The sequence below is a fragment of the Cupriavidus sp. 86D6 genome (genome assembly GCF_057815095.1).
Window position 1 is genome coordinate 1 of sequence record NZ_JBYPSB010000015.1, and the last position, 56086, is coordinate 56086.

Sequence of the window (56086 nt, forward strand, 5' to 3'; positions counted from 1 at the left end):
CGCGGGATCGGTTCCGCCGGCACAAGCCCGAACCACCCGACCACAGCACGCTGCCCGAACACACGGAGCTCATGCGGCGGATCGTGGCTTACGACCTGCCCATTGGATTTTGCGAGGCCTTCGAAGACCGCGAGTTTTGGATCGGGCTGATGCATGACGCCGACTGGACGCACTTCACTGACAACTATTTTGATTCGGGCGTGTTGCTGAGACCGGAAATGCCAGCGGCCATCGACAGGGATACGGTCAAGGACGCCACGGCGCGTGCTGCAGCCGAAAATCAGACCAGAAAGCCGCGTTGGGATTTGGGAAACTGAAATCAGGAATCGCGATGAAACACGAAAAACGAAAATCAATGTATTTGTGCATCGGTGTGGCAACAGCCGTATTGCTGACCGGCTGCGCCCAGAAGAACTGGCGCCTGGCGACGCCTCCCCCCGACTACGACGTCCCCCCACAAGCCATCTACTGGTTCGACGACCACCGCTATATCTCGCTGGAAAACTACAAGGACTGCCACCACGGCACGACGTATTACAACGACCCACGGCAGGGCATTCGCACACGGCTTGGGCGCTACGGCATTGAAAACTACCAAGGGCGCCTGATCAACGCGGACCCTACGGGACAGATTGTCGTGATTCCTTCGTCGTACACCCCGAAGGGTATGTGCGAGAAAGGATGCAATATCTCGTTCATCTATTCGTCGGACGGTGGGCGTACATTTCGCGGCGCGATATACATGACAACTACCAGACCTTATGAGGCGTCAAGGAGGTATATTTTCACGGCCACGTCAGATCGCATCTACATTTCAAAAGAATGGTATTCGGACTATTCCGTTATCCAATATCCGATTCTTCCGGGTCATGACATCGTAGAAGAATCTGCTCCGGGCGTTCGATATGAACGGTTCAGGGCGTCATCGCGCCCCGACTACCTGAAAGGCGTCCGCACACCTTCAGGCCAGGAATACATCGCCTGCGACGATTCGATCCGCCCCACCAACCTGCCGGCAACGTCGAAATAACCCGCCCGCCAGACACCAAACAAAACGGCCCGCATCGCTCCGGGCCGGCAAGTCTGGCTAAAACGCTATAACGCTATACAGCTTTCTCGCGTTTCTCTTTGGACTTCCTCCTTCCTACAACGCTCCCGCCAACCGGAACTGTCCTACGGCGCGGTGCAGGGCATCGGCCTGGTCTTCCAGCGATGCGGCGGCCGCTGTGGCTTCTTCCACCAGTGCGGCGTTCTGCTGTGCCATCTGGTCCATCTGGGATACGGCCTGGTTGACCTGCTCGATGCCGCCGGTCTGTTCCTCGGTGGCCGCGCGCATTTCGCCCATCAGGTCGGTCACGCGCTTCACGGCGCTGACGATTTCCTCCATGGCCTTGCCGGCGCCTTCCACCAGCGTGGCGCCGTCTTCCACGCGCTGCGCGGAATTGTCGATCAGGCCCTTGATCTCCTTGGCAGCCGTGGCGGAGCGTTGCGCCAGGCTGCGCACTTCGCCGGCCACCACCGCAAAGCCGCGCCCCTGCTCGCCGGCGCGGGCGGCTTCCACGGCCGCGTTCAGTGCCAGGATGTTGGTCTGGAAGGCGATGCCCTCGATCACGGCGATGATGTCCACCACCTTGCCCGACGCTGCCTTGATCTCGCCCATCGTTTCCACCACCTTGTGCACGATTTCGCCGCCCCGCACGGCGATGTCCGACGCGCCTTCGGCCAGGTGCGCGGCCTGGCGCGCGTTATCGGCGCTCTGGCGCACGGTGCTGGTCAGTTCTTCCATGCTCGCGGCGGTCTGTTCCAGCGAGGCGGCCTGTTCCTCGCTGCGGCGCGACAGGTCGACGTTGCCCGCCGCAATCTGGCGCGCGGCGCCGGCGATGGAATCGGCCGACCCACGGATCTGGCCGATGGCGCCGGTCAGGCGCGCCTGCATCTGCTGCATGTTGTACAGCACGCTGTCGCGGTCGTGCGGGGCGGTTTCCACGTGGGTGCCCAGGTCGCCGTCGGCGATGCGCGCGGCTATCCGCGAGGTCAAAGCGGGCTCCCCGCCCAGTTGCCGCTGCAGGCTGATCGAGATGCGCACCATCACCACGCTCATCAACGCGCCCACGGCAATCAGCCAGCCCAGCGCCTTCCAGAGCGCGGTACGGAATTCGGCCTGGATGTCGTCCAGGTACAGGCCGGCAATGAAGTTCCAGTCCCACGGCCTGAAGTTCAGCGTGTAGCTGAGCTTGGGCTGCGGGGCGTCGGCGCCGGGCTTGGGCCACAGGTATTCGATGAATCCCTTGCCGGTGGTCTTGCCGATCTGCGCGATGTCGCGGAACAGGTAGACGCCGTTGGCGTCCTTCGTGTCGGCCATGTTCTTGCCGTTGAGTTCGGCCTTGATGGCATGCATCAGCACCACGGTGTCGGAGCGCATGATGGTGAAGTAGCCGTCGGCGCCAAAGCGCATGGCACGCACGCGGTCGATGGCCTGCTTCTGGGCGTCCTCGGCGCTGAGCTTGCCGGCGCGGGCCATGGCCTCGTATTCGGCAACCACTGAATTGGCGGTGTCGGTCACCTGTTCCAGCGCGACCTTGCGATCCTCCAGCCGCTGCTCGCGCATCTGCCAGACGTTCCACAACGTGATGGCCAGCAGGCAGACCCAGCTCAGCACCAGCGGCAGCATGAGCTTCTTTCTCAGACTCAGTTCTTGCAACATCCCATCTCCTCCATTTCGCTTCGTTGATCGTCGGGGCGCTTTTCGAGACGTCCTCTCTATGAGCGGCGCTAACGGCCACCCAAAGCCGAAACTTGACTGAGGATTGATACCAATATGGGAATAGTGGAGAGGGCGCCGCTTTCTGATGCCTGCGCGGCCGATGGCTACCCGGGCGGTGTCTGGCTATGGCAGTATCTCCATATTCGTCGAATCTGACGCAGGTACTGCGGATCGGCACAACGCAGTGAAAGCAAGCGGCGGGCACAGAGAGCGGCATGGAGCGATTGACCGAAGACGCTATCCTCGCCCTGGCGGATCACGCGCAGGACACCGTGTTCCTGGTGGACCGGGGCGGTATCGTCCGCTACGTCAATGCCCGGTGCGCGGACACGCTGGGCTTCGCCCGGTCCGATGTCATCGGACAACCCATCATCGAACTGGTGCTGCCTGGCGACCGGGACCGTACGCTGAAGGAAGCGGCGCAGGTGCTGGCAGGGCGGGATCGGGTAGGCTTCGAAAACCGCTATCAGCATCGCGACGGCCGGGCGATCTATCTGGCCTGGCAGGCCCGCTGGCTCGACGCGCACCAGCTGCGCATGGGCTTCGCGCGCGATGTCACGGCGTTGCGGCAACCGGCCTGCGAACACATGCTGGCGCGCGATCTGCTCCGCGTGCTGGAGCCCGTCGAGCGCGACGTGCTGGTGCTGCTGCTGACCGCCGCTTCCGAACGCCAGATCGCCAACCGCATGGGCCTTGGCGCGGCCAGAACCCAGGCGCTGGTACTCAGCGTGTTTCGCAAGCTGGGCGTGCCGGGCCGGCTGGGCTTGATGAGCCTGTGCCTGCGCGGGCTGGACGCACCCTTCGAATAACAACGGAACCTTGATGACGACTGGACACGTTTTCATTGCCACCAGCCTCGATGGCTATATCGCACGGCCCGACGGCGACATCGGCTGGCTGCTGGAGCGGGACGATCCCGCCGAAGACCATGGCTACACCGACTTCATCGCCGACAAGGACATGATCGTGATGGGGCGGGGCTGCTACGAGAAGGTGCTGACGATGGGCGACTGGTTTTACGACCGGCCCGTGCTCGTCCTGTCCCGGCAACTGGCGGGCCAGCCGGTCCCTGCACATCTGCAGGGCAAGTTCCGGTTTTCGGATGCCACGCCTACCCAGGCGTTTGCCGAACTGGCGGCGCAGGGCGTGCACCGCGTCTATGTCGATGGCGGCCAGCTGATTCAGTCGTGCCTGCGCGACGGACTGATCGCCGACATGGTGGTCACCACGGTGCCGGTGCTGATCGGGGCGGGCCGCCCGCTGTTCGGCGCCCTGCCGCGCGACATTGGGCTCGCGCTCGCATCGAGCCGGCACTTCCCGTCGGGGCTGGTGCAATCCACCTGGCGCGTGCTGCGCTAAGGCCGGCGGGCGCCGGGCGTCAGGCAAATTTATCGATCAGCTGCCCCAGGCGATCGCAGGCATTGGGCACCTGATGCTCGATCGCGGTCGCCACGCCGAGCAGCAGCCCGGCGCGCTGTGTGTCCGGCGAGCAATAGAACCCCGACAGCGGTGCCGGGGCCATGCCGTAGGCATAGGCCTCGCGGGCGATGCGACGGTCGTCGGCGCCATCGGGCAACTGCACGACCACCGCCAGGCCGGCCGGATAGGCACGAAATTGCCGCGCCGCCAGCGCGTCGAGCAGGGTCTGGCTCCGTGCCGCATAAATGCGCTTCATGCGCCGCAGGTGCCGCAGGTAGTGCCCGTCGCGCATGAAGGCGGCGGTGGCCATCTGTACGGCGGGGCCCGGCGCGGACCCCAGACAGGCCACGGCTTCCTCGAACTGCCCGACCAGACCGGGCGGCACCACGGCAAAGCCAAGCCGCAGGGTCGGGCTGATGGTCTTGCTGAATGAGCCGATATGGATGACGCGGCCCGCCCGATCGAGCGATGCCAGGGCCGGCGCGGCGCGGCGCCTGAGCTGGAGTTCGCCCAGATAGTCGTCCTCGATGATCCAGGCATTGGCGCGGCTGGCCCAGTCGAGCAGTTGCATCCGGCGCGCCAGTGACAGGGTGGGGCCCAGCGGCGCCTGCTGGCCCGGCGTGACCATCGCCAGCGCGGCCTCGGGCGCGTGGCGTTCGCCATGGCCGACGTCCATGCCGTCCGCGTCCACGGGCACCGGCACCGGCGTGAACTGGGCGATCGCCAGCGCGTTGCGGCTGAGCATGAACCCGGGGTTTTCCACCCACGCCTGACGCCCCGGCGCCTGGATCACGCGCAAGGCCACGCCAAGCGCGCCGGTGAAGCCGGCCCCGATAAAGATCTGTGACGGCTGGCAGGCGATGCCGCGCGCCAGCGCCAGATGCGCGGCAATCTCGCGTCGCAGCGCCTGTTCGCCGCGCGGATCGGGATAGGACGCCGGCGCCTCGATCTCGTCACGCGCCGCACGGGCCCGCAAGCGCGCAAACAGCGTGGCCGGAAAGCAGTCCGATGCCGGCACGCCCATCTGGAATACCGCCGGGCCCGGCAGGAAATGCTGGTACAGCGCCGCTTGCAGATCGGTCTGGACGGGCCGTCCGGGGTCGGCCACGTGGCGCGTTTTCGGCGCGAGGTCGGCGACGCGCGTGCCCCCGGCGCGCGACGACACCAGCCACTGCGCATCCACCAGGCGTTCATAGGCGGCCTTCACCGTGCCGCGCGCGACACCTAGCTGTGCCGCAAGATCCACCCAGGACGGCAGCCGGGCGCCCGGCACCAGCACCTGGCCTTCGATGGCGCTGACGATGCCGAGCCGGATCTGCTCGGCCAGTGACGTCGGCGACTGGCGGTCGAGCTTCAGGTCAAGCTGCAGGGGGAGCGGGGGCGTCATCGGGTCTGGTACAGCGAAATTTGCTGTTTTTGGTTCTTTCGATTGCACTACCGGGCGTCCATGATTCTATCCATCAACCAGGAGAGAAACATGCAACCCGGCAAGCTATTTGTATCGATCCTTGCTGCGGCGGGGCTGGCGTTCACCGGCGCGGCCCTCGCACACGGCACGACAGACCACGGCGCGGCCGAAAGCGTCAAGCCGAACTTTTCGCACGCGATTCCCAACATCCCGGGCAAGTCCGTGGTGGCCGTGGAAGTCGACTATGCCCCGGGCGGGGCGTCGAAGCCGCACGTGCATGCCAGATCGGCATTCATCTACGCTTATGTGGTGTCCGGCAGCATCGCCAGCAAGGTGAACGACGGACCCGAGCGCGTCTACAAGGCCGGCGAATCGTTCTACGAGGCGCCCGGCGCGCGCCACCCGGTCAGCCGCAACGCGAGCCAGACCGAGCCGGCCAGGTTGCTGGCCGTGTTTGTCGTCGACACCGACGACAAGAACCTGACCACCTACGAACAGTGATCCCGCACCAACGGACAAGGAGCCTGAAATGAGACTGGACTACACCAAGGCAGCGCCGAACGGCGTGAAGGCCTTCGGGGGCGTGTATGGCTACATCATGCAGTCGGGGCTGGAAGACGTGCTCGTCGACCTGGTCTACCTGCGCGTCAGCCAGATCAACAACTGCGCCTACTGCCTGGACATGCACACGCGCGACCTGATCAAGAAGGGCGTGTCGCCGCAGAAGCTGGCGCTGGTGCCGGCCTGGTACGAAGCGGGCGCGCTGTTCAGCGACCGCGAGAAGGCGGCCCTGCGCTGGGCCGAATCGGTGACGCGCGTGGCGGATACCCATGTGCCCGATGCCGATTTCGATGTGGCCGCAGCGGCCTTCAGCGAAAAGGAACTGGCCGACCTGACCATGGCCATCGGCCTGATGAACGCGTTCAACCGCCTGGCCATCAGCTTCCGGCGCGGGCCGGAGCCCGCACCGGCGGCAGGGGCCTGAGCGCTGAAGCCTTGCTGCCCTGAAGCAGGCTGCCCCGGGGCGCTTGGCACGGCGCGCCCCGGGGCGTTCGTCAGGCAGTCGGCAGGGCCTACCGCATCGGCAGGTTGCCGATGGCATTGCCGCCGCCCTGGCCGGTGCCGATGCGCGGATCGCGGCGTGCCGGCATGATGCCGTCGTCGGCCATCCGCTGCTGCAGGTCCTGGTCAGGAAGCTGGCAATAGTCCTTGCCCAGTTCCCGCGTCACGGCATCGCTTACCGACTGCGGCAAGGCCTTGCGCAGCAGCCCCAGAAAGCGGGGCGGCGCGATCACCACCAGTTCGTCGAATCGCTGCTTGCTGCGGGCGTCTTCCAGCATCTTCGCCACCCGGCGCGCAAACAACTGCGCTTCCTGGTGAATCTCGTCCTCGCCCGCCGATGACACCACCGTGGCCATGCGGCCTGCGTGTGCGCCGGGGTGGCCGGCATCGCCCTGAACGGACGCCTGCGCCCGCCGGCCGTAGGCGTCGCGCCTCAGATCGGCATTGTCCGCGTGGGCGCCGGCATCGGTGATCTTCTCGACCTCTTCCAGCCGCGCATTGTCGCCGCGCGCGGCGACTATCCTCGCGACACCCTCGTCCGCAACAAGGATCCAGACTGTTTTCATGAGATGTCTCCGATTGCGGCCTGGGAATCAGGCCCGTGGAGGGAAGGCCTGCAAACGCCACGCCACCCGGCTGGCCCGCCGGCACCGCGCGTGCGCGCCCGCTATGTGGGCAAGCGCGCCAGGGTTTGCAGGTTCGACCGGCAGCGACGCAAGATTTGCCGACAGCTTGGCTAGCGCCAGACGGATTCGTCAGCGGCGCCAGCGTAATCAACCGTAACCAAAACACCCCACCGCGCAGCCGGCCATGGTTGCCGCGTGAAATGAGAACAATTATCATCCTTCCGACCCGCGGCGACATTGTGATGTCATCGCCAGTTTTCCGCAGCGGATGGCGCGCCGTCCGGCGCACCCCGCGCATCGTCTCCAGCATCCGAATGACCGACACCGCGCCAGTTTCCGGCCAGCAGCGCCGCGCGTTCTGGCTCAAGCATCTTCACCAGTGGCACTGGATCAGTTCCGCGATCTGCCTGATCGGGATGCTGATGTTCGCCATGACCGGATTCACGCTCAACCACGCGGGCCAGATCGAGGCCAGGCCCCAGGTTGTCACGCGTACCGAGACGGCGCCGCGCGATGTGGTCAGTGCGCTGCGCAGCGCCATGCCGGCCGGCGCCGACAGAAAGAACCAGAAGGGGCCCGTGCCGCCAGCGCTGGCCGACTGGCTGGCCCGCACGCTCGATGTCGATGCGGCCGGGCGCGACGCCGAATGGTCGGCCGATGAAATCTATGTGGGCCTGCCGCGTCCCGGCGGCGATGCCTGGGTCAGCGTGGCGCTCGATTCCGGCGAGGTGCAGTTCGAATCCACCTCGCGCGGTGCCGTCTCGTACCTGAACGACCTGCACAAGGGCCGCAACACGGGCCGGGCGTGGAGTCTGTTCATCGACGTCTTTGCCGTCGCCTGCGTGGTGTTCAGCGTGACTGGCCTGTTCCTGCTGAAGCTGCACGCGTCGGGCCGCGTGGCCACGTGGCCGCTGGTGGGCGCTGGGCTGGTGATTCCGCTGCTGCTGGCCATCCTGTACATCCACTGATCCGCTTCACTTCCCATTCCATCGAGAAAGGTAGTTTTGACAATGCGCCGACTCCTGACCGTCACCATGACCGGCCTTGCCGCCGCGCCGCTGGCGCCCGCCATGGCCGCCGACCTGAACGTCAAGGTGGAGATTCCCCGCCTGAACGTGGCCGAATACCACCGTCCGTACGTGGCGATGTGGATCGAGCGCGCCGACCAGAGCCCCGTGCAGACGCTGGCGGTCTGGTACGACGCCAAGAACAAGGAAGGCGAGGGCACGAAGTGGCTCAAGGACATGCGCCAGTGGTGGCGCAAGGCCGGCCGCGACATGCAGATGCCCGCCGATGGCGTGTCCGGCGCCACGCGCGCGCCGGGCGAGCATGCGCTGACCTTCAAGGACGGCAAGGCGCCGCTGGGCAAGCTGCCGGCCGGCGATTACCAATTGGTGGTCGAAGCCGCGCGCGAAGTGGGCGGCCGCGAACTGGTGCGCGTGCCGTTCTCGTGGCCGGCCAAGGCCGCCCAGACCGCCAGCGCCAAAGGCGAACACGAACTCGGCGGCGTGACCGTCGAAGTCAAACCTTGATGCGAACCGAACGGAGTCCGACCATGACCAAGCCTGCCCGCATTGCCGCCAGCCTTCCTGCCCGCACTTCTGCCGGCTTTTCCAGCCGTCTTTCCACCCGCCTCGCCGTCCTGGCGCTGGCCGCGCTGGCCCCGTTGGCCGCTCACGCGCACCGCCAGTGGCTGCTGCCGTCGGCCACCGTGCTGTCGGAGAAGGACGCCTGGGTGACCGTGGACGCCGCGGTGTCCAACGACCTGTTCTACTTCGAACACGTGCCGATGCGGCTGGACAACCTGGCCGTGACCGCGCCCGATGGCAAGACCGCCGTATCGGCGGAAAACGCATCGACCGGCAAGTACCGCAGCACGTTCGACCTGCACCTGACCCAGCCTGGCACCTATCGCGTGGCCGTGGTCAACCAGGGGGTGTTCGCGAGCTGGAAGGAAAACGGCCAGACCAAGCGCTGGCGCGGTGCCGCCGATACGTTCGCGAAGAACGTGCCGGCCGGCGCGCAGGACCTACAGGTCAACGAAATCGCCGGCCGCATCGAGACCTATGTCACGAATGGCCGTCCGACCCGGCAGGTGCTGAACACCACGGGCAAGGGCCTGGAACTGGCGCCGATCACCCATCCGAACGACCTGATCGCCGGTGAAACGGCCAGCTTCCGCCTGCTGCTCGACGGCAAGCCGGCTGCCAGCCAGAAGGTGTCGGTGGTGCCGGGCGGCATCCGCTACCGCGACCGCCTGAACGAGATCGAGGCCACGACCGACGCGGACGGCAAGTTCAGCGTCAAGTATCCGGCGCCGGGCATGTACTGGATGGAAGCCGAGACCCGCGACGACAAGACGTCGATCAAGGAAGCCAAGGCACGCCGTGCCACGTACGCCGTGACCGTGGAAGTGCTGCCGCAATAAGAACGACCCCGGACTGACCATGCACCGCGTGCTGATCCCCGTCGCGCTGGCCGCGCCCCCGCCGTCGCCCGTTCCGGCGGGGCAGGTGCGGCAATGGGCGGGCGACACCATGGGCACCACGTGGTCGGTCAGTGCCGTGCTGGCGCCGGCGCAGGCCGGCGACCGGGGCGAGGCGATCGAAGCCGGCATCCGCGCCGTGCTCGATGGCGTCATCGCGCAGATGAGCAACTGGTCGGATGCGTCGGACCTGTCGCGCTTCAACCATGCCGCCGCCGATTGCTGGGTCACGCTGCCCGACGATTGCTTCGGCGTGCTGCAGGCCGCGTTGCAGACGGCGCGCGACAGCGGCGGCGCCTATGACCCCACCGCTGGCCCGCTGGTGGACCTGTGGGGCTTCGGTCCGGCAGGGCGGCGTGCCGCCACGCCGTCGGTGGACGACGTGCTGCACGTGCGGGAGCGTTGTGGCTGGCAGCGGCTGGACGTCGATGCCGGTCGGCGCCGGGTGCGCCAGCCCGGCGGGGTGTCGCTGGACTTCTGCGCCATCGCCAAGGGGTTTGCCGTCGATGCCGTGTCGCGCCATCTCGACGCGCAAGGGTTGGCGCACCATCTGGTGGAAATTGGCGGCGAGCTGCGCGGCCAGGGGCTCAAGCCCGATGGCATGCCGTGGTGGGTCGAACTGGAATCGCCCACGGCGGACGGCACCGCGCCCGCGCGTACGCTGGTTGCGCTGCTGGGTTTGTCGGTGGCCACGTCCGGTGACTATCGCCGCTACTTCGAGCAGGACGGGCAACGCATTGCTCATACGATCGATCCGCGCACCGGCTATCCGGCCGCCCACGCGCTGGCATCGGTCACCGTGATCCATCGCGATTGCATGCTGGCCGATGCGCTGTCCACCGCGCTGACCGTGCTCGGACCCCAGGCCGGCATGGCTTTCGCGCAGCGCCACGCGCTGGCGGCGCGGTTCCTGGTGCGCACGCCGGACGGCTTCGACGAACACACCACGCCGGCCTTCGCGGCGATGCTGTCATGACGCGCTGGCTGTGGGGCATCGTCTTCGCGGCCGGCGTGGCGCTGGCCATGCTGGCGCACGGCCGCACCTTGGTGGCGGCGGGCGTGGTGGTGGCTTACATCGCATTTTGCGCCGATGTGATGGGCGCACACCGGCGGCGCCGCGCGGCACGCGCGATGCTGTCGGCACCCGACGATGGCCGGGGCAAGCCGACATTGGTGGCATACGCCAGCCAGACCGGCTTTGCCGAGCAACTGGCGACGCAAACCGCGCGGGCGCTGCAGGGCGCGGGCATGCCGGTGCAACTGCTGTCGTTTGCCGATCTCGATGGCAGGCATCTGGCCGCGTGCGGGCAGGCCCTGTTCCTGGTCAGCACCACGGGCGAGGGCGATGCGCCGGACATGGCTTCGGGCTTTGCGCGCAAGCTGCTGTCTGGCACCACGCCCGACGCGCTACGGCCACTGCGCTACGGCATTCTGGCGCTGGGCGACAGCAGCTATGCGCGCTTCTGCGCCTTCGGCCATACGCTGTCCAGCTGGCTGCAACGCCATCAGGCCAAGCCGCTGTTCGATATGGTCGAAGTCGACAACGGCGACCCCGGCGCGCTGCGGCACTGGCAGAACCATCTGTCGGCGCTGTGCGGAGGCGCCGAGATCGAAGATTGGGAGCGGCCGCGCTACGGGCGGTGGCAGCTTGTGGAGCGCCGGCTGCTGAACCCGGGCAGTCTCGGGCAGCCGGCCTGGCATCTGGCGCTGGTGCCGGAAGCCGCCGGCGATCTGGCGTGGCAGGCCGGCGATATCGCCGAAGTCGGCCCCTGCCAGCCGCCTGAGGCGGTGGCGCGGCTGCTGGACAAGCTGTCGCTCGATGGTGCGATCCAGGTCCGCTGCGACAGCCGTCCGATGACACTGGCCGACGCACTGGCCACGCGCTTGCCACTGCCCGATGCGCATCTGGCGACGATGGCGGGCCTGGCGGCGCAGGCGCTGGTCGATGCGCTGCCGGCGTTGCCGCATCGCGAGTATTCGATTGCGTCGCTGCCGGCCGATGGGCGGCTTGAACTGCTGGTGCGGCAGACCGTGCGTGCGGATGGCGCGCTCGGACTGGCTTCGGGCTGGCTGACCCGGTATGCCGCCGAGGGTGCCCATATCGCGCTGCGCGTGCGCAGCAATCGCGGCTTCCACGCGCCCGACGACGACCGGCCGCTGATCCTGATCGGCAACGGTACCGGGCTGGCCGGCCTGCGGGCGCTGATCAAGACCCGCGCCGCCCAGGGCTGGCATCGCAACTGGCTGCTGTTTGGCGAGCGCGCCGCCGCGCACGACGACTTCCACGGGGCAGAACTTGCGGCGTGGCGCGAACAGGGCGTGCTGCAGCGTATCGACCGCGCGTGGTCGCGCGACGCCGGCGTGCCGCACTACGTGCAGGACGCCGTGCGGGCGGCCGCGGCCGATATCGCGGCGTGGGTGGCGCAAGGCGCGTCCATCTACGTCTGCGGCAGCCTGCAGGGCATGGCCAGCGGCGTGCACGCGGTGCTGGCCGATATCCTGGGCGATGCGCGCCTGCAGCAGATGATCGACACCGGCCACTACCGGCGCGACGTCTACTAGCCGCGTCCGGCGCCAACAGGCGTTTTTTGCGGCGGCGCAGGATCGCCGCCGCGATCACATTCCGCTATCCTCGCTGTCAGTTTCCGTCGAGGAGTCCCGATGTCCCGTTCCATCCGTCCATGGCGCCGCGCTGCGGTTGCCGCCCTCTGGCTGGCCGCCGCCAGCTTGCCCGTCCAGGCTGCCGGCCCGGACAAGTTCGCGGTGCCCGGCCTGGAAAAGCCGGCCACGGTGCTGGTGGATCGCTGGGGCGTGCCCCATATCTACGCCAACACGCTCTATGACGCGTTCTACGTGCAGGGCTTCATGGCCGCGCGCGACCGGCTCTGGCAGATCGACCTGTGGCGCAAGCGCGGGCTGGGCGAAATGGCCCGGGACTTCGGCCCGGCCTATGTGGAAGGCGACCGCATGGCGCGCGCGGTGCTGTTCCGGGGCGACATGTATCGCGAATGGCTGGCCTACGGGTCCGATGCCAAGCGCGTGGCAGAGGCCTTCGTGGCCGGCGTGAACGCCTATGTGGCGCAGGTGGAGGCGCATCCGGAACTGCTGCCGCCCGAGTTCAAGATCCTCAACTACAAGCCTGCGCGCTGGCACGCCGAAGACATCGTGCGCATCCGCCACCATGGGCTGACGCTGAACTTCACGGGCGAGATCGACCGCGCGCAGATCTTCTGCTACGTGAAGCCCAACGCCGTGCGCGCCGACTGGGTGCGCCGCGAACTGGATCCAGCGGTCGAACCCAAGGTGCCCGAAGGGCTCGACACCTGCGCCGTGCCGGCCGCCGAGCTGCGGCGTGCCTACGACCTGGCAACCGCCACGCCGCGCTTTCCGAAGGATTGGTGGTCGCAGGGCGCCAGCAAGGCCGAGAACATCCCGGTGGACCAGCTTTACGCCACCGTCGACGCCAACAGCGACACGGGCCGCAGCCTGGGCTCGAACAACTGGGTGATCGCCGGCAGCCGTACCGCCACGGGCCGGCCGATCCTGGCCAACGACCCGCATCGGGCGCATGGCGCGCCGAGCCTGCGCTATATCAGCCATCTCAATGCGCCGGGATTGTCGGTCATCGGCGCGGGCGAGCCGTTCCTGCCCGGCATCTCGATTGGCCACAACGGGACCATTGCCTTCGGCCTGACCCGGTTCTACATGGACCAGGAAGACCTCTACGTCTACGAGACCAATCCGGCCCAGGCGCACGAATACCGCTACAAGGGCCGGTGGGAGCCGATGGAGACCGTCACCGAGCAGATCGCCGTGCGGGGCGAAGCCACGCCCCGCAAGGTGACGATCGACTACACCCGGCATGGTCCCGTGCTGTACGCCGATGCCAAGACCGGCCGCGCCTACGCGCTGCGGGCGGCGTGGCTGGACTACGGCATGGCGCCGTACTTCGGCTCGATGGACTATATGCGCGCCCAGAACTGGGACCAGTTCCGCGCGGCCATGAACCGCTGGGGCGCGCCGGGCGAGAACCAGGTCTATGCCGACCGCTCCGGCAATATCGGCTGGATTCCGGGCGGGCTGACCGTCAATCGTCCCAACTGGGATGGCCTGATGCCGGTGCCCGGCGATGGCCGCTACGAGTGGGCCGGCTATCGCAACATGGACGAGCTGCCGTGGGCGTTCAACCCGGCGCCCGGCTACGTGGTGACGGCCAACGAGAACAACATCCCGGCCAATCACCCGGCCGCGAAGATCGGCGTGGGCTACGAATGGAGCGACAGCGCGCGGGCCCGCCGGCTGAAGGCGCTGGTGGCGGCGAATCCGCGCAGCTCGTTGGAAGATTCGATGGCGTGGCAGAACGACACGGTATCGCTGCCGGCGCAGCGCGTGGTGGCGCTGGTCAAGCCGCTGAACAGCAGCGACGCCCAGGTGCAGCGCGGTCTGGACCTGCTGCGCGGCTGGGACGGCAACGAGCGGGCCGACAGCGCCGCCGCTGCGCTGTTCGAGGTCTGGTTCAGCAAGCACCTGCGCACGGCCGTGGTGCGGGCCGCGCTGTCGCCGGAAGGCGCGCGCCTGGTCGGCGCCGGCGATGCCAGCCGCGTGATCGCGGTGCTGGAGCGGCCCGACACCTGGATGACGGTGGACAAGCGCAACGAGATCATGACCAGCACGCTGAAGCTGGCGATGGCCGAGATCGAGAAGAAGCTCGGCACCGACCCCAGGACCTGGCAATGGGGCAAGCTGCACACGGCCGTGTTCAGCCACCCGCTCGATCCGATCCTGGATGCGGCGCAGCGCCAGCAGTTCGACGTCAACGCCGGACCGATCGGCGGGTCGTCATTCACGCCGATGAATACGAGCTACCGCAACAGCGACTTCCAGCTGACGGCCGGTGCTTCGTTCCGCATGGTGCTGGATGTGGGCAACTGGGACGCTTCGCGCGTGGTCAACACGCCCGGACAGTCGGGCAATCCGGCCAACCCGCACTATCGCGACCTGGCGCCGCTGTGGGCCAAGGGTGAATACTTCCCGCTCGTGTATTCGCGCAAGGCGGTGGAAAAGGAAAGCAAGGAGCGGGTGGAACTGGTGCCGCAGTGAGGGGTTGTTGTCTTGCCTTTGGGGATGGGGGCGCCTCCCTCTCCCCCGGCCCCTCTCCCGCATGGCGGGAGAGGGGAGCAAACCGGCGGTGCGTCATGCCGGGGGAGCGAACAGACGGTGCTTGAAATGCCGTGAGAGCAAACAGACGGTGCTTGAAATGCCGTGGGGTGTCTCCCCTCTCCCGCGCGCGGGAGAGGGGTTGGGGGAGAGGGCAGGCCTCACCAGGGCTACAGCGCCATCTCCAGCACCCGCGCCACGTGCAAGGCCTCGCGGCCGGCGCCGTCGTGTATCTGGTGGCGGCAGCTTGTGCCATCGGCCACGACCAGCGTATCGGCATCGGCCTTGCGCACCGCGGGCAGCAGCGACAGTTCTCCCATCCGCATCGACACGTCGTGGTGCTCGGCCTCGTAGCCGAAGCTGCCAGCCATGCCGCAGCATGACGATTCGATCAGCGCGGTCTTGAGTTCGGGAATCCAGCCGAGCACCTGCTCCACCGGCCGGACTGCGTCGAACGCCTTCTGGTGGCAATGGCCGTGCAGCAGCGCCTGCTGGTGGCCGATTGGCTTCAGGGTCGGCGCGAAGCGGCCGGCCGCGTGTTCGCGCACCAGGAATTCCTCGAACAGGAACGCGTTGTCCGCCAGCGCGCGGGCCGCGTCGCCGTAGCCGTACTGCAGGAATTCGTCGCGCATCGACAGCAGACACGACGGTTCGAGCCCCACCACCGCCACGCCGCGCGCGACAAACGGCAGCAGCACGTCCAGCGCGCGCTTCGCTTCGGCCTTGGCTTCCTCGACCAGACCCGCCGCCAGGAACGTGCGGCCGCAGCACAGCGGACGCTCGCCGGGCACGCCAGACAGGTGCACGGTGTAGCCGGCCGCTTCCAGCACCCGATGCGCCGCGCGTGCGTTGCCGGGTTCCATGTGATTGTTGAAGGTGTCGACGAACAGCACGACCTCCTTGCCGCCGGCGGGCCGTGCCCGGTAGTCGTCGCGCAGGAAGGCCGGCTGCCAGCGCGGCAGCGAGCGTCTGGCCGACAGCCCCAGCAGCCGCTCGCCCAGTTGGGGCAGCCCCGGCACGCGGTCGCGCAGGTTGAACAGCCAGGGCAGCTTGCTGGCAGTGCCTGCATAGCGCGGCAGGAAAGCCACGAGCTTGTCGCGCAGGCGCAGGCGGCCCGCGCGGGCGTTGGCGGCGCGCACCTCGATCTTCATCCTGGCCATGTCGATGCCGGTGGGGCAATCGCGCTTGCAGCCCTTGCAGGACACGCACAGGTCCATGGTGTCCTTGACGGCGGGATCGAGCAGCCCCTCGCTGCCAAGCTGGCCCGACAGCGCCAGCCGCAGCGTGTTGGCCCGCCCGCGCGTCAGGTGCTGCTCGTCGCGCGTGACGCGATAGCTGGGGCACATCGTGCCGGCGTCGAACTTGCGGCAGTGGCCGTTGTTGTTGCACATCTCCACGGCGGCCGCCAGGCCCTTGGCGGGGTCCAGCCCGGTGCCCGGTGGGCTTTCCACCTCGGTGACAGGATCGCGCGTGACGTTCCAGGCCGACCAGTCCAGCGCCGGCTGCAGCGGCTTGACGGTATAGCCCGGCGGGAAGCGGAACAGCGACGTGTCGTCCATCTTCGGCGTGCGCACGATCTTGCCGGGGTTGCAGCGGTTGTCGGGATCGAACAGCGCCTTGATCTCGGCAAATGCATTCGCCAGCGACGGCCCGAACTGCCAGGCCACCCATTCGCCGCGGCACAGGCCGTCGCCGTGCTCGCCCGAGTACGCGCCCTTGTACTCGCGCACCATGGCCGCCGCTTCTTCGGCGATGGCGCGCATCCTGGCCGCGCCGTCGCGGCGCATGTCGAGGATGGGCCGCACATGCAGCGTGCCCACGCTGGCGTGCGCATACCAGGTGCCGCGTGTGCCGTGCTTGTGGAAGACCTCGGTCAGGCGCGATGTGTATTCGGCCAGGTGTTCGAGCGGCACCGCGCAGTCCTCGATGAACGACACCGGCTTGCCGTCGCCCTTCATGCTCATCATGATGTTCAGGCCGGCCTTGCGCACTTCCCACAGCGCCTTCTGCGGGCCGGCGTCGGGCATTTCCACGACCGAGCCGGGCAGGCCCAGGTCGGCCATCAGTTCCACCAGCTGGCGCAGGCCGCGCAGCGTGGCGTCGCGGTCTTCGCCGGCAAACTCCACCAGCAGGATGGCCTCGGGCTCCCCGATCAGCGCCTTGTCGATGACGGGGCGGAAGGCGGGGTTGCTGCGCGCCAGGTCGATCATGGTGCGGTCGACCAGTTCCACGGCCGCCGGCTTGAGCGCGACGATATGGCGCGTCAGGTCCATCGACTGGTAGAACGTCGGGAAATTGACCACGCCCAGCGTTTTGTGCGTGGGCAGCGGCGCAAGCTGCAGCGTGATCTGGCGGAAGTAGGCCAGCGTGCCCTCCGAGCCCACCAGCAGGTGTGCCAGGTTGACGCTGCCGTCGGCGGTGTAGGGCCGCTCGTTCTGGGGCTGGAAGATATCGAGGTTGTAGCCGCCCACGCGTCGCAGCACCTTCGGGTACATCTGCGCGATGGCCTCGCGTTCGCGCTCGGCGATGCGCCGCACGCCGTCGGCAATGGCGCGGTGCGGCGCATCCCCGGCCGGCCAGCGGGCATCGAAGCGGACATCGTCGCCGTTGGCCAGGATGGCCTGGACGCCCAGCACGTTGTGGACCATGTTGCCGTACTGGATCGAGCGCGAGCCGCACGAGTTATTGCCAGTCATGCCGCCGATCGTGCATTGCGCGGCGGTGGAGACATCCACCGGGAACCACAGGCCATGGGGCTTGAGCCACGCGTTCAGGTGGTCGAGCACGATGCCGGGCTGCACGGTGACCGTGCGGGCCTGTGGGTCGAAGTCGATCACCTGGTTCAGGTACTTGCTGTTGTCGATGACCAGCGCCTCGCCCACGGTCTGGCCGCACTGGCTGGTGCCGCCGCCGCGCGGCAGCAGCGGCGCCTTCAGGTCGCGGGCGATGTCCAGCGCGAGCCGCGCGTCGGCTTCATCGCGCGGCACCACCACGCCGAGCGGCATGATCTGGTAGATCGACGCGTCGGTGGCGTAGCGGCCGCGGCTGGCGGTATCGAACAGCACGTCGCCGCGCAGTTCGGCGGCCAGGCGCCGGTACAGCGGCGATTGCAGGGCCGGCGCGGCGGCCGCGCCAGGCATGAAGCGCAGCGGTTGCACGCCGGGTGGCGTGGGGGTGACAGGCAAGGCCATGAGCGGGGATGTCTCCGGTTGCGGACACTCGAAGACGCCGCCGTGGCCAGGAGCGCCCGCTGCGGGCGCTTCGGTTCAGGCGGCGACGTTCTGTGCGCGTTCTAGTTCGGCGATCAGCGCGTTGTGCTTGTGTTCCAAGTGCGCGCGCAGGATGTCACGCAGGGCCGCACCGTCGCGCCTGGCCAGGGCATCGAGCATGTCGCCGTGCTCGCGCACGGCCATGTCCCATTTGTCCTGGTCGAAGTTCGAGCGGAAACGCAGCGCCTGGATACGCAGGTTGATGCGTCGATAGGTCTCCTCAAGAATCGGATTGCGCGCCGCCGCGTTGATGGCGTCGTGGATGCGCCGGTTCAGCGCGTAGTAATTGGGCAGGTCGCGCCGGGCGTGGCAGGCCAGCATCTCGAAGTGCAACGCGCGGATCTCGTTGAGCTCGGCCTCGGTGATGCGCTGGCAGGCCAGTTCGCCGGACATGGCTTCGAGCGCGCCCATCATTTCAAAGAGGTGGTTGACGGTGTCGGTCGACAACACCACCACCTCGGCGCCCCGGTTTGGCAGCAGCGTCACCAGCCCGTCGGCGGCCAGCACCTTGAACGCTTCGCGCAACGGCGTGCGGGATACCTGCAGCAGGTCGCACAGCACGCGTTCATTGAGCCGCGTGCCTGGCGCGAGATCGCCCTCCATGATCATCGTGCGCAGGCGCTGGGCCACCGCCACATGCAGGATCTGGCGGTCGACGGCTTGCGGGGAAAGGGTTGGAGTCGTGCTCATCAGGGATCGTGTGGCTTGACAGTATTGTATTCAAAACCTACTCTGGGGCAAGCACGAATCACGTTCCGGTGCGATTTTCGGTGCCGGGAATCATGCAGCGACTGGCATAAAGGCCTTGTAGTCGTTGATTTACAAGGCTTCTAGGCGGAGCAGCAGGCGGATATGCCTGCCAACATTATCGCATGCTGGCGCGGCAGTGCATCCCCGTTTTTTGAATACAAAATTCAAACATAAGGACACGAGGCGACATGATCCGACTGAATTCCCATCCGAGCGGCCGGCACTTCCTGCAGATTCCTGGCCCCACCAACGTGCCGGATCGGGTGCTGCGCGCGATGGACTATCCGACCATCGACCACCGTGGCCCCGAGTTTCAGCAGCTCGGCAAGAAGGTGCTGGCCGATATCCGCAAGGTCTTCCAGACCGAGCAGCCCGTGGTCATCTACCCGGCCTCGGGCACCGGCGCGTGGGAGGCGGCACTGGTCAACACGCTGTCGCCGGGCGACAAGGTGCTGATGTACGAGACCGGCCATTTCGCGTCGCTGTGGAAGAAAATGGCCGACAAGCTGGGCTTGAACCCGGAATTCATCGTGGGCGACTGGCGCCACGGCGTGGATGCGGCGGCCATTGGCGCGCGCCTGGCCGCCGACAGCAGCCACGAGATCAAGGCGGTCTGCGTGGTGCACAACGAAACCTCGACCGGCGTCACGTCCGACGTAGCGGCCGTGCGCCGTGCCATCGACGCCGCCCGTCACCCGGCCTTGCTGCTGGTGGACACGATCTCGTCGCTGGGCTCGGTCGACTATCGCCATGACGAGTGGGGGGTGGACGTCACCGTGTCGGGCTCGCAGAAGGGCCTGATGCTGCCGCCGGGCATATCGTTCAACGCGGTCAGCCAGAAGGTGATTGCCGCGTCGGCCCAGGCGAAGCTGCCGAAGGCGTTCTGGGGCTGGGAAGAGATCCTCGAATCGAACAAGAACGGCTTCTGGCCATACACGCCGGCCACGAACCTGCTCTACGGGCTGTCCGAAGCGTGCGACATGCTGCTGGAGGAAGGCCTGCCGAACGTATTCGCGCGCCACCAGCGCCATGCGGCCGCAACGCGCGCCTGCGTGACGGCGTGGGGCCTGGAAATCCTGTGCCAGAACCCGGCCGAATACAGCCCGGCGCTGACCGCCGTGGTCATGCCCGATGGCCACAGCGCCGATACGTTCCGCAAGGTCGTGCTGGAAAACTTCAACATGTCGCTGGGGCAGGGCCTGTCGAAACTGTCGGGCAAGGTCTTCCGGATCGGCCACCTGGGCGATTTCAACGACCTGACGCTGATGGGCACCCTGGCCGGCGTGGAGATGGGGCTGGCGCTGGCGGGCGTGCCGCACCGTGCCGGCGGCGTACTGGCCGCGATGGAAAGCCTGCGCAATGCCGCGGCGTCGCAGCCTGCGTTGCGCGCAGCCTGATCCCGATCCCGCCAACCCGACCGATGTAGCAGAAAGAGGCAGCCCTTCAGAGGCCGCCACGACAACAGGCCGATGCGCCGCCAGAGCGCACCGCCGCCACCCAAAGGAGACAGACCATGACGTTTCGTTATGCTGCGCGCGCGCTCGCGTGCGCCTCGCTGTTTGGCGTCGCGCTGGCCGCAGCGCCGGCTTTCGCATGGGAACCCACCAAGCCGGTGGAAGTGGTCGTGCCCTTCAGCGCCGGCGGCGCGTCGGACCAGATGGCACGTTCGATCCAGGGCATCATCGCCAGGCACAAGCTGATGAACCAGCCGATGATCGTCGTGAACAAGGCCGGTGCCAGTGGCGCGGAAGGCCTGATGGATACCAAGGCCTCGAAGGGCGACGCGCACAAGCTGCTGGTCACCTCGTCGGCGCTCTACACCGTGCCCATGATCAGCCAGCTGCCGTTCAACTGGCGCGACCTGACGCCCGTGGCGATGGTGGCCATGGACGAATTCGTGCTCTGGACCAATGCCGAGGCGCCGTACAAGACGCCATCCGAATACCTGGCCGAAGTGAAGAAGTCGCCGGGCAAGTTCAAGATGGGCGGCACGAGCTCCAAGCGCGAAGACCAGATCATCACCGCGCAGACCGAACGCAAGGCGGGCGTGCGCTTCATCTACATCCCGTACAAGGGCGGCGGCGAGGCGGCCACGCAGTTGTCGGGCAAGCATATCGACTCCAACGTCAATAACCCGTCCGAATCGATCGGCCAGTGGCGTGCCGGCGAGCACCGCGCGCTGTGCGTCTACGCACCGGAGCGCATGCAATACACCACCAGGATCACGGGCACGCAGAGCTGGCACGACATCCCCACCTGCAAGGAACAGGGCCTGGACGTGCAATACCAGATGCTGCGCGTCTTCATGCTGCCCGGCGGCGTCACGCCGGACCAGCAGAAGTACTACGTGGACCTGATGCAGAAGGTGGTGGCCACGCCCGAGTGGAAGGAATACCTGGAGAAAAACGCGCTCAAGAACGACTTCATCGCCGGCCCCAAGCTCGTGGAGTTCCTGACGGCCGACGAGACTCGCCACAAGGACATCATCAAGGAAGCGGGTTTCGTGGCGGCGAAGTAAGACCGCAAGTCAGGTGCTGATGGTTTGCTCCCCTCTCCCGCACGCGGGAGAGGGGCCGGGGGAGAGGGCGAGCGATTCCAATACCGATATCGCATGTCAAGCGCCTCTCCCGCAAGTGGCAGAGGTGAGCGAAACACCCAAGGGGATACCAATGAGCGAACAACGACATGACGCCGCGCCGGCGGCGATCACGGTGCGCGCCGCCGAAATCGGCGTGGCCATCCTGATCGCCCTGGGCGCGGTGGTGGTGGTGGTCAGCAACTACCGGATCGGTGCCGGCTGGGCGCCCGACGGCCCGGAGGCCGGCTATTTTCCGTTGCGCATCGGGGCGCTGATCTTCCTGGCCTGCCTGGTGGTGCTGTGGCAGGCGCCGCGCACGCCCAACGACGCGGTGTTCGTGACCTGGCCCCAGCTCAGGCAGGTGGCGGTGATCCTGGTGCCGCTGACGGTGTACGTGGCGCTGATCGCCTTCCTGGGCATCTATGTGGCATCGGCCATCTTCATCGCCGGCTTCATGCTGACGATCGGCAAGTTTGCGTGGTGGCGCGCGGTGCTGACCGGCGTGGTCATCAACGCGGTGCTGTTCTGGATCTTTGAAATGCAGTTCCGCGTGCCGCTCCCCAAGGGGCCACTCGAAGCGGCCTTTGGATTCTGAGGGGGCGGGCATGGAAGAACTCAATGCATTGATGGGCGGCTTTGCGGTGGCGATGTCGTGGCACAACGTCGGGCTGATGCTGGTGGGCATCCTGCTCGGCATCGTGGTGGGCGTGCTGCCGGGCCTGGGCGGCCCGAACGGCGTGGCCATCCTGCTGCCGCTGACGTTCTCGATGGAACCCACGTCGGCCATCATCATGCTGTCGTGCATCTACTGGGGCGCGCTGTTTGGCGGCGCCATCACGTCGATCCTGTTCAACATTCCGGGCGAGGCCTGGTCGGTGGCCACCACGTTCGACGGCTACCCGCTGGCGCAGCAGGGCGAGGCGGGCCGCGCGCTGACATCGGCATTCACGGGGTCGTTCCTGGGCGCGCTGGCCGGCGTGCTGCTGATCACGTTCCTGGCGCCGATGGTGGCCAGGTTCGCGCTGCGCTTCGGGCCACCGGAATTCTTCGCGGTCTATTTCCTGACGTTCTGCAGCTTCATCGGCATGGGCAAGGAGGCCAAGGCCAAGATCGTGATCGCGATGTGCATCGGCTTTGCGCTGGCTGCGGTGGGCATGGACACGGTGTCGGGCACGCTGCGCATGACCTTCGGCTCCACCGAACTGCTGCGCGGCTTCGACTTCCTGGTGGTGGTGATCGGCCTGTTCGGCATCAGCGAAATCCTGATGACGATGGAAGAGGGTGTCGCCTTCCGCGGCAAGCGCGCCAATATCGACCTCAAGGTGGTGCTGAAGACCTGGGCCGAACTGCCGCGCTACTGGATGACGCTGATCCGCTCGTCGATCATCGGCTGCTGGCTCGGTGTGACGCCGGGCGGTGCCACGGCCGCATCGTTCATGGGGTACGGCGTGGCCAAACGGTTCTCGCGCAAGCGCGAGACGTTCGGCAAAGGCAATGTCGAAGGCGTGATCGCGCCCGAGTGCGCCGCCCATGCGGCCGGCACCAGCGCGCTGCTGCCCATGCTGGCGCTGGGCATTCCGGGGTCGGCCACCGCGGCGGTGCTGCTGGGCGGGCTGATGATCTGGGGCCTGCAGCCGGGGCCGCTGCTGTTCACCGAGCAGAAGACCTTTGTCTGGGGCCTGATCGCCAGCATGTACCTGGGGAACCTGGCCGGATTGATCGTGGTGCTGTCGACGGTGCCGCTGTTCGCCGCCATCCTGCGCATCCCGTTCGCGATCATCGCGCCGCTGATTCTGGTGGTCTGCGCGATCGGCGCGTTCACGGTGCACAACGCCATGTTCGATGTCTGGCTGATGCTGATCTTCGGCGTGGTCGGCTACGTGCTCAAGAAGCTCGACTACCCGCTGGCGCCGCTGGTGCTGGCGCTGGTGCTGGGTGACCGGGCCGAGGACGCGTTCCGGCAGACCATGCTGATGTCGCAGGGCGAGATGAACGTGTTCTGGTCCAACGGCCTGGTTGGCACGATCATGGCGCTGGCCGTGGTGATCCTGGTCTGGCCGGTGTTGGGTGGCCTGCTGGAAAAGACGAAGCGCCGCAAGATGATGTCGGCGCATGAAGGAGCCGCTGAATGAGCGAAGGACTGATCGAACAGGGCACGCTGCTGGTCACGCGCGACGACGCGGTGGCCACCATCGTGCTGAACCGGCCGGCCAGGCTGAATGCCTTCACGCTGGACATGTGGCGCCAGCTGGGCGAAGCGTTTCGTGCGCTGTCCGCCGACGATTCGGTGCGCTGCGTGATGGTGCGCGGCGCCGGAGAGAAGGCGTTCTCGCCCGGAAACGACATCGGCGAGTTCGAGACCACGCGAGCCAACAAGCAGCAGGCCGTGGCCTATAGCGCGGTGATGCACGCCACGGCGCGGGCCATGCAGGACTGCCCGCATCCGGTGGTGGCGCAGATCCATGGCATCTGCGTGGGCGGCGGGCTGGAGGTGGCGGCGATGGCCGATATCCGCATCTGCGGGGTGAGCAGCCGCTTTGGCGCGCCAATCAAGAACCTGGGCCTGGTCATGGCGCACGCCGAAATGGCGCCGCTGATCCGGCTGATCGGCACCTCGCGCACGCTGGAGCTGCTGTTCGAGGGCCGTATCGTGGGCGCCGACGAGGCGCATGCGATGGGGCTGGTGTCGCGCGTGGTGCCGGACGACCAGGTGGCCGCCGAAGCGCGCGCCACGGCCGGGCGCATTGCGTCGGGCGCGCCGCTGGTGGCGCGCTGGCACAAGCGATTCGCGCGGCAGCTGGCGGAGGGCAAGCCGTTGTCGGCGGCCGATCTTGACGCCGCTTTCGACTGTTTCGATACCGAGGATTTCCGCACCGGCTATCGCGCGTTCCTGGCCAAGCAGGCGCCGAAGTTCGCCGGCCGCTAGTTTCGGAGGAGACCGATGTCCGATTTCACTTCCATGCAGCCCGGCGCGCTGGCCGGCCTGCGTGTGCTGGAACTCGCCCAGATCATGGCCGGCCCCACCTGCGGCATGATGCTGGCCGACCTGGGCGCCGACGTGATCAAGATCGAGAAGATCGACGGCGGCGACGACGCGCGGGGCTACAAGGAGCCGGCCATCAATGGTGTGTCGGCACCGTTCCTGATGCTGAATCGCAACAAGCGCGGCATCGCGCTGGACCTCAAGAAGCCGGAGGGCCGCGAGGTGTTCCTGCGCATGGTGCGCGACGCCGATGTCGTGATCGAGAACTTCCGCAAGGGCACGCTCGAAAAGCTGGGCCTGGGCTACGACACGCTGTCGCAGGAGAACCCCGGCTTGATCTATTGCGCGATCTCGGGCTATGGGCGCAGCGGCCCCTATGCCGACAAGGGCGGCTTCGATCTGATCGCCCAGGGCTTTACCGGGCTGATGAGCATCACGGGCGAAGAGGGCGGGCCGCCGCTGCGCACCGGCAATTCCATCGCCGATATCAATGCCGGGCTGCTGGCCGCGTTCGGCATCCTGGCCGCGTACCAGCACCGCCAGAAGACCGGGCGCGGCCAGGTGGTGGAGACTTCGCTGATCGAGGCCGGGCTGCAGCAGCTCTACTGGCATGCGGCCATACACTTCGCCACCGGGGAGTCGCCGGGGCCCAGCGGTTCGGCGCACGTGCTGGCCACGCCGTACCAGGCGTTTCCGACGCAGGACGGTCACATCATCGTCGGCGGTGCCAACGAGAAGAACTGGGCGCGCATTGCGCAGGTGCTGGGGCATCCCCAGTGGATCGACGATCCGCGCTTCCGCCTCAATGCGGACCGCATGCGGCACCGCGACACGCTGCTGCCCGAGATGGCCAATATCCTGATGACGCAACCGTCGGCGCACTGGCTCGATGCCTTCGATGCCGCCGGCGTGCCGGCCGGCCCGGTGCATTCGATCGGCGAGGCGCTGAACCATCCACAGACGCTGGCGCGCGGCATGGTGGTGCGCCAGCAGCATGCCGAAGCGGGCCCGATCCGTACGCTGGGCCTGCCGATACAGCTATCGGAAACGCCTGCGCAGTATCACCGGCCCTCGCCCCGGCTGGGCGAGCATACGTGTGCACTGCTGGCGGAATGCGGCTATGGCGAGGCGGAAATTGCCGCGCTGCTGCAGGCGGGCGTGGTGTCGGAAGCGACCGCGCCGGTGGCGACCATCTCCGAGGTATAGGGCATCGATGCGTCAGTCGACGTAAAGCAGGATGCTGATGAACTGGCAGATGCTGCCGCCCAGCACGAACAGGTGCCAGATGCCGTGGAAGTGGCGCACGCGTTCGTCGAACAGGAAGAACCCGATGCCGGCGGTGTAGATCGCGCCGCCGGCCACCAGCCAGTACAGGCCTGCGGTGGGCAATGCCGCTGCAAGCGGCTGAAAGGCGATCAGCACCAGCCAGCCCATGATGACGTAGATCGACAGGGATATCACGCGGGTGCGATGGCCGATCCACAGTTCCTGGACGATGCCAATGGCGGCCAGGCCCCAGTTGATGCCGAACAGCGTCCATCCCCAGGGCCCGCGCAAGGTGACCAGCGCAAACGGCGTATAGCTGCCGGCGATCAGCAGGTAGATCGCGCAATAGTCGAGCCGGCGGAAGATGTCCTTGGCCGGCCCGCGCACGCTGTGATAGACGGTGGAAATTGTGTAGAGCAGCACCAGCGTGGTGCCGTAGACCACGGAGCTGACCACCTTCCAGGCGTCGTGATAGAGCGCCGACGAGGTGACCAGCACCGCCATGCCGGCGGCGGAAAGGACCGCGCCAGCCAGGTGACTGTAACCGTTGAACCGTTCCCCGCGATACATCCCGAAAGCTCCGTCTGCGTAGTTGGCCAGTCGGCATTGTGGCATGGATGACGCACGAAGCCGGTCGATGCCTGCCGAAGCCGCCGCCATTTCGTTGTTTGACTGTTCGACGTTCATTCGCAACGCATGTTCGTTCAAACGCGCGATCGGTATCGCTTTGGTCACATCGTTGACATAACAAGCGTCCAGACTTCAATTCGGGCCCGCAGCCACCCTCCCTTGGAGGGGTAAGCCTTGTGCATCAAGACATTGCAAGACAAGGGCGGCCGGGATCGTGCGCGGGCATCCGGATATTTGACGCCCGAACCGTCACCTGAAATTCTCTGACCTCGAACCATGACAACCACAAACACTGTTCATTCGCGCATGCGCAGGCCGATGCTCGGCGCCGGTGTCCTGTGCCTGGCGCTGATGCTTGGCGCCTGCGGCGGCGACGACAACAACTCGACGCCGCCCGCCACGGGTGGCGGCAACGGGGGCAATGGCGGCAATGGCGGCACCACGCCGGCCGCCTGCACCACGGCGCACTGCGCGCCGGCCCCCTGATCCGCCCGTGATCCGCCCCTGAGCAGAGTCCCGCGCCTACCCCTACACCACAGACACCGACCCGGCATGACATTCAACCCATCCAAGCGCAAGTTCCTGCGCAACACGCTCGGCACCGCTGCCGCCGCCGCCACGCTGGCATCGTTCCCGCCCAGCATCCGCCGCGCGCTGGCCATCGAAGCGAACAACGTCACCGGCACGATCCAGGACGTGAAGCATGTCGTGCTGCTGATGCTCGAGAACCGCTCGTTCGACAGCTACTTCGGTACCTTCAAGGGCGTGCGCGGCTACGGCGACCGCTTTGCGATTCCGCTGGCGAACGGCCAGAACGCGTTCTTCCAGACAGATGTCACCAACGCCACGATCACCCCGTACCGGCTGGATGGCTCGCTGGGCAACGCGCAACGCGCGGGCAGCACGCCGCATACCTGGCCCGATGCGCAGAACGCCTGGGACCACGGCCGCATGAACCGCTGGCCCGTGGCCAAGAACCGGCTGTCGATGTCGTACTTCGACATCCCCGAGGTGCCGTTCCAGCGCGCGCTGGCCGATGCCTTCACGCTGTGCGACGCGTATCACTGCTCGATGCACACGGGCACGATCCCGAACCGCCTGTTCTACTGGACCGGCACGAACGGCCCGAGCGGCGCGAACGTGGCGGCCATGGTCAACGAATTCAACGGCGGCAACGACGTGGGGCCGTCGACGCAGGGCTGGACGTGGAAGACTTATGCCGACCGCCTGGTCGATGCCGGCGTGAGCTGGAAGGTCTACCAGAGCCTGGCCGACAATTACGGCTGCAACGAGATGATGAGCTTCCAGCATTGGCGCGCGGCCATGGAGTCGATGCCCGCTGCGCGTCGTCCGGTGGCGCTGCCCGCGGTCTCGCCGGCCTACGATCCGGCCATCGACGATGCGCTGAGCCCGCTGGCCAAAGGCTTCGGCAATACCATGCCCGACGGGCTGCTGCAGTCGTTTCGTGATGACATCCAGAACGGCACGCTGCCGGAGATCTCCTGGATCATCCCGCCGTCGCTGTACAGCGAACACCCGGGGCCGTCGAGCCCGGCGCAGGGCGGCTGGTATGTGCAGCAGGTGCTGGACGCGCTGACCGCCAATCCCGAGGTCTTCAGCAAGACCGTGCTGCTGATCAACTACGACGAGAACGACGGCTTTTTCGACCACCTGCCGCCGCCCTCGGCCCCGTCGCGCAACCCCGATGCGTCGCTGGCCGGCGCCAGCACCCTCAGCGCGGCGGACATGGCTTTCGAATATCACAACTACACGCCGGCCACGGCCAACCAGTCGGCCATCGATGGCAAGCCCTACGGCCCGGGCCCGCGCGTGCCGATGTGGATCGTGTCGCCGTGGAGCCGTGGCGGCTGGGTCAACTCGCAGGTGTTCGATCACACATCGACGCTGCTCTTCCTGGAAAAGCGTTTCGGCGTGAAGGAACCGCAGGTCGGCGCCTACCGCCGTGCCGTGTGTGGGGACCTGACGTCGGCCTTCAACTTCGTCAATCCGAACACCAACCCGCTGCCGACGCTGGCCGGCCGCAGCACCAAGGTGACGGTCGACAACCTGGCGCTGACGCAGAAGGCATCGGCCGCCATTCCCGTGCCGACCACCGCCGTGCTGCCGCCGCAGGCCACCGGCACGCGGCCGTCGCGTGCGCTGCCCTACGAACTGCACACCACGTCGCGCATCGACGCGGGCGCCAGGACGGTGACGCTGAGCTTCGTCAATGGCGGCACGGCTGGCGCGGTCTTCCACGTCTACGACAAGCTGCACCTCGATGCCATTCCGCGCCGCTACGTGGTGGAGGCGGGCAAGAGCCTGGACGGCGTGTGGAGCGTGGCGGCGGACAACGGCCGGTACGACCTCTGGGTGCTGGGCCCGAACGGCTACCACCGGGAGTTCGTTGGCGATGTGTCCGAGCAGGCCGCGGCCGGCGGCGTGGATATCCAGGTCTGCTACGAGCTTTGCGATCCGGCAACGCTGCAGGTCAAGCTGCACAACCGCAGCGACAAGGCCTGCACGTTCGCGGCAACGGCCCGGGCATATCGCACCGACGGCCCGTGGCGGCAGACCGTGGCGCCGGGGCAGGTGGGCGAACTGCGCTGGACGCTGGGCGATAGCGGCAACTGGTACGACTTCGAGATCGGTTGCGACGTGGCGCCGTCGCTGCGCCGCCGTATCGCGGGCCGCATCGAGACCGGCAAGGACTCGATCAGCGATCCGGCGATGGGCCAGGTGTCGTAAGCAAGGGCGTCCCGCTGCATCGAGCGGGATAGCGGTGGTGCCGGCCGGCATGGCGTGTACACTTGCCGGCTGGCACCTGGCCCGACTTGCCGGGCCGGGTGCCGCTCCTGAAAACCGGACCCACGACACACGTCACCCCGACACAGAATCTCATGAAGAAAATCTCCCTGCTACTCGCTGCCGTTGCGCTGACCGCTTCGGGTCTGGCCGCCGCCGCCGAAACGCTGCCTTCGGGCGTGGTCGTCGATACCGTAACCAAGGGCACGGGCCCGTCGCCCAAGGCGTCGGACACCGTCAAGGTTCACTATCGCGGCACGCTGACCGATGGCACGGAATTCGACAGCTCGTACAAGCGCGGCCAGCCGATTTCGTTCCCGCTGAACCGCGTGATCCCGTGCTGGACCGAAGGCGTGCAGAAGATGCAGGTGGGCGGCAAGGTCAAGCTGACCTGCCCGGCCTCGACGGCCTACGGCGCGCGCGGCGTGCCGGGCACGATCCCGCCCAACGCCACGCTGAACTTTGAAGTGGAGCTGCTGGGCATCGGCGGCTGATGGCTTTCGCCCCTCTCCCGCCTGGCGGGAGAGGGGAGTCTTACCCTCCATAACTAGAAGAGGATCCGCATGGATTCCGTGTTTGTCGTCGTCGCGCTTGGCGCCGTCGTCGCCGGGTTTGTCCAGGGGCTTTCCGGATTTGCCTTCGGCATGGTCGCAATGTCGTTCTGGGCCTGGGGCGTGGAACCGCGCATGGCGGCGGCGATGTCCGTATTCGGCGCACTCACCGGCCAGTTGCTGGCGGCGTTCACGGTGCGGCGCAAGTTTCATCTATCCACGGTGCTGCCGTTCCTGCTGGGCGGCATCGTCGGCATTCCCATCGGCGTGAGCCTGCTGCCGCGACTCGACGTCAACCTTTTCAAGCTGTGCCTGGGCATGATCCTGGTGATCTGGTGCCCGATCATGCTGTTCTCGGCCCGCATTCCGCCGCTCCGCCATGGCGGTCGCGTGGCAGACGGCATCGTGGGGGTCATCGGCGGCATCATGGGCGGCATCGGCGGATTCACGGGCATTGCGCCCACGCTCTGGTGCACGCTGCGCGGCTTCGACAAGGACAGGCAGCGCGTGGTGATCCAGAACTTCAACCTCGGCGCGCTGATCGTGACGATGTCCGTCTACGTGGGCACCGGCATCATCACGCGCGACATGCTGCCGATGTTCGCCATCGTGGCGCCGGCCATGCTGATTCCGACCCTGATCGGCACGCGCGTCTATATCGGTATCAGCGACCTCGCCTTCCGGCGCATCGTCCTGACGCTGCTGACCGGCTCGGGCGTGGCGATGCTGGTCGCGTCGGTACCCAAGGTGCTGGGCTGATCACCCTTCATGTGACGCATTGGTGGCGTGGTGTCGCCTCGGCTACAGGGTGTCCGCCATGGGCGTTATCAGGGTTTATACTCACGTCCACCTGCCTGCGCCTGCTGCCGGTCATCCGGCATTCCCCGCATCATGAACAAGCGTTTCTACCTCTTCTGCGCCGCCACATGGGCGGCCGCCGCCATCCTGATCGTCGGTGACGGCGCCATGTCGACCGACGTGCTGAGCGGCGTGGTGGCGCTGGCCGGTTTCGACCTGTTGCGTCCCTGACGCCGGCCGGCCGGTCCCGTTGGTGCCAGAAAAGGCCTCCGTTTGCCGATTTGCACGGTGACGTGCGCGCCATACGCCGACGGTGATGGCGTTTTGGTTGCCTGACGTCTACGCTTGACTGTGGTCCGTGCGGATTTGCCGCGCGATATTCCTTTCTCAACAGTCTTGTGCAGGGAGATCCCGATGAAGGCGTTCACGATGGCATTGGCGGTGGCAGTTTGCATTCCCGGTATGGCAATGGCGGCCGGCCCGGCCAACCCTGCCGATCGCTACGACTACAACATGCGCACCACGAACAAGGACGGCTACGTGCCCGATCCGGCGCGCGTCACCAACAAGGAAGGCTACGTGCCGGACGCGGCCCGTTCGGGCGACAAGTTCGACCCGTACACGCAGGGCGCGAACCAGAACACGGCGTCGGCCCTGACCGACAGCAAGACCACCAAGAAGTCGTCGGGCAAATCGACGTCGCACAAGAAGGCGCCGACGACCCAGCAGTAACATGGTTGCCCGTGACAGCAAGACAAAGGCCCCGCATCGCGGGGCCTTTGTCTTGGGGCGTGCAGCGGCTCAACGCTGCGCCGACTGCTCTCCCCTGGCATACACGCGTTCGCCGGCTACCCAGGTTTCCAGCACCTGGATCTTCCAGATGTCGCTAGCCGGCACCTTGAACAGGTCGCGGTCCACCACGATGAAGTCGGCCCACTTGCCGGCTTCGAGCGAGCCGAGCGTCTTTTCCTGGTGCTCGGCGTAGGCGGCGTCCAGCGTGAAGGCGCGGAATGCCTGCGGCAGCGTCATGGCTTCCTCCGGGTGCCAGCCCTTGATCGGGCGGCCTTCGTGGTCGGTACGCGTCACGGCGGCGTGCAGGCCGTAGAACGGGTTGGCCGATTCCACCGGGAAGTCCGAGCCGCCGGCGATGACCGTGCCCTGCTTCAGGAAGGTCTGCCAGGCATAGGCGCCCTTGATGCGGTCATGGCCGATGCGGTCTTCGGCCATGTTCATGTCGCTGGTGGCGTGCGTGGGCTGCATCGACGCGATGAGGTCCAGCTTCTTGAAGCGCGGGATGTCCGGCATCGACACCACCTGCGCGTGCTCGATGCGGTTGCGCAGTTCGCGGCCGCCCACTTCCTTGTAGGCCACTTCCATGGCATCCAGCACCTGGCGGTTGGTCTTGTCGCCGATGGCGTGCACGTTGACCTGGTAGCCGGCCTTGATGGCCGTCTTCACGGCGGCCTGCATTGCGGCGTCGCTCATGAACAGCAGGCCGCTGTGGGCGTGGTCGTCGGTGTACGGCTCCATCAGCGCGGCACCGCGGCTGCCCAGGGCGCCGTCGCCGTACAGCTTGACGGCGCGCAGGTAGTAGCGGTCGTTGCCGTAGCCGATCACGGGGCCCTTGGCGGACAGCGCCTTGAAATCGTCGCCCGTGTCGCGAATCATCGCGTAGATGCGCGTGGTCAGCTTGCCCTGGTCGGCGAACTCGCGATAGATGCGGTCGTCGGTCACGGTCACGCCGGCGTCGCCGACGGCGGTCAGGCCCAGCGCGTTCATGTGGGCGATGGCGGCGGCCAGCGCGGCGCGGCGGTCGTCGTCGGTGTACGGCGGGATGATGTCGTTGACCAGGGCCATGGCCTTGTCGACCAGTACGCCGGTCGGGTTGCCGTTGGCATCGCGCTCGATGCGGCCGCCGGCCGGGTCCTTGGTGTCGCGCGTGATGCCGGCCGCCTGCAGCGCCTTGGTGTTCAGCCACGCCGCGTGGCCGTCCACGCGCACCAGGCGCGCGGGACGGTCGGAAACGGCGGCGTCGAGTTCGGCGGCGGTCGGGAAGCGGCCCAGCTTCCAGTTCACCTGGTTCCAGCCATAGCCCAGCAGCCACTTGCGCTGCGGGTTCTTCTGGCCGTAAGCACGGATGATGCCCTGCGCCTCATTCAGGTCCTTCGTGCCCGACAGCGAGATCTCGGTGGTCTTGAAGCCCAGGCGGAACACGTGGCCGTGGGCGTCGATCAGGCCCGGCAGCAGCGTCTTGCCCTGGCCGTCGATGCGTTTGGCATCGGGATACATTGCGCGCAGCGCGGCGGCGTCGCCGGTGGCCAGCACCTTGCCCTGGTCGAACACCAGGCCGCTGAACTGGGCGACCTTGTCGTTCTGCAGCGTATAGCCCTGGACGGATTCGACCAGCGTGGGTGCGGCGTGTGCGTGCAAGGCCGCCATGGCGGCCAGTGCCAGCAGGCTCGTGCGAATGGACTTCTTCAAGATGACTCCTGGTTGTTGTGCCGAGTTTTTCTTATCGTGTTGTCAATGACGCCCGGGTGGCGCCTGGGGTGTTGCCCATATTCACCGGATGCCGGGGCCAGGCCGCGCGCGGAGGCGTCAGGGCGGGGCTCGGGCAGCGGTGGGAATTCCATCTCGGCATACCGCACGAAGCGCGACTTGCGCGCGATGCGGTAGCCGAGCCAGATCAGCAGGAAGATCGGAATGCCCACGTAGGTGGCAGTCACCGCCGCCCAGTCGATCTTGCCGTCGGTAAAGGCCTGGTAGTTCTGGCCCAGCGTCACGATCATGCACAGCGCGAACGCGAAGATCGGTCCGTACGGGAAGAACGGCGAGCGGTACGGCAGGCGGTTCAGGTCCAGGCCCTGCGCGACAAATCCCTTGCGGAAGCGGTAGTGGCTGACGGCGATGCCCAGCCACGCGATGAAGCCGGTCATGCCCGACAGGTTCAGCAGCCACAGGTAGACCGACTTGCTCTCGAACATCGACGTCAGGAAGCACAGCGCGCCCACGGCCGTGGTGGCCAGCAGCGCCATCAGCGGCACGCCGTTGCGGGTCAGCTGCGCGAACACGCGCGGTGCGCGGCCTTCGGTGGCCAGGTTGTAGAGCATCCGCGTGGACGCATACATGCCTGAGTTGCCGGCCGACAGCACGGCCGTCAGGATCACCGCGTTCATCACGCCGGCCGCGAAGGCCAGCCCGGCATGACGGAACACCAGCGTGAACGGGCTGACGCCCACGGTTTCCACGTCGGTCTTGAGCAGGCTTGGATCGGTGTACGGAATCAGCACGCCGATGATGAAGATGGCCAGCACGTAGAACAGCAGGATGCGCCAGAACACCTGCCGCACGGCGCGCGGAATGTTCCTGGCGGGATCGGCCGATTCGCCGGCCGCCACGCCGATCAGTTCGGTGCCCTGGAACGAGAAGCCGGCAATCATCGCCACGCCGACCAGCGCGGGCAGCCCGCCCACGAACGGGGCGTCGCCGGTGGTCAGGTTGGCAAAGCCGTTCACATGCGCGAAATCGCCGCGCATGATGCCGAAGATCATCAGCGTGCCGATCACGATAAAGGCGATCACGGTGACCACCTTGATCAGCGCGCACCAGTATTCGGCCTCGCCGAAGCCGCGCACCGAGATCGCGTTGAGCGCGAACATCAGGCCGAGGAACAGCGCGCTCCACAGCACGCCCGGCGTGTCGGGGAACCAGTACTGCATGACGAGCTGCGCGGCCGCCAGTTCCACGGCGATGGTCACGGCCCAGTTGTACCAGTAGTTCCAGCCCAGCGCGAAGCCGAAGCCTTCGTCCACGTACTTGGCGCCGTAGGTGGCGAACGATCCCGACACCGGCATGTAGGCGGCAAGCTCGCCCAGGCTGGTCATCAGGAAGTAGACCATCGCGCCGATCAGGATGTAGGCCGCCAGCGCCCCGCCGGGGCCGGCCTGCGCGATCGTGGCGCCCGATGCCACGAACAGGCCGGTGCCGATCGAGCCGCCAATGGCGATCATGGTCAGATGGCGTGCGCGCAGGGTGCGGCGCAGCCCGGGCGCGTGTGCGCCTTCTTTTGTATTCGATTGAGTGGACATATAAGACATGCGTCCGGGCCCTTGTGAGGCCTCGGGCTAGTTTGCCGGCCAGCAGTCTCCTCTCCACGGGCCGGCATGGTGGGCGGCATCATAAGAGAAAACAGGGGCCGGGAAAAGGCGGGAAATGCCGGAGCCAGTGGCTTCAGCGCAAGCTTTTGTCGATGCGGGCGACGAGACCGTTCATCCAGTTGCGCAGCGCCGCGTCGGACATGACCAGCGCCGTACTGCGCCACAGCACGCGATACACATTGTTGCGATTGACCTTGATCACGCGGGCCGGATCGAGCCACGCATCGTTTTCCACCAGCAGCGCCAGCGTTTCCAGGCCGATCAGGATCGGCCACAGGCAGGCCAGCCGCAGCCGGATGGCCCTGCGGGGCAGGGCGAACGTGTAGGCCATCGCCTCGCGCAAGTGGTCGAGCGCAATGCGCACCAGTTCTTCGAGCATGGGCCGGGCCCGCCGCGAATTTGTCGGATCGAGCAGCATCGGCATGGTCAGGCCATGGCGGTCGAGCACTTCGGCGGGCAGGTAGCAGCGGCCGATGCGCAGGTCCTTGCCGACGTCGCGCAGCACGTTCACCATCTGCAGCCCCTTGCCGAAACGCACCCCGCGACGCCGCATCGTGTCGAGCGGGTCCTTCATGGTGCCGGGCAGATGCGCGTCGGTCATGGTGGTCCAGAACTCGCCAACGCAGCCGGCCACCAGGTATGTATAGCGATCCAGGTCGGCCAGCGCCGGCAGGGCCGCGACCTGGCCCGAGCGTTCGTCGGGAAAGGTCTGCAGGTCGAACTCCATGCCTTCGGTCAGCGTGGTGACGATGCCCTGCACGGCGGCGCGGTCCGATGGCGAAAGCTGCGCCAGGACGTCCAGCGCCGGGGAAATCGTTTCGAGCAGCACCCGCTCGTCGGACACGGTCTGCTGCCCGGCCACCTCCACGGCCAGCCGCCGCGCCAGCGCGCCGCCATCGTCGGCGCCGTTGATGCGCTGGCGCAGTGCCAGCAGCAGGTCAAGCCGCTGCGCGGGTGGGATCAGCGAGGTATCGGCGATGGTGTCCGCGGCGCGCGCCAGCAGATAGGCCAGCCCGACGGGGTCGCGCATGCCCGCGGGCAGCACGCGCAGCGTCAGGTAGAACGAACGGGAAACACCTTTCAGCAACGGGCCGAGCAGGAAGGCCCGGTTGGGGTTTGGCATGGCGGTTGGCAGACGATGGGACGGCGCATTGTACCCATTGCGCCTGCCGACACCTGCACCAATGCTTCCGCGCCGCGCCTGCCGTCAGTCGTACTGAAGCTTCGGATACCAGCTTGCGCCGCGCCCTTCGGGCGTGGTGTCCAGCAGCGTCCAGAGCGGATCGAGGTCCGGTGCGCCGCGCGGGTCCTGGCCTGGGTCGGCCATCGCGCCGCTCATCTCGCCGCTGTAGAAATGGCGAATCTTGCCGTCGCGTCGGGTAAAGACGGTGTAGCCCGGCATGTCGGCGTCGTCCGCGCTCACATAGTCACGCGTGAAAGCGCCATCGGTGTCGGCGTACACCTTCAACTGCGTCCAGCCGCGCGCGGCCTTGGCTGCCTTGAGCCGCTCGATCGGCGAGCGCGCCACCATGGCCAGTGCCACGCGCTGTTCGATGTCGGGCACCTTGCCTTCCCACGACGCCATCAGCGACGTACACATCGGGCAGGGCCTCTCGCGCTGCGGGCCGAACATGTAGTTGTAGACCACCAGCGTGTCCTTGTCGCCGAACAGATCGGCCAGCGTGACCAGGCCGTTTTCGCCCGTGAATTGATAGGTTTGCTTCACTTCGCCGCCCGGGGGCAGCTGGCGGCGCATTGCCGCCACGCGTTCGATGTGTCGACGCAGCTCGATTTCCTCGGCCAGCAGCGCATTGCGGGCCTGGCGGTATGCGGCGTCTTCGTTCGGGAAATGCGCGCGATTGCGTTCGGCCAGTGCCCTGGCCGGGGTCAATGTGGACGATTGCATCATCGTCTAGCCTCCTGAAATTCGAATCCGTGGCGTGCGCGCCACGCTGGGGAAGACCCGCGCCTGCCCGGAAAGCCCCGGGTGGCGCGGCCATTCGACCAGCATAGGCAAAGAAGTGTCCACATACGCACCCCCACCCCGGCGCGGTCATTCCCATGTCATGCCGGGTTATGCATAATCTGTAGCATCTGGGGCTTCAAGATTTGATCTGATGCGCGTGACGATTCGAACCACGACGATTCCTGGATCCCACAGCCAGGGCCCACTGCATCGGGCGGCGGTCTACCTCAATACCGAGGAAGATGCTTCGCCGCTGATGGTCAGTGCATGGAGTCAGCGTGAACCCGATGCTTTCCTTGCCGCCCAACGCTGGGCGCGCAATCATCACTACATGGTTTCGAATCCCCGCAACGGCACGTATTACGGTGGTCGCACCGCGCGCTGAAGTGCAGCGTCGGCGCACCGTCCTGAAGCATTAGCCGTTGTGTGGTCTGGCACTGGTTGTGGCGGGGCCCGCCTGTGCCGACGCGGGCCTGCCCCAAGGTTTCACCAGGCGGAACCTTGCCGCGCGGCTGCGCGGTGATCGACCGCTTTTATGCCTTTTCCGTGCCGGCGGGCGGGTGGGGCGGTTCTGGCCGCGTAGAATGGTCGCGAAAAACAGGCCGCGAGCCACATCCACGACGCGCATCAATGAATACCCCGGCAACAGAACCGGCAGCAGACCGGCGTCCCCAGACTTCCTCCGACATTGACAACAGCACCGCCGCGCGCGGCATTGCGTTGCTCACGTTCGCGTTCATCCTGAGCCAGTTCTATCGCAGTTGCCTGGCGGTCATCGCGCCGGAGCTGCAGCATGATTTCGGGCTGTCGCCGGCGGGCTTCGGCGCGCTGTCGTCGTGCTTCTTCCTGTCGTTCGCGGTGGCGCAGATTCCGGTTGGGATCGCCTTCGACCGCTATGGCGTGGGGCGTCCCACCGCGTGGCTGCTTGGCGTTGGCGCGGCATCGGCCGTGGGTTTCGTGCTGGCGCCCAGCGGCGCGCTGGCCATGCTGGCCCAGGCGGGCCTGGGCCTCGCCTGCGCGCCAGTCTTCATGGGGCTGCTGCACTATGCGTCGGAGCAGCTTTCCGAACGGGAATACATGCGCGTGGTCAGTCGCTCGAACGCCATGGGCATGATCGGCGCGCTCTGCGCCACGGCACCGCTGGGCTGGTTCTCGCAGCATTTCGGCTGGCGCCCCGCGCTGGCCATTTCGGCGCTGTGCATGGTGGGTGCCTGCTATGGCGTATGGCGCTACGTGCGTGACAGCGGCCATGCGCAGGCGCGCCAGGCCCCCATGGGCGCGATGCTGGCCGAAAGCGTGAAGCTGCTCGGCAATTGGCCGCTGTGGACGCTGATTCCGGTTTGCGTGGCCATGGCGGCCGGCACGGGTTTCCGCAACGCCTGGAGCGGGCCGTACCTGGCCGATGTGTTTGGCCTGCAGCCCGGCACGCGCGGCGTTGCGCTGACACTGCTGAGCCTGGCGGGCTTTGCCACGGCGTTCCTGCTGCCGGTGCTGGTGCGGCGTAGCACGCTCAAGCGCACCATCGGCGGCTGGGCGTGCCTGTCGATGGTAGGTGGCCTCGTGCTGACGATCTGGCCCGATACCGGCGTGGCGTCTGGCGTTGGGCTGATGGCGCTGCTGTCGACCATCGGCATGCTGCATCCGCTGGTGATGGCGCAGGGCCGCGCGCTGATTGCGCCGGCCAAGCGCGGACGCGGGCTGGGCCTGCTCAACACGTTCGTGTTTCTGGGCTCGGCGCTGACATCGTGGGGCTTTGGGCTGATCGCCAATGTGGGCCATCTGCGCGACTGGCCCGTGGCCAATACGTACTCGGCCATCTTCTTCTCGGCCGTGGCCGTCGTGGCGCTGTCGCTGGTGCCGTACTGGTTCAGCCCGACATCGCCCGTTTCGCACCAGAAATAGGCGCCAACATTACAGTTGGCTTTCAACGCGAATTTGCGGCCGCAATTCGCGTTTTCCCTGATTTTTCGCTCAAGTTTGACTACGCCAGACCGTTAGGACTTCCAATGTCTGTCCGTGCGTACATTCACGTGTACGGCTGACGCAGGAGGAGCGGCCGGGGGCAACACGCGACTCGGCCTGCCACTAACCAATGGATCAGGTACAAGCAATGAAAAATCTTGGTATTGGTGTACGCCTAGGCATCGGCTTTGGCGTGGTGTTGGCGTTGTCTACGCTCATGACCGTGCTCGGCGTCGTGCGCCTGCAGGAGGTTGCGGGCCGTACGCACGCGATGATGCAGGAGCCGCTGGCCAAGGAACGTCTGGTCAGCGACTGGTATCGACTGATGTATGCAAGCGTGCGCCGTACCACGGCCGTGGCACGCAGTAGCGATCCGTCGCTGGGTGCGTTCTTCGCGGCGGAGACCGCCTATTCGGTCAAGGCGATTGCCGAACTGCGCGACAAGATCGAGCCGCGCCTGTCCACGGAAGAGGAAAAGGCATCGTTCAAGAAGATCCAGGTGGTGCGCAACCCGTACAACGATTCGCGCGACAAGATCACCAAGCTCAAGGCCGAAGGCCTGACCGATGACGCCAACAAGGTGCTGGAGTCGGAATTCGTGCCGGCTGGCGATGCCTATCTGGCCGAGATTCAGAAGCTGCTCGATATCCAGCGCGCCTCGATCGATGCCACGGCAGTGCAGATCAACAACATCTACGAGAGCGCCCGCAACGGCATGATCACGCTGGGCGTGATCTCGCTGGCCATCGGCGTGGCCTTTGCCTGGTGGCTGACCATCGGCATCACGCGTCCGCTGCATCGCGCCGTGGGCTTCGCGCGCACCGTGGCGTCGGGCGACCTGACCAGCCGCATCGAGGTGGACTGCACCGACGAGACCGGCCAGTTGCTGGAAGCGCTGCGCGAGATGAACGACAACATCCTGGGCATCGTCAAGGAAGTGCGCGTCGGCACCGATGCCATTGCCACGGGCACCAGCCAGATTGCCGCGGGCAACACCGATCTGTCCCAGCGTACCGAGGAACAGGCGTCGTCGCTGCAGGAAACGGCGTCGAGCATGGAAGAGCTGACCAGCATCGTGCGTCAGAACGCCGACAGCGCCAAGCAGGCCAGCGCGCTGGCCGTGAATGCGTCCGAGGTGGCCACGCAGGGCGGCGATGTGGTGGGTCAGGTCGTGCACACGATGGACGAGATCAACGCGTCGTCGCGCAAGGTCGTGGACATCATTTCCGTGATCGAAGGCATCGCGTTCCAGACTAACATCCTGGCGCTGAATGCGGCAGTGGAAGCCGCCCGGGCCGGTGAGCAGGGTCGCGGCTTTGCCGTGGTGGCCGGCGAGGTGCGCAGCCTGGCGCAGCGCAGCGCCACGGCAGCCAAGGAAATCAAGTCGCTGATCGGGGATTCGGCCGATCGCGTCGAGCGCGGATCGGAGCTGGTCGCCCAGGCGGGTCAGACCATGGAAGAGATTGTCAGCGCCGTGAAGCGCGTGACCGACATCATGGGCGAAATCAGCGCGGCGTCGGCCGAGCAGAGCGCAGGCATCGAGCAGGTGAACCAGGCCGTCACGCAGATGGACACCGTGACGCAGCAGAACGCCGCGCTGGTGGAACAGGCCGCGGCAGCCGCCGGCTCGCTCGAAGAGCAGGCCCAGCGGCTCAAGGAAGCCGTGGCGACCTTCCGCCTGGCCGCCTGAAGCCGAAGGCCCGAAGCGTGGTTCCACACCGCGCTTCAGGCCTGGCAGCCGTTACTTCGTCCTGGGCGGCACGATCGTGCCGCCCGACTGCGCGGCCTCGCGGGCGTGCTCCATCTGCGGCATCATGTTGCTGTTCAGGTGGAACATGACCCACAGCGAGCCTGACAGCGTGATCACCACCAGCGTCAGCGTGAACATCAGCGACAGCATGTTCCAGCCGCCCTCGGACTTCGCGTTCATGTGCAGGAAGTAGATCATGTGGACGACGATCTGTACCGCGCCGATCAGCAGGATCACCACGGCCGTGGTTGACGACTTGTCGAACACCTTCCCCATCACCAGCCAGAACGGCACCGCCGTCAGGAACACCGACAGCACGAAGCCCGTCAGGTAGCCGCCCAGCGTGGCGTGAGGCCCGATGTCTTCTTCGTGATGGCCGTGGCCGTGGTCGTGGCCGTTCATCGCGTGGTCTTGCGCGCTCATGGCAGCGTTCCCATCAGGTAGACAAAGGTAAAGACGCCGATCCAGACGACGTCCAGAAAGTGCCAGAACATCGACAGGCACATCAGCCGCCGCTTGTTGGCCGTGATCAGGCCATGGCGGCCCACCTGCAGCATCAGCACGATCAGCCACACCATGCCGAACGTCACGTGCAGCCCGTGCGTGCCGACCAGCGAGAAGAACGACGTCAGGAACGCGCTGCGCGTGGGGCCGGCGCCCTCGTGGATCAGGTGCGCGAACTCGTACAGTTCGACGAACAGGAACGCCGCGCCGAACACGCCCGTGATGGCCAGCCAGATCTGCGTCCCCGCCACACGGTTCTGCTGCATCTGCAGCATGGCAAAGCCATATGTGATCGACGACAGGAGCAGGAACGACGTGTTCAGCGCAACCAGCGGCAGCTCGAACAGCTCGGCGCCGGTGGGCCCGCCGGCGTATTCGCGCCCCAGCACGCCATAGGCGGCGAACAGGCAGGCGAAAATCAGGCAGTCGCTCATCAGATAGAGCCAGAACCCCAGCAGCGTGCCGTTTTGCGGGTGGTGCTCCTCGGTCAGATAGAACTGGTAGCCGCCCGGCGGTGCGTCATCCGCCGCCGAGGTGCTGTGCGCGTGGAGGGGAAGGGTCGTATCAGCCATGGCCAGTCATCAGTTGGGTGCGTGCCGCTTCGGTACGGACCACGTCTTCGGTCGGGATGTAGTAGTCGCGCTTGTAGTTGAAGGTATGGATGATTGCCGCGATGATCGTGGCCGCGAACGACACGGCCGCCAGCCACCAGATGTGCCAGATCAGCGCAAAGCCCATCAGCGTGCACAGCGCGGCCAGAACGATTCCCGCCGCGGTGTTCTTGGGCATGTGGATCGGGATGAAGCCCTCCATCGGCCGCTTGTAGCCGTACTGCTTCATCTGCCACCAGGCATCGGTGTCATGCACCACCGGCGTGAACGCGAAGTTGTACTGCGGCGGCGGCGACGAGGTGGACCATTCCAGCGTGCGGCCGTCCCAGGGGTCGCCGGTGGTGTCGCGCAGTTCCTCGCGGCGCATGAAGCTGACCACCAGCTGAATGATGAAGCAGGCAATGCCGCAGGCGATCAGGAACGCGCCGAACGCGGCGATCAGGAACCAGATCTGCAGCGACGGATCCTCGAAATGGTTCACCCGGCGCGTCACGCCGAGCAGGCCCAGCCAGTACAGCGGCATGAACGCGAAGTAGAAGCCGGTGAGCCAGAACCAGAACGATGCCTTGCCCCACGACGCCACCAGCCGGTAGCCGAACGCCTTCGGAAACCAGTAGTAGATGCCGGCCATCAGCCCGAACAGCACGCCGCCGATGATCACGTTGTGGAAGTGGGCGATCAGGAACAGGCTGTTGTGCAGCACGAAGTCGGCCGGCGGCACCGCCAGCAGCACGCCTGTCATGCCGCCGATCACAAACGTGACCATGAAGCCAACCGTCCACAGCATCGGCGCCTCGAACTTGATCTTGCCGTGGTACATCGTGAACAGCCAGTTGAAGATCTTCGCCCCGGTGGGAATCGAAATGATCATCGTCGTGATCCCGAAGAACGAGTTCACGCTGGCGCCCGACCCCATGGTGAAGAAGTGGTGCAGCCACACCAGGTACGACAGCACGGTAATCACCACGGTGGCGTACACCATCGACGCGTAGCCGAACAGGCGCTTGCGGCAGAACGTGGCCGTGACCTCCGAGTAGATGCCGAACACCGGCAGCACCAGGATGTAGACCTCGGGGTGGCCCCAGATCCAGATCAGGTTCACGTACAGCATGGCGCTGCCGCCCTGGTCCGCGGTGAAGAAGTTGGTGCCGACGTAGCGGTCCATCGACAGCAGCGCCAGGGCGGCGGTCAGCACCGGAAACGCCGCGATGATCAGCACGTTGGTGCACAGCGACGTCCAGGTGAAGATCGGCATGCGCATCAGCGTCATGCCCGGCGCGCGCATTTTGACGATGGTGACGAGCAGGTTGATCCCGGATAACAACGTCCCGACCCCCGCCACCTGCAACGCCCATATGTAGTAGTCGACGCCCACATCCGGACTGTGCAGGATGCCGGACAGCGGCGGATACGCGAGCCAGCCCGTGCGCGCGAACTCGCCGACGAACAGCGACATCATCACCAGGATGGCGCCGCCGGTGGTCATCCAGAAGCTGAAGTTGTTCAGGAACGGAAAGGCCACGTCGCGCGCGCCGATCTGCAGCGGCACCACGAAGTTCATCAGCCCCGTGACCAGCGGCATGGCCACGAAGAAGATCATGATCACGCCATGTGCGGTGAAGATCTGGTCATAGTGGTGCGGCGGCAGGTAGCCGAGGTTGTCGCCGAACGCCACGGCCTGCTGCAACCGCATCATCACCGCATCGGCAAAGCCGCGCAGCAGCATCACGATGCCCAGCACGATGTACATGATGCCGATCTTCTTGTGGTCGATGCTGGTGAACCATTCGTGCCAGAGGTACCCCCACACGCGGTAGTAGGTCAGCAGTGCCACCAGGGCAATGCCGCCCAGGACGACGACGGCAAAGGTTCCGATGAGGATGGGCTCGTGCAGCGGGATGGATTCCCACGACAGGCGGCCAAAGATCATGTTGGCGAGTTCTGAACGCTCGGGCATGGTTGTCACCTGGGCCTGTATTGACCAATGCTGGCCAATGATGATTGGCGAAATCTGATTCGTGAAGGGGTGGAACCGGGTTGCGCCTCAGCGCAACACCTGCCTGCCGTCATTGAGCGCGGCATCTGGCGCGAACACCGGCGCCACGTCCGGTGTGTTGCTCGCGGTGCAGATTTCCGCGGTCGGATCGAACCTGGCACGGTTGCGGTTCTGGTTCTGTGCCATGGTGTCCGCCATGCATGTCCCGCCCTCCACGCAGCGGTTCAGGATCAGCTTGTAGAGGTTGGGGTCGACACTGGCATAGCGTTGCACCGGGTCGCTCTCGCTGGGCTTGGCCAGCTTCAGATAGGTGTCCTTCGACAGCGGCGTGCCCGACGATTTCGCCTGCTGCACCCAGCGGTCGAAATCCTCGTTGGACATGCCGTGGAACTTGAAGCGCATGTGCGAGAAGCCCGCCCCGCTGTAGTTGGCCGACATGCCTTCGTAGACGCCGGCCTTGTTGATCACCGCATGCAACTGGGTCTGCATGCCCGGCATCGCGTAGACCATGCCGGCCAGCGATGGCACGAAGAACGTGTTCATGACCGAGGTGGCGGTGATCCGGAACGCAATGGGCCGGTCAACCGGCGCGGCCAGTTCGTTGACCGTGGCAATGCCTTGCTCGGGATACAGGAACAGCCATTTCCAGTCCATCGCCACCACTTCCACGGTGAGCGGCTTGACGTCGGCCGCCACCGGGCGGCGCTCGTCGAGGCGGGTCAGCGGACGGTAGGGATCAAGCTGGTGGGTGCTGACCCAGGTGACCGCGCCCAGCGCGATGATGATCAGCAGCGGCGCGGCCCAGATGGCCAGTTCCAGCACGGTGGAATGATCCCACTCGGGGTTGTAGGGCGCGTCCTTGGCGCTTTCGCGATATCGCCACGCAAACAGCAAGGTCAGGCATATCACCGGCACGATGATCAGCAGCATCAGGCAGGTGGCGATGATGATCAGGTCACGCTGCCGCACCGCCATGTCGCCGGAGGGCGACAACAGCACGGCGTTGCTACATCCCGCAAGGCCCAGCAGCATGGCGATTGCGGCACTTCGCAAAAGCATCTTTCCCGTCACACGAAACGTCGGCACTGCAGCTTCGAAGCGTGGCATGGTGTTGGAAGTGGCGTTTGATTAACGTCGACGGCTGACAGACGCCGCAATCTTTCGATTTCCAATGGCAGTTTAGGCGCTATTCTTGTTACTGCGGGACTTTAAGTGCAGTACGACATTCCTTCCGCACTCGATGGAGACTCCACGATGGCCAGTCTGTCCCACCAGCACCGCGCGTCGCCGACTGCACCTCCGGCGCCCGGCCACCATGACGTGGCACCTGCCGAAATCGCCACAGGCGTGGTGATTGGCCGCGCTTCCGAGTACTTCGATTTCTTCACCTACGGCATCGCCTCGGTCCTGGTTTTTCCCACGGTCTACTTTCCGTTTGCCAGCGAACTGGCCGGGCTGCTCTACAGCTTTGCCATCTTCTCGTTCGCGTTTGTCGGACGCCCGTTTGGAACGGCGCTGTTCATGCGCGTGCAGCGGCGCTGGGGGCGCGGCGTCAAGCTGACGGCGTCGCTGTTCCTGCTGGGCACGGCCACGGTGGGCATCGCATTCCTGCCCGCGTACGCGTCGATTGGCAGTACTGCCATCTATCTGCTGGCGCTGTTCCGCTTCCTGCAAGGCATTGCGTTCGGCGGTTCGTGGGACGGCCTGCCCTCGCTGCTGGCGCTCAACGCGCCCGAGAACAAGCGGGGCTGGTATGCGATGGTGGGGCAACTCGGCGCGCCGACCGGGTTCCTGGTGGCGGGCGGGCTGTTCCTGTTCCTCTATGTCAGCCTGACCCCGCCCGAATTCATCGACTGGGGCTGGCGCTATCCGTTCTACGTGGCGTTCGCCATCAACGTGGTGGCGCTGTTCGCGCGGCTGCGGCTGGTGGTCACGCACGAGTACACGCGGCTGCTGGAGGAAGACGAACTGGAGCCCATCAGCACGCTGCAGATGGTGAACGCGCAGGGCTTCAACATCTTCCTCGGTGCGTTTGCGTCGCTGGCCAGCTATGCACTGTTCCACCTGGTCACGGTGTTTCCGCTGTCCTGGGTCAGCCTGCACAAGACGCAGGCGATCAGCGACGTGCTGGCGATCCAGATCGTCGGCGCGGCCATTGCCTTCATTGGCACGCTGATCTCCGGCTGGCTGGCCGACCGCATCGGCCGGCGCACCACGCTGGCGACGATGGCGGTGCTGATCGGCATTTTCAGCCTGGCGGCGCCATGGCTGCTGGATGGCGGCGCATCGGGCCAGGACACCTTCATTCTGGTCGGATTCGGCCTGCTCGGGCTGTCGTATGGGCAAGCGGCCGGCGTGGTCACGTCCAACTTCGACACCAAGTTCCGCTATACCGGGGCCGCGCTGACCACGGATTTCGGCTGGCTGTTCGGCGCCGCGTTTGCACCATTGGTGGCGCTGGGGCTGTCGTCGCTGTTTGGTCTGGTGGCCGTGACGCTGTATCTGCTGTCGGGGGTGGTGGCTACGCTGATCGCGCTGCGCATCAATCGCGCGCTGGGGACGCCCGACGACGCTTGAATTCGCTCAACGCAAAATCGACGAAGGCGCGTGCCGCGGCTGTGCGGTACGCGCCTTTTCTTTGCAGCAGCGCCGCGTGCCGTGGCGGCAGCGGGCGTTCCAGCTTCAGGATGCGCAGGTCCGCATGGCCGGCGGCGATGGCGGCCGGCAGCACCGTGGCGTGGCGGCCGCTGCGTACCGCATCCAGCACGGCGCTCACCGAGTTGGCTTCGAACGTGATGCGCGGCTCGATACCCAGGCCGCCAAAGTAGCGCGCGATATAGCCGCGCGTGGCAAATTCCCGCGTCAGCATGGCCATCGATTCGCCAGCCAGCGCCTCTGCGTCCAGCGCGGCGCGACGCCGTGCCAGCGGGTGCGACGCGCCCACCATGTAGGCGAGCGGTTCCTCGATCAGCGGCGTGGCTTCCAGATCCGGCAGGTGGATGTCGTCGAAGGCGATGCCGATGTCGATGTCGTCATCGGCCAGCAGCGGTTCCACGCGTTCCTGCGGCATTTCGCGCAGGCTGAGCGTGATGTTTGGATACTTCCCATTGAACGCCACGATCAACGGCACCACCAGGTAGGGCGTGAACGTCGGCGTCATGGCCAGGCGCAGGTTGCCGCGCGTCAGCTCGCCCACGTCGTGGATGGCGCGCTGCCCGGCTTCCAGGTCCTGCAGCGCCCGCCGCGCGTGCACGTAGTAGGCCTGCCCCGCGTCGGTCAGCCGTACGGCGCGGCCGCTGCGGTCGAACAGCGGCGCGCCCAGGGTGTCTTCGAGCTGGCGGATCTGTTGCGAGAGCGTGGGCTGAGAGACGTGCAGCGTCTCGGCGGCGCGCGTGAAGTTGCCGGCGTCGGCAACAGCCAGGAAGTAGCGAACGTGGCGCAGCAGCATGGAGAGGGTCAGGTATTGGTATTGCCAATGGTAGGCATAATAATCCCGTCTTTGACCAATGGCACGAGATTCGACATGCTAGCGGCTCAAATGGGGGGATTATCGTGAAAGACCTGATTCAAGGCATTCTCAAATTCCAGCGCGAGGAGTTTCCGAAGCGCTCCGCGCTGTTCCAGGAGCTGGCCACGCAGCAGAGTCCCAGCACGCTGTTCATCGCCTGTTCGGACAGCCGCGTGGAGCCGGCACTGCTGACGCAGAGCGAGCCCGGCAAGCTGTTCGTGATCCGCAACGCTGGCAATATCGTACCCGCCTATGCGGTGCAGCCCGGTGGCGTATCGGCCAGCGTGGAATACGCGGTGGCGGGCCTCAGGGTGCGCGATATCGTGATCTGCGGCCATTCGAACTGCGGTGCGATGACGGCGGTGGCCATGTGCCAGTGCCTGGACCATATGCCGTCCGTGGCCGAATGGCTCGAACATGCCGCAGGGGCCCGCAAGATCAGCCTGGCACGGCTACATGCATCGGACGCCGAGCGCGTGGCGGACATGGTGCGCCAGAACGTGATCGAGCAGCTGGCCCATCTGCGCACCCACCCGTGCGTGGCCCAGGCGCTGGCCGAGCGGCGCATTACGCTGCACGGCTGGTACTACGACATTGGCACCGGCGCGATCGATGCGCTGGACGGCAAGTCCGGCCGGTTCGTGCCGCTGGCCGAGCATCCGGACGTCAACGCGACGGAGATGGCCGCATGAAGGTGAAGCGCATCGTCGCCAATGTCGCGGCCGCCGACCCGGCCGCCGCGCGCCGCTTCTACCACGACATCTTCGGTCTGGACCTGCTGATGGACCATGGCTGGATCGCCACCTACGGGTCTGTCGCCACGCAGACCGTGCAGGTCAGCTTTCTGTCCGAGGGCGGCTCCGGAACGCCGGTGCCGGACCTGTCGATCGAAGTGGACGACCTCGACGCCGCGCTGGCCCGCGTACAGGCTGCCGGCCTGCCCATTGCCTATGGGCCGGCCGACGAACCCTGGGGCGTGCGGCGCTTCTTTGTGCGCGACCCGTTCGGCAGGCTGGTCAACGTGCTGGTGCATGCTTGACGCACGCGGCGGCGCCTTGGAAAGTGAAACAATCCGTACACGGTGCACCAATGCGAAGATTTGCCGTTAATGTTGTCATCCACGACGACAAGAAACGGCCGACAAGCTTATGCAGTTGCCCCCGATTCCCGCCAATGAAGCCGTCCGCCTGGCCACGCTGCGGTCGCTCAACATTCTCGACACGCCCCCGGAGGAACGCTTCGACCGCCTGATGCGGCTGGCCAAACGCCTGTTTGGCGTGCCCATCGCCGTGGTCAGCCTGGTCGATGCCAATCGCCAGTGGTTCAAGGCCTGCGAGGGGCTCGACGATTCGGAGGCGTCGCGCGACACATCGTTCTGTGGCCACGCCATCTGTGGCGACGACATCCTGCTGATTCCCGATGCCACGCAGGACCTGCGCTTCCACGACAACCCGCTGGTCACTGGCGCGCCCCATATCCGCTTCTATGCCGGCCGGCCGCTGTCCGCGCCCAACGGCGCCAAGATCGGCACGCTCTGCCTGATCGACCGCAAGCCGCGCGGTTTCGACGCCGAAGACCGCGCGTTGCTGCACGATCTGGCGCAGATGGCCGAGCAGGAACTGGCGGCCGTGCACATGGCCACCATGGACGAACTGACGCTGCTGTCGAACCGGCGCGGCTTCAGCGTGCTGGGACAGCATGCGATCGAACTGTGCCGGCGGCTGGACCGGCCCGCCACGCTGGTGTTCTTCGACATGGATGGCTTCAAGCCGATCAACGACCGCTTTGGCCACGCCGAGGGCGACCGTGCGCTGACCGCGTTTGGCGCGGAGCTGCGGGCCGCGTTTCGTGAATCGGATGTGGTGGGGCGTATTGGCGGCGACGAGTTCGCCGTGCTACTGACCAATACCGATGCCGCCGGCTGCCATGACGCCCTGGGGCGGCTTCAGCGGCAGCTCGATGCCTGGAATGCGCGCAACCCGCTGGGGTACGCGTTGCAGTTCAGCGCGGGGGCGATCGCCTTCGATCCGCTGCGCCACGGCAATGTCCACGACCTGCTGGCCGAAGCGGATGCGGCGATGTACGCCAACAAGGCCGCGCGCAAGGCACAGCGCCACTGAAGGGGCACCGCGCGGGCCCAAGGGATCAGCGCGGGCGTGGCGGGGCGCGGTCGGGCGCGGCCCGCAAGACGCCGGCGGCGATCTCGCCGGTCAGCGCGTCGATGGCTTCGAGCTCGGCCTCGCCGATGACCACCGGCATGCGGGTGCTGCCCCAGTCGCCATAGATCATGGCGATGCAGCGGTTGCGGATCTTCACCGGCGCCAGCAGAATCGTGCGCGCATCGGGCAGCGCATCGCGATACCAGCGCGGCATGCGCTGCGCCATCTCCGCGTCGAACGTATCCGCGATCAGCAGCGGCCTGGCCGACAGCCCGGCAAAGTGGAACACATCGGGCACGAAGCCTTCCTCGTACGACAGCGCGGGCAGCACCTCGCGCATGCCCTCGCCAAAGCCCAGGCGCGCGTGGAAGCGGCGCGTGGTGGGGTTCAGCATCATCAGGAAGCAGCGCGAGAAATCGAGCGCCCGCATGCTGGTTTCCAGCACCATCGGCGCCAGTTGCGAAACGGTCAGGCTGGCGCCCTCGCGTTGCACTTCGGCAAGGCCCGCCCGCAGGCGTTCGAGCACGTTCACCGGTTGCGGGCCGTGCGGGGCGCCGCCGTCGGCCGGCGCGGCGGCTTCCGATGCGGTGATCGACGTGCTGAGTGCCTCGGCCTGGCGCACGGCCACGCTGACATCGCCGGGGTTGAGGCCCAGCATCTTGGCATGCGAGTTGAGCAGGGTCTCCACGGACGCCTCGTCGCCCTCGCGCACCATCGTGACGGCGGCTTCGGCAGACACGTGCGCGATGGCCGACAGCCAGTCCGAATGGGTTTCGAGCACGGTGTCGGCGGACAGCGTGCGCGGCTTCATGGCATGGGCGATCAGGCCCGGCAGCCGCCATTTGCGCGCGGCGGCCTCGGCGATGTCTTCCAGCGACACCCCCAGAACCTCCAGCGCGGCCTCGTTCTCGGTCATCGGATGCGCGGCGCACATGGCCTCCACGCGTTCCCATTCGTCGGGGTAGTAGAACACCAGCAGCAGGCGGCTCATGTGGTGCATCAACGTGCAGACCACCGCTTCCTCGCCCTCGTTGATGCCGCGCGCCTGGGTCAGCGCGCGCGTGATCTCGCCGGCCACCAGCGCACGTTGCAGCGCCTTCAGCGCCTGCGGGCGCTTGGGCGCCACGCCGTGGAAGTAGTCGAGCAACTGGATGCCGAGGGTCAGGTGACTGATGGCCTCCACGCCCAGCACCAGGATGGCGCGCGACACCGTAGTGACTTCGCCGCCGAAAGACCGGTACATCGCCGAGTTGGCCAGCCGGATCACCTTCTGCGACAGGCTGAAGTCCGACAGCACGCTCGTGGCCATCTCGCCAACGGTCAGGTCGGCGTTGAGCGTCTTGAAGATGTTGTCGACACAGTACTGCAGCGTCGGGAAGTCTCCCTGCTGCGCCATGCGTGCCCACAGGGTCTCGAAGAACTCCGTCTTGGACATCAGGGCACCACCCGCTGCGCGAACACTTCGCCAAGGCCCATGATGAGCTTGCCGTCCAGCACGGCGTTTTCGAAGTCGGACGGGCTCAGGGCGCGCGCATAGCGCCAGCCCTGCACCAGGTCGCAGCCCTGGGCGGCCAGCAGCGCGCCCTGTGCGTCGGTCTCGACGCCCTCGGCGATGGCCACCAGGCCCAACTCGCGCGCCAGCGACAGCACGGCGGACACGATGGTGCGCGCGTGCGGGGAATCGATCATGTCGGCCACGAAGCTGCGATCCACCTTCAGCGCCGACAGCGGGAAGCGCCGCAGGTACGACAGGCTCGAATAGCCGGTGCCGAAGTCGTCCACGGCAAAGCGGATGCCCAGCGCGCGCAGCGACAGCAGCAGGCGCTCGGCGGCCTGCGGGTCGGTCATCAGCGCGCTTTCGGTGATTTCCAGCACCAGGCGGTCCGCGCCGATGCCGGCGTCCTGGATCGCGCCGCGCACGCTGTCGTAGAAGTTCGGATGCAGGAACTGCACGGCCGACACGTTGACCGACATGTGGCCCACGTGGATGCCCTGCGCATCCCAGGCGGCCAGCTGCGCGCAGGCGCAGCGCAGCGCCCAGGCACCCAGATGCTTGATCAGGCCGTTCTTCTCGGCCACGGGGATGAACACGTCCGGACGCACGTACTCGCCGGCGTGCTCCCAGCGCATCAGCGCCTCCACCGCGCAGATCTCGCCGGAGCCTGGCCACACGATCGGCTGGTAGTGCAGCAGGAATTCGCCGCTCTGCACCGCTTCGAACATGCTCTGCTCGATCCGGAACTGCTCGTCGAGCCGGCGGTCGAGTTCGGGCGAATAGACGCAGTAGCGGTTCTTGCCCAGTGCCTTGGCCTCGTACATGGCCAGGTCTGCACGGCGCAGCCATTGCGATTCGCTCTGCGGGGCTTCGGTCGAAAAGGCCAGGCCGATGCTGGTGGTGATGCGCACATGGCAGCCGCCCAGCAGGAACGGCTGGCGGCACACGTGGATCACGCGCTCCAGGATGCGCACGGCCTCGGCCTCGGACTCCAGGCCGTCCATCATCAGCACGAACTCGTCGCCGCCCAGGCGGGCCACGCTGTGGTGCGCGCGCACGGTGTCCTGCAGCCGCGCGCCCACTTCCTTGAGCAGCGCATCGCCGTACTCGTGCCCCAGAGAATCGTTGATGTTCTTGAAGCCGTCCAGGTCCATCAGCGCCAGCGCGAACGACTGGCGCGACACTGGGCCGGACGTGTATTCCTCGATCCGCTTGCGGATGAAGGCGCGGTTGCCCACGCCCGTCAACGGATCCAGGAAGGCACGCTCGGTCAGCTGGCGCTCGGATTCCACCCAGTCCGTGACGTCGTGGCCGAACAGCAGCAGGCTGGCCGCGCCGGCGGCGGCACGGTGATGGCTCACGCGCAGATCGATCCACCCCGGGCGGCCACCGCCCACCACGCGCACGCGCTCGCGCCGGGCGGCGTGGTCCTGCGCGCAGCCCTGCAGCATGCGCGCCACACGCTCGCGCGATTCCAGCGCGATCAGGTCGAGTACGGAGGTGTGCAGCAGGTAATCCAGCGGATAGACCAGCAGGTCGGCCGTGGTTTCGGTGGCTTCCAGGATGCGGCCCTGGATGTCGACCCGCATGGCCAGCGCGCCGGAAGCTTCCAGCAACGCCCAGGCCTCGTCCCCGCCAGGGGTGGCAGCGGCCAGCCGGCGATCGGCAGGCTCGGGTGCCAGGGCGACATCGTATGCAAGCGCGGTCATGTAGCTGTTATGCCCGAAGTCCCGTGGACGCAGGACAGATATCGGATGGATTCTTATGGAACTGAAGCGCCGGCTGCCCGTGGAACAAAACCAGTCCGGGGCGGATATCCAACCCGGAACATGACCTCTGGCTTCAACGGGGCCGGACGTGACGACAACGGCGATTCTAATACGAGCTTGCGTCCGCCTGAACCCCGCATGGGGAAACGGATTTCGGGAATCGGCGCGGCCGCAACAGGCGGCCGGGGGCGCCGCGCAGCCGAACATCGCCGGGATTGACACAATGTGCATAAATCCGTGACACTCGACGCCATGACCTGTTTCGGCCTGAACTTCATCGCGATTATTCGCACCATTCCTCGAATGGTGGGTTAGCGCGCGTCCGGAACAGACAACAACAACCCGCCCAACGAGGCGGGTTTTTTGTGGCCGCCTCCTGGGGGACCCCCCTATCCAGACAGGAGCGTTCCATGCCGCAATCCCCGGTTTCCGCCGTCCCCGCCACCACCCGGCACGCCGCCCCCGGCGCAGCTTGCGGGCTTGTGCACGCAGATGCCGATGCGTTCGATGCAGATGACTACCTGAGACGGATCCTGACCGCCCGCGTGTACGACGTGGCGCGCGAAACGCCGCTTGACCTGGCGCCGGCACTGTCGGCGCGCCTGGGACACCAGGTCTGGCTCAAGCGCGAGGATCATCAGCCCGTGTTCTCGTTCAAGGTGCGTGGCGCCTACAACAAGATGGCCGGCCTGCCGGCCGAGGCGCTGGCGCGCGGCGTGATCACGGCGTCGGCCGGCAACCATGCCCAGGGGGTGGCGCTGTCGGCGGCGCGGCTTGGCGTGCGGGCGGTCATCGTGGTGCCGCAGACCGCGCCCCAGGTCAAGGTCGATGCCGTACGCGCCCATGGCGGCGAGATGGTGGAAGTGGTGCAGGCGGGCGAATCCTATTCCGAAGCCTATGACCATGCGATGGCCCTGCGGCGTGAGCAGGCGCTGACTTTCATCCCGGCCTTTGACGATCCTGACGTGATCGCCGGTCAGGGCACGGTGGGCATGGAGATCCTGCGCCAGCATCGCGGGGCGCTCGATGCCGTGTTCGTGCCGATCGGCGGGGGCAGCCTGGCGGCTGGCGTGGCGGCCTATGTCAAGGCGGTGCGCCCCGAGGTACAGGTCATCGGCGTGCAGACCGAGGATTCGTGCGCGATGGCCCGTTCGCTGGCGGCCGGCGAGCGCGTGACGCTGGATTCGGTGGGGCTGTTTTCCGATGGCACGGCGGTCAAGCGCGTGGGGGAAGAGACCTTCCGGCTATGCCGGCATCTGCTCGACGGCGTGCTCACGGTGGATACGGACTCGCTGTGCGCGGCCATCAAGGACATCTTCCAGGACACCCGGAGCCTGGTGGAACCGGCCGGTGCGCTGGCACTAGCGGGGCTGAAGCAGTATGCGGCGGGTCTGCCGCAGGATGCGCGGCAGGCGCTGGTGGCCATCACGTCGGGGGCGAACATGAATTTCGACCGCCTGCGCATTGTGGCGGAGCGGGCCGAGGCCGTGGAGGCCGCTGCCCGCTAACGGTACACGCCAGCCGGCGGCCCGGGTTGCCTGGGAGCCGGCTGGCGACCCGATCAGGACTGGAAGTCCTCGGCATCCACGTCGTAGTTGGCCGGTTCCCAGCGGATCGCCAGCAGGGCCAGCAGGCCGGCCAGCGGCGCGAGGGCGATGACCCAGAACACCTTGGTGGACAGGGCGGCGGCCAGCACCGGGAACAGGAACAGCGACGCGGTGGAGCTGGCGCGCATCAGCGTCTGGTTGAAGCCCACGCCCACGCCACGCAGCGACGTCGGGTAGCTCAGCGACGCATAGGTCATGGTATGCGCGCCCGGGCCAAAGCCCTGGCCCAGCAGGAACAGCGCCAGGAACGAGATGGCGATGACCACTTCCGCGCCCCCGGCAGGTTTGCCCACCAGTGCCAGGCCCACCAGTGCGGCCAACTGGAACGCGTAGCCGGTGATGGTCAGTTTCCAGGCGCCGGTCCTGGGCACCAGATGCACACCGATCAGGCCGCCGACGAAGGCAAACAGCAGGTTCAGCGCCAGCGACACCAGGATGGTGGTCAGCATGGTCTGCGCCAGGAAGCTGGCGATGATCACCGGCAGGCCAAAGGCGACCGCGTTATAGGCAAACGACGATGCAATCGACATGATCGTGGCCAGCACGGTGCGGCGCGCATAGACGCCCTTGAGCAGCAGGCCATAGTTGCGCCACGACGCCGGACGCTTGGGCGGCGCCACCACGGCATCGGGCGCTACCTCGGCGTCAATGCCGTACGATTTCCGCAGGATCCTGGCGGCGCCTTCCAGGTCGCCCTGGTTGGCGGCCCACACCGGCGATTCGCTCATGTAGCGGCTGCGCACGGCGATGATGATCAGCGCCGGCACGGCGCCGAAGCCAAGGATGATGCGCCACAGCAGGCCGCTGTGCGATGCCGGCAGGATCGCGTAGCAGCCCAGCACCAGCAGGTACGAGACGCAGATCGCCGCATACCAGGTGGGGCACCACATCGCCACCCGGGCGGCCTTGTTGCCGCGTCCCTTGAGCCTGGAGAATTCGGCCAGGAAAGCCATGGCCACGGGCAGGTCGATACCGACGCCAAGGCCCATCACGAAGCGGGCACCGGCCAGCACGTATTCGTTCGGTGCCAGCGCGCAGGCGATGGCGGCGATCACGAAGCAGAGCATGTCGGCCATGAACACACGGTAGCGGCCGATACGGTCGGTGAGATAGCCGCCCAGGAATGCGCCGACAATCGCACCAAACGTGATGGCGGACGCCACCATGCCGGTGCCGGCTGGCGTCAGCCCGAATTCCCGGGTGACGTCCTTCAGGCCGAAGGCCAGGGCGCCCAGGTCATAGGCGTCCAGGAAGATGCCGCCCAGCGCGATGGCTACGACGATGCGGGCGTTGCTGACGGCGGCGCCGCCATCGTTGACGAGCCGTGCCACATCGGCGGCGGAACGGATAACGGCCCGGGACGGCGCGGCCGTCTGGGCGGAAGCCTGGGCGCCGGCGGGCGACAGGGCGAGATCGACTGACATTTGTAGGAGTACGAGGGCGCTGGAAAAGGAAGGCGAGCGCCTCCCGGCACCCGCCCAGTCAGCGCGAATCGTACGACAACCGCCCGGCCAGCCCAAATGCATTGTTGTTATATCTTTAGAACTTCGCTTGCCGTGGCCAGTAAATCGTCGGCGGAACGCTCCGGTGTAGCAGCCTGTGTTGTACGATGACTGCCTCGTCAGGACTTGCACCATCCACTCAGAAACGGAGACTCCGGGTATGACACAGCAGGCAAAGGTCGCATTGGTCACGGGCGCCGCGCGCGGCATCGGCAAGGCGGTGGCGCAGGCCATGCTGGCCGACGGCTATCAGGTAGTGCTGGCGGGACGCACCGCCGAAACGCTGGAAGCCCTGGCCGAACAGGCCGCGGCGGCCGGGCAGACGGCGCTGGCCGTGCAGTGCGATGTCAGCAACCCGGCTTCGGTCGATGCGTTGTACGCGAAAGTGAGCGAACGCTTCGGTCGTCTTGATGTGCTGTTCAACAACGCGGGCGTCAATGCGCCGGCGATCAGCATCGACGCGCTGTCATTCGAACAGTGGAAGGCGGTGCTCGATACCAACCTGACCGGCGCCTTCCTGTGCGCGCGCGGCGCGTTCGCGCTGATGAA

The 56086-nt window shown here is 66.4% G+C and carries 50 protein-coding genes and 1 pseudogene (1 of these 51 cut by a window edge); 33 read left to right on the top strand and 18 right to left on the bottom strand.

Translation table 11 applies throughout. The features are described 5' to 3' along the window. Together AC3G88_RS24115 and AC3G88_RS24120 are read left to right on the top strand one after the other, a co-directional pair. Positions 1–317: effector protein Tle3 domain-containing protein (locus AC3G88_RS24115; protein WP_488894066.1), on the top strand; the 317-nt coding region annotated here is incomplete at its 5' end. A 14-nt stretch (positions 318–331) separates the two neighbouring features. Beyond that, positions 332–1030 (top strand): T6SS immunity protein Tli3 family protein, encoded by a 699-nt coding sequence (locus tag AC3G88_RS24120; RefSeq protein WP_488773873.1) that lies wholly within the window; start codon positions 332–334, stop codon positions 1028–1030. 114 nt (positions 1031–1144) lie between these two features. Here the strand turns inward: AC3G88_RS24120 and AC3G88_RS24125 are convergent, their stop codons facing one another. Beyond that, entirely contained in the window at positions 1145–2704 is a 1560-nt protein-coding gene (locus tag AC3G88_RS24125; RefSeq protein ID WP_488773874.1) for a methyl-accepting chemotaxis protein, read from the bottom strand. Between the two features lie 275 nt (positions 2705–2979). Here AC3G88_RS24125 and AC3G88_RS24130 point away from each other — a divergent pair, with 275 nt between their 5' ends. Next, positions 2980–3573 (top strand): PAS domain S-box protein, encoded by a 594-nt coding sequence (locus AC3G88_RS24130; protein ID WP_488894067.1) that lies wholly within the window; start codon positions 2980–2982, stop codon positions 3571–3573. Positions 3574–3586: 13 nt separating this feature from the next. Then, positions 3587–4123, top strand: coding sequence for a dihydrofolate reductase family protein (locus tag AC3G88_RS24135; RefSeq protein WP_488773877.1), 537 nt, complete (start codon positions 3587–3589; stop codon positions 4121–4123). A 19-nt stretch (positions 4124–4142) separates the two neighbouring features. On the opposite strand, the gene pdxR is transcribed toward AC3G88_RS24135, so the two are convergent. Further along, positions 4143–5570 carry a MocR-like pyridoxine biosynthesis transcription factor PdxR gene (pdxR, locus tag AC3G88_RS24140; RefSeq protein WP_488773878.1) on the bottom strand — a complete coding sequence of 476 codons (1428 nt, stop codon included), beginning with the start codon at positions 5568–5570 and terminating at the stop codon, positions 4143–4145. Positions 5571–5660: 90 nt separating this feature from the next. Here pdxR and AC3G88_RS24145 point away from each other — a divergent pair, with 90 nt between their 5' ends. After that, positions 5661–6092 carry a cupin domain-containing protein gene (locus AC3G88_RS24145; RefSeq protein ID WP_488773879.1) on the top strand — a complete coding sequence of 144 codons (432 nt, stop codon included), beginning with the start codon at positions 5661–5663 and terminating at the stop codon, positions 6090–6092. Positions 6093–6120: 28 nt separating this feature from the next. Further along, a complete protein-coding gene (locus tag AC3G88_RS24150; RefSeq protein ID WP_488773880.1) occupies positions 6121–6576 on the top strand; it encodes a carboxymuconolactone decarboxylase family protein in 456 nt (151 codons plus the stop codon). Positions 6577–6664: 88 nt separating this feature from the next. Here the strand turns inward: AC3G88_RS24150 and AC3G88_RS24155 are convergent, their stop codons facing one another. Then, the gene (locus tag AC3G88_RS24155; protein WP_488773881.1) at positions 6665–7219 is read right to left on the bottom strand and encodes a host attachment protein; all 555 of its coding nucleotides are present in this window, start codon (positions 7217–7219) and stop codon (positions 6665–6667) included. 374 nt (positions 7220–7593) lie between these two features. On the opposite strand from AC3G88_RS24155, the gene AC3G88_RS24160 reads away from it, so the two are divergent. The 6 genes from AC3G88_RS24160 (at position 7594) to AC3G88_RS24185 (ending at position 14864) form a co-directional block, all read left to right on the top strand. Continuing rightward, positions 7594–8247, top strand: a complete 654-nt coding sequence (locus AC3G88_RS24160) for a PepSY-associated TM helix domain-containing protein (RefSeq protein WP_488773882.1) — start codon at positions 7594–7596, stop codon at positions 8245–8247. A gap of 42 nt (positions 8248–8289) precedes the next feature. After that, positions 8290–8811, top strand: coding sequence for a DUF2271 domain-containing protein (locus AC3G88_RS24165; RefSeq protein WP_092597077.1), 522 nt, complete (start codon positions 8290–8292; stop codon positions 8809–8811). Positions 8812–8834: 23 nt separating this feature from the next. Next, positions 8835–9707 carry a DUF4198 domain-containing protein gene (locus AC3G88_RS24170; protein WP_488773883.1) on the top strand — a complete coding sequence of 291 codons (873 nt, stop codon included), beginning with the start codon at positions 8835–8837 and terminating at the stop codon, positions 9705–9707. A gap of 19 nt (positions 9708–9726) precedes the next feature. Then, complete coding sequence (locus AC3G88_RS24175) at positions 9727–10740, top strand: FAD:protein FMN transferase (protein ID WP_488773884.1); 1014 nt, start codon at positions 9727–9729, stop codon at positions 10738–10740. Next, positions 10737–12326, top strand: coding sequence for a sulfite reductase subunit alpha (locus AC3G88_RS24180; protein ID WP_488773885.1), 1590 nt, complete (start codon positions 10737–10739; stop codon positions 12324–12326). The genes AC3G88_RS24175 and AC3G88_RS24180 overlap by 4 nt, the downstream gene beginning before the upstream one ends. Before the next feature lie 99 nt (positions 12327–12425). Further along, entirely contained in the window at positions 12426–14864 is a 2439-nt protein-coding gene (locus AC3G88_RS24185; protein WP_488773886.1) for a penicillin acylase family protein, read from the top strand. Between the two features lie 227 nt (positions 14865–15091). Here AC3G88_RS24185 and AC3G88_RS24190 read toward each other — a convergent pair whose 3' ends face one another. Beyond that, positions 15092–18112: an FAD-binding and (Fe-S)-binding domain-containing protein gene (locus AC3G88_RS24190; RefSeq protein ID WP_488773887.1), complete on the bottom strand. Its 3021-nt coding sequence runs from the start codon at positions 18110–18112 to the stop codon at positions 15092–15094. Positions 18113–18187: 75 nt separating this feature from the next. After that, positions 18188–18880: a GntR family transcriptional regulator gene (locus AC3G88_RS24195; protein ID WP_400392343.1), complete on the bottom strand. Its 693-nt coding sequence runs from the start codon at positions 18878–18880 to the stop codon at positions 18188–18190. A gap of 248 nt (positions 18881–19128) precedes the next feature. Between AC3G88_RS24195 and AC3G88_RS24200 the strand changes: the two genes are divergently transcribed. The 6 genes from AC3G88_RS24200 to AC3G88_RS24225 all read left to right on the top strand — a co-directional run bounded on the left by AC3G88_RS24200 (position 19129) and on the right by AC3G88_RS24225 (position 25707). Then, positions 19129–20337: a pyridoxal-phosphate-dependent aminotransferase family protein gene (locus AC3G88_RS24200; RefSeq protein WP_488894068.1), complete on the top strand. Its 1209-nt coding sequence runs from the start codon at positions 19129–19131 to the stop codon at positions 20335–20337. Between the two features lie 116 nt (positions 20338–20453). Continuing rightward, a complete protein-coding gene (locus AC3G88_RS24205) occupies positions 20454–21458 on the top strand; it encodes a Bug family tripartite tricarboxylate transporter substrate binding protein (protein WP_488773889.1) in 1005 nt (334 codons plus the stop codon). A gap of 151 nt (positions 21459–21609) precedes the next feature. Beyond that, positions 21610–22113, top strand: a complete 504-nt coding sequence (locus AC3G88_RS24210) for a tripartite tricarboxylate transporter TctB family protein (RefSeq protein ID WP_488773890.1) — start codon at positions 21610–21612, stop codon at positions 22111–22113. 10 nt (positions 22114–22123) lie between these two features. After that, positions 22124–23650 carry a tripartite tricarboxylate transporter permease gene (locus AC3G88_RS24215; RefSeq protein WP_488773891.1) on the top strand — a complete coding sequence of 509 codons (1527 nt, stop codon included), beginning with the start codon at positions 22124–22126 and terminating at the stop codon, positions 23648–23650. Continuing rightward, the gene (locus AC3G88_RS24220) at positions 23647–24444 is read left to right on the top strand and encodes an enoyl-CoA hydratase/isomerase family protein (protein ID WP_488773892.1); all 798 of its coding nucleotides are present in this window, start codon (positions 23647–23649) and stop codon (positions 24442–24444) included. Before AC3G88_RS24215 ends, AC3G88_RS24220 begins: the two co-directional genes overlap by 4 nt. 15 nt (positions 24445–24459) lie before the next feature. Further along, entirely contained in the window at positions 24460–25707 is a 1248-nt protein-coding gene (locus tag AC3G88_RS24225) for a CaiB/BaiF CoA transferase family protein (RefSeq protein WP_488773893.1), read from the top strand. Between the two features lie 12 nt (positions 25708–25719). Here AC3G88_RS24225 and trhA read toward each other — a convergent pair whose 3' ends face one another. Beyond that, positions 25720–26337: a PAQR family membrane homeostasis protein TrhA gene (gene trhA, locus AC3G88_RS24230; protein WP_153946946.1), complete on the bottom strand. Its 618-nt coding sequence runs from the start codon at positions 26335–26337 to the stop codon at positions 25720–25722. Between the two features lie 336 nt (positions 26338–26673). Here trhA and AC3G88_RS24235 point away from each other — a divergent pair, with 336 nt between their 5' ends. The 6 genes from AC3G88_RS24235 to AC3G88_RS24260 all read left to right on the top strand — a co-directional run bounded on the left by AC3G88_RS24235 (position 26674) and on the right by AC3G88_RS24260 (position 31283). Then, positions 26674–26883 (top strand): hypothetical protein, encoded by a 210-nt coding sequence (locus tag AC3G88_RS24235; protein WP_153946947.1) that lies wholly within the window; start codon positions 26674–26676, stop codon positions 26881–26883. Between the two features lie 66 nt (positions 26884–26949). Continuing rightward, positions 26950–29145 carry a phosphocholine-specific phospholipase C gene (locus AC3G88_RS24240; RefSeq protein ID WP_488894069.1) on the top strand — a complete coding sequence of 732 codons (2196 nt, stop codon included), beginning with the start codon at positions 26950–26952 and terminating at the stop codon, positions 29143–29145. Positions 29146–29297: 152 nt separating this feature from the next. Beyond that, positions 29298–29696 carry an FKBP-type peptidyl-prolyl cis-trans isomerase gene (locus AC3G88_RS24245; RefSeq protein ID WP_066740848.1) on the top strand — a complete coding sequence of 133 codons (399 nt, stop codon included), beginning with the start codon at positions 29298–29300 and terminating at the stop codon, positions 29694–29696. A 69-nt stretch (positions 29697–29765) separates the two neighbouring features. Then, positions 29766–30512 (top strand): sulfite exporter TauE/SafE family protein, encoded by a 747-nt coding sequence (locus AC3G88_RS24250; protein ID WP_488773895.1) that lies wholly within the window; start codon positions 29766–29768, stop codon positions 30510–30512. Positions 30513–30644: 132 nt separating this feature from the next. After that, positions 30645–30782, top strand: a complete 138-nt coding sequence (locus tag AC3G88_RS24255) for a hypothetical protein (protein WP_194946484.1) — start codon at positions 30645–30647, stop codon at positions 30780–30782. Between the two features lie 183 nt (positions 30783–30965). Then, complete coding sequence (locus AC3G88_RS24260) at positions 30966–31283, top strand: hypothetical protein (RefSeq protein ID WP_488773896.1); 318 nt, start codon at positions 30966–30968, stop codon at positions 31281–31283. Positions 31284–31352: 69 nt separating this feature from the next. Here AC3G88_RS24260 and AC3G88_RS24265 read toward each other — a convergent pair whose 3' ends face one another. The 4 genes from AC3G88_RS24265 to AC3G88_RS24280 form a co-directional block, all read right to left on the bottom strand. Continuing rightward, positions 31353–33032 (bottom strand): amidohydrolase, encoded by a 1680-nt coding sequence (locus AC3G88_RS24265; protein ID WP_488773897.1) that lies wholly within the window; start codon positions 33030–33032, stop codon positions 31353–31355. Continuing rightward, positions 33029–34639: an amino acid permease gene (locus tag AC3G88_RS24270; RefSeq protein WP_488773898.1), complete on the bottom strand. Its 1611-nt coding sequence runs from the start codon at positions 34637–34639 to the stop codon at positions 33029–33031. Before AC3G88_RS24270 ends, AC3G88_RS24265 begins: the two co-directional genes overlap by 4 nt. A 142-nt stretch (positions 34640–34781) precedes the next feature. Next, a complete protein-coding gene (locus AC3G88_RS24275; RefSeq protein WP_488773899.1) occupies positions 34782–35831 on the bottom strand; it encodes a phytoene/squalene synthase family protein in 1050 nt (349 codons plus the stop codon). An 84-nt stretch (positions 35832–35915) separates the two neighbouring features. Next, complete coding sequence (locus AC3G88_RS24280; protein WP_488773900.1) at positions 35916–36617, bottom strand: DUF899 family protein; 702 nt, start codon at positions 36615–36617, stop codon at positions 35916–35918. 208 nt (positions 36618–36825) lie between these two features. Here AC3G88_RS24280 and AC3G88_RS24285 point away from each other — a divergent pair, with 208 nt between their 5' ends. The 3 genes from AC3G88_RS24285 (at position 36826) to AC3G88_RS24295 (ending at position 40326) form a co-directional block, all read left to right on the top strand. Beyond that, positions 36826–37059, top strand: a complete 234-nt coding sequence (locus AC3G88_RS24285; protein ID WP_082926616.1) for a CDP-diacylglycerol pyrophosphatase — start codon at positions 36826–36828, stop codon at positions 37057–37059. A gap of 245 nt (positions 37060–37304) precedes the next feature. Next, positions 37305–38576 (top strand): MFS transporter, encoded by a 1272-nt coding sequence (locus tag AC3G88_RS24290; protein WP_488773901.1) that lies wholly within the window; start codon positions 37305–37307, stop codon positions 38574–38576. Between the two features lie 208 nt (positions 38577–38784). Then, entirely contained in the window at positions 38785–40326 is a 1542-nt protein-coding gene (locus AC3G88_RS24295) for a methyl-accepting chemotaxis protein (protein WP_488773902.1), read from the top strand. A gap of 51 nt (positions 40327–40377) precedes the next feature. Here the strand turns inward: AC3G88_RS24295 and cyoD are convergent, their stop codons facing one another. From cyoD to cyoA, 4 genes are all read right to left on the bottom strand, one after another. After that, a complete protein-coding gene (gene cyoD, locus AC3G88_RS24300; RefSeq protein WP_153946957.1) occupies positions 40378–40809 on the bottom strand; it encodes a cytochrome o ubiquinol oxidase subunit IV in 432 nt (143 codons plus the stop codon). Then, positions 40806–41462 carry a cytochrome o ubiquinol oxidase subunit III gene (cyoC, locus tag AC3G88_RS24305; protein WP_153946958.1) on the bottom strand — a complete coding sequence of 219 codons (657 nt, stop codon included), beginning with the start codon at positions 41460–41462 and terminating at the stop codon, positions 40806–40808. The genes cyoD and cyoC overlap by 4 nt, the downstream gene beginning before the upstream one ends. Beyond that, a complete protein-coding gene (gene cyoB / locus AC3G88_RS24310; protein ID WP_400392216.1) occupies positions 41455–43458 on the bottom strand; it encodes a cytochrome o ubiquinol oxidase subunit I in 2004 nt (667 codons plus the stop codon). Before cyoB ends, cyoC begins: the two co-directional genes overlap by 8 nt. Before the next feature lie 87 nt (positions 43459–43545). Next, positions 43546–44604, bottom strand: coding sequence for a ubiquinol oxidase subunit II (gene cyoA / locus AC3G88_RS24315; protein WP_488773903.1), 1059 nt, complete (start codon positions 44602–44604; stop codon positions 43546–43548). A 147-nt stretch (positions 44605–44751) separates the two neighbouring features. Here cyoA and AC3G88_RS24320 point away from each other — a divergent pair, with 147 nt between their 5' ends. Continuing rightward, positions 44752–46074: an MFS transporter gene (locus tag AC3G88_RS24320; protein WP_400392210.1), complete on the top strand. Its 1323-nt coding sequence runs from the start codon at positions 44752–44754 to the stop codon at positions 46072–46074. Here the strand turns inward: AC3G88_RS24320 and cynR are convergent. Further along, positions 46040–46945: a transcriptional regulator CynR gene (gene cynR / locus AC3G88_RS24325; protein ID WP_153946962.1), complete on the bottom strand. Its 906-nt coding sequence runs from the start codon at positions 46943–46945 to the stop codon at positions 46040–46042. The genes AC3G88_RS24320 and cynR overlap by 35 nt on opposite strands. 104 nt (positions 46946–47049) lie before the next feature. Here cynR and AC3G88_RS24330 point away from each other — a divergent pair, with 104 nt between their 5' ends. The 3 genes from AC3G88_RS24330 (at position 47050) to AC3G88_RS24340 (ending at position 49125) form a co-directional block, all read left to right on the top strand. Then, positions 47050–47697: a carbonic anhydrase gene (locus AC3G88_RS24330; RefSeq protein ID WP_488773904.1), complete on the top strand. Its 648-nt coding sequence runs from the start codon at positions 47050–47052 to the stop codon at positions 47695–47697. Then, positions 47694–48044 (top strand): VOC family protein, encoded by a 351-nt coding sequence (locus AC3G88_RS24335; protein ID WP_488773905.1) that lies wholly within the window; start codon positions 47694–47696, stop codon positions 48042–48044. The genes AC3G88_RS24330 and AC3G88_RS24335 overlap by 4 nt, the downstream gene beginning before the upstream one ends. A 109-nt stretch (positions 48045–48153) precedes the next feature. Then, the gene (locus AC3G88_RS24340; RefSeq protein ID WP_488773906.1) at positions 48154–49125 is read left to right on the top strand and encodes a GGDEF domain-containing protein; all 972 of its coding nucleotides are present in this window, start codon (positions 48154–48156) and stop codon (positions 49123–49125) included. A gap of 25 nt (positions 49126–49150) precedes the next feature. On the opposite strand, the gene AC3G88_RS24345 is transcribed toward AC3G88_RS24340, so the two are convergent. Next, complete coding sequence (locus AC3G88_RS24345; RefSeq protein WP_488773907.1) at positions 49151–50599, bottom strand: HDOD domain-containing protein; 1449 nt, start codon at positions 50597–50599, stop codon at positions 49151–49153. Next, positions 50599–52368 (bottom strand): putative bifunctional diguanylate cyclase/phosphodiesterase, encoded by a 1770-nt coding sequence (locus AC3G88_RS24350; RefSeq protein WP_488773908.1) that lies wholly within the window; start codon positions 52366–52368, stop codon positions 50599–50601. The genes AC3G88_RS24345 and AC3G88_RS24350 overlap by 1 nt, the downstream gene beginning before the upstream one ends. Positions 52369–52838: 470 nt before the next feature. Here AC3G88_RS24350 and ilvA point away from each other — a divergent pair. Next, positions 52839–53924, top strand: a pseudogene (gene ilvA, locus AC3G88_RS24355) (threonine ammonia-lyase, biosynthetic); the annotation flags it as partial. 65 nt (positions 53925–53989) lie between these two features. On the opposite strand, the gene AC3G88_RS24360 reads toward ilvA, so the two are convergent. Next, complete coding sequence (locus tag AC3G88_RS24360; protein ID WP_488773909.1) at positions 53990–55459, bottom strand: MFS transporter; 1470 nt, start codon at positions 55457–55459, stop codon at positions 53990–53992. A 238-nt stretch (positions 55460–55697) separates the two neighbouring features. Between AC3G88_RS24360 and AC3G88_RS24365 the strand changes: the two genes are divergently transcribed. Further along, on the top strand, positions 55698–56086 hold the 5' portion of the coding sequence (locus AC3G88_RS24365; protein WP_488773910.1) for an SDR family oxidoreductase. The gene runs 370 nt beyond the window's last position; 389 of the gene's 759 nt are visible here — the first part of the coding sequence; it begins with the start codon at positions 55698–55700; its stop codon lies beyond the right edge, outside the window.

What these genes read in the sequence shown, in the direction of transcription:
- AC3G88_RS24120 (WP_488773873.1), top strand. Translation starts at nt 332, where the DNA reads ATGAAACACGAAAAACGAAAATCAATGTATTTGTGCATCGGTGTGGCA.
- AC3G88_RS24125 (WP_488773874.1), bottom strand. Translation starts at nt 2,704, where the DNA reads ATGTTGCAAGAACTGAGTCTGAGAAAGAAGCTCATGCTGCCGCTGGTG.
- AC3G88_RS24130 (WP_488894067.1), top strand. Translation starts at nt 2,980, where the DNA reads ATGGAGCGATTGACCGAAGACGCTATCCTCGCCCTGGCGGATCACGCG.
- AC3G88_RS24135 (WP_488773877.1), top strand. Translation starts at nt 3,587, where the DNA reads ATGACGACTGGACACGTTTTCATTGCCACCAGCCTCGATGGCTATATC.
- pdxR (WP_488773878.1), bottom strand. Translation starts at nt 5,570, where the DNA reads ATGACGCCCCCGCTCCCCCTGCAGCTTGACCTGAAGCTCGACCGCCAG.
- AC3G88_RS24145 (WP_488773879.1), top strand. Translation starts at nt 5,661, where the DNA reads ATGCAACCCGGCAAGCTATTTGTATCGATCCTTGCTGCGGCGGGGCTG.
- AC3G88_RS24150 (WP_488773880.1), top strand. Translation starts at nt 6,121, where the DNA reads ATGAGACTGGACTACACCAAGGCAGCGCCGAACGGCGTGAAGGCCTTC.
- AC3G88_RS24155 (WP_488773881.1), bottom strand. Translation starts at nt 7,219, where the DNA reads ATGAAAACAGTCTGGATCCTTGTTGCGGACGAGGGTGTCGCGAGGATA.
- AC3G88_RS24160 (WP_488773882.1), top strand. Translation starts at nt 7,594, where the DNA reads ATGACCGACACCGCGCCAGTTTCCGGCCAGCAGCGCCGCGCGTTCTGG.
- AC3G88_RS24165 (WP_092597077.1), top strand. Translation starts at nt 8,290, where the DNA reads ATGCGCCGACTCCTGACCGTCACCATGACCGGCCTTGCCGCCGCGCCG.
- AC3G88_RS24170 (WP_488773883.1), top strand. Translation starts at nt 8,835, where the DNA reads ATGACCAAGCCTGCCCGCATTGCCGCCAGCCTTCCTGCCCGCACTTCT.
- AC3G88_RS24175 (WP_488773884.1), top strand. Translation starts at nt 9,727, where the DNA reads ATGCACCGCGTGCTGATCCCCGTCGCGCTGGCCGCGCCCCCGCCGTCG.
- AC3G88_RS24180 (WP_488773885.1), top strand. Translation starts at nt 10,737, where the DNA reads ATGACGCGCTGGCTGTGGGGCATCGTCTTCGCGGCCGGCGTGGCGCTG.
- AC3G88_RS24185 (WP_488773886.1), top strand. Translation starts at nt 12,426, where the DNA reads ATGTCCCGTTCCATCCGTCCATGGCGCCGCGCTGCGGTTGCCGCCCTC.
- AC3G88_RS24190 (WP_488773887.1), bottom strand. Translation starts at nt 18,112, where the DNA reads ATGGCCTTGCCTGTCACCCCCACGCCACCCGGCGTGCAACCGCTGCGC.
- AC3G88_RS24195 (WP_400392343.1), bottom strand. Translation starts at nt 18,880, where the DNA reads ATGAGCACGACTCCAACCCTTTCCCCGCAAGCCGTCGACCGCCAGATC.
- AC3G88_RS24200 (WP_488894068.1), top strand. Translation starts at nt 19,129, where the DNA reads ATGATCCGACTGAATTCCCATCCGAGCGGCCGGCACTTCCTGCAGATT.
- AC3G88_RS24205 (WP_488773889.1), top strand. Translation starts at nt 20,454, where the DNA reads ATGACGTTTCGTTATGCTGCGCGCGCGCTCGCGTGCGCCTCGCTGTTT.
- AC3G88_RS24210 (WP_488773890.1), top strand. Translation starts at nt 21,610, where the DNA reads ATGAGCGAACAACGACATGACGCCGCGCCGGCGGCGATCACGGTGCGC.
- AC3G88_RS24215 (WP_488773891.1), top strand. Translation starts at nt 22,124, where the DNA reads ATGGAAGAACTCAATGCATTGATGGGCGGCTTTGCGGTGGCGATGTCG.
- AC3G88_RS24220 (WP_488773892.1), top strand. Translation starts at nt 23,647, where the DNA reads ATGAGCGAAGGACTGATCGAACAGGGCACGCTGCTGGTCACGCGCGAC.
- AC3G88_RS24225 (WP_488773893.1), top strand. Translation starts at nt 24,460, where the DNA reads ATGTCCGATTTCACTTCCATGCAGCCCGGCGCGCTGGCCGGCCTGCGT.
- trhA (WP_153946946.1), bottom strand. Translation starts at nt 26,337, where the DNA reads ATGTATCGCGGGGAACGGTTCAACGGTTACAGTCACCTGGCTGGCGCG.
- AC3G88_RS24235 (WP_153946947.1), top strand. Translation starts at nt 26,674, where the DNA reads ATGACAACCACAAACACTGTTCATTCGCGCATGCGCAGGCCGATGCTC.
- AC3G88_RS24240 (WP_488894069.1), top strand. Translation starts at nt 26,950, where the DNA reads ATGACATTCAACCCATCCAAGCGCAAGTTCCTGCGCAACACGCTCGGC.
- AC3G88_RS24245 (WP_066740848.1), top strand. Translation starts at nt 29,298, where the DNA reads ATGAAGAAAATCTCCCTGCTACTCGCTGCCGTTGCGCTGACCGCTTCG.
- AC3G88_RS24250 (WP_488773895.1), top strand. Translation starts at nt 29,766, where the DNA reads ATGGATTCCGTGTTTGTCGTCGTCGCGCTTGGCGCCGTCGTCGCCGGG.
- AC3G88_RS24255 (WP_194946484.1), top strand. Translation starts at nt 30,645, where the DNA reads ATGAACAAGCGTTTCTACCTCTTCTGCGCCGCCACATGGGCGGCCGCC.
- AC3G88_RS24260 (WP_488773896.1), top strand. Translation starts at nt 30,966, where the DNA reads ATGAAGGCGTTCACGATGGCATTGGCGGTGGCAGTTTGCATTCCCGGT.
- AC3G88_RS24270 (WP_488773898.1), bottom strand. Translation starts at nt 34,639, where the DNA reads ATGTCCACTCAATCGAATACAAAAGAAGGCGCACACGCGCCCGGGCTG.
- AC3G88_RS24275 (WP_488773899.1), bottom strand. Translation starts at nt 35,831, where the DNA reads ATGCCAAACCCCAACCGGGCCTTCCTGCTCGGCCCGTTGCTGAAAGGT.
- AC3G88_RS24280 (WP_488773900.1), bottom strand. Translation starts at nt 36,617, where the DNA reads ATGATGCAATCGTCCACATTGACCCCGGCCAGGGCACTGGCCGAACGC.
- AC3G88_RS24285 (WP_082926616.1), top strand. Translation starts at nt 36,826, where the DNA reads ATGCGCGTGACGATTCGAACCACGACGATTCCTGGATCCCACAGCCAG.
- AC3G88_RS24290 (WP_488773901.1), top strand. Translation starts at nt 37,305, where the DNA reads ATGAATACCCCGGCAACAGAACCGGCAGCAGACCGGCGTCCCCAGACT.
- AC3G88_RS24295 (WP_488773902.1), top strand. Translation starts at nt 38,785, where the DNA reads ATGAAAAATCTTGGTATTGGTGTACGCCTAGGCATCGGCTTTGGCGTG.
- cyoD (WP_153946957.1), bottom strand. Translation starts at nt 40,809, where the DNA reads ATGAGCGCGCAAGACCACGCGATGAACGGCCACGACCACGGCCACGGC.
- cyoC (WP_153946958.1), bottom strand. Translation starts at nt 41,462, where the DNA reads ATGGCTGATACGACCCTTCCCCTCCACGCGCACAGCACCTCGGCGGCG.
- cyoB (WP_400392216.1), bottom strand. Translation starts at nt 43,458, where the DNA reads ATGCCCGAGCGTTCAGAACTCGCCAACATGATCTTTGGCCGCCTGTCG.
- cyoA (WP_488773903.1), bottom strand. Translation starts at nt 44,604, where the DNA reads ATGCCACGCTTCGAAGCTGCAGTGCCGACGTTTCGTGTGACGGGAAAG.
- AC3G88_RS24320 (WP_400392210.1), top strand. Translation starts at nt 44,752, where the DNA reads ATGGCCAGTCTGTCCCACCAGCACCGCGCGTCGCCGACTGCACCTCCG.
- cynR (WP_153946962.1), bottom strand. Translation starts at nt 46,945, where the DNA reads ATGCTGCTGCGCCACGTTCGCTACTTCCTGGCTGTTGCCGACGCCGGC.
- AC3G88_RS24335 (WP_488773905.1), top strand. Translation starts at nt 47,694, where the DNA reads ATGAAGGTGAAGCGCATCGTCGCCAATGTCGCGGCCGCCGACCCGGCC.
- AC3G88_RS24340 (WP_488773906.1), top strand. Translation starts at nt 48,154, where the DNA reads ATGCAGTTGCCCCCGATTCCCGCCAATGAAGCCGTCCGCCTGGCCACG.
- AC3G88_RS24345 (WP_488773907.1), bottom strand. Translation starts at nt 50,599, where the DNA reads ATGTCCAAGACGGAGTTCTTCGAGACCCTGTGGGCACGCATGGCGCAG.
- AC3G88_RS24350 (WP_488773908.1), bottom strand. Translation starts at nt 52,368, where the DNA reads ATGACCGCGCTTGCATACGATGTCGCCCTGGCACCCGAGCCTGCCGAT.
- AC3G88_RS24360 (WP_488773909.1), bottom strand. Translation starts at nt 55,459, where the DNA reads ATGTCAGTCGATCTCGCCCTGTCGCCCGCCGGCGCCCAGGCTTCCGCC.